Genomic DNA, 55,344 nt, shown 5'->3' with positions numbered 1-55,344 from the left:
GCGGCCAGCGCGCCGGCCGCACTATACCTCAGGCGCGCGCTCACGGCGTACCCGCGTTGAACCACTGGCCAATATAGTCGCGCTCTTCCTGCGTCATGCCAGTCTGGTTCAGGTAAGGCATGAATTGTGACTGGACCGTCACCGCGTAGATCTGGCCGGCGCGGTTACGGATTTCCTGCTCGGTATCCAGGCGGATACCGTTCGGCGCCACAGGATAGCCCGGTATGGTTGGCTTCACCGAGTGGCACGGCACGCAGCGCTGGGTGATGATGGCTTTGACCTGCGAGAACTGCGGCCCAACCGGCACCGCGGCCTTGATCGCCACCACGACGCCACCGCCAGCGGCGCCAGCAAAGGTCCAGCTACCGGTCACATACCCGGTCGCCGCGTTCACCGAACCGGTCAGGTTGATGGTGCGGCCACCGCCGCTCATCTGGGCGGTAAGCTTGCCGCCGTTGGCCACCGTGCCGGTGCCGCTCATATCGGCGCCGGAGACGTTGTTATGCGCCGTCAGCGTAATGCCCCCGTTGGCGTTAAAGGTGAAGGAGACCGGGCCGCCTTCGGTACCGCCGAAATTGCCGTCGTACTTGCCAACGTAGGTCGCCACCGGCGTTTCCGGCAGGGTCATCCCCCACGGCAGGTATTCGATACCATTCCTGGTACTCGGTTCAGTCAGCGACACGTTCTCGGCCGAATCGGCGAAGAAGCGCAGCATTTGCGCCCGCGTCACGGTGGTGCCTGTCGGGTTGGTGCCGTTCAGGTAGCTCAGGTTGAAGTCGTAGCCGCCCTGGTCCGGCGCACGGTGCAGCACATTGTTATACAGCACCGTCAGGAAGGCGGCGTTGTCCAGGCTGCCGTATTTCGAGGAGAATTCCTGGCTGTCGATAAAGGACTGCGAAATCACGTCCGGCACCACGCCGTTATCGTAGGCATTGATGTAGAAGCCTAGTCCCCAGACGTCGGGAGCGCGGTCAAAGGCGGCCTGGTACAGGCGGAACGACTGCCCGGCATTACCTGCAAGATCGAAGGCGACGCCCCCATCCAGCATGCGCAAGCGCTGGCCCGCTGTATAGGTGGCGGTCTGGCCGGTGGTGATATCGGTGACCAGGAAATTGCCGCCGGAAGCGACAATCGTGTATTGGCTGCGGTAGCCCGGCAGGTTTACTTCCGGCAGGGCCGCAGCCTGGATGGCGGCAGCGGCGGCAGTTCGCGTTGGCGATTTTGCTGCGATCGACGTATCGTTATTGCCGCCGCAAGCGGCCAGGCTGAGCATGATGCCACAGCAAGCTAGGCGGAACATCGGTTTCATGTAAAGGCGTCCCTCTTCAAGTAAAACCAAACCATCCGCCTTTATCTTACCTTATTTGCGCGTTTCCTTGCGTACAGCCCCATCGCGCGCCTTGCCGTTGACCATCAGCCCCGCCTCCGACAGTTTGATGGCGTTCTTCTCGCCGATGCCTTTGACACGCTGCTCGAAGTCCGACCAATCCTTGAACTCACCCTTGGCGCGCTCAGCCATGATGGCTTTGGACTTGGCCGGACCAATGCCTTTGATACTGTCGAGCGCGGCCTGGTCGGCTTTATTGACGTCAACCTGGGCGAACGCCATGCCCATGCAAGCCACCAGCGTGGCGGCGGCGAGTAGCAGTTTCCTGATCATGATTGCCTCCTAAGTGGGTCGCGAGAAGACCTCGCCCAGCCACAACGCAGCACGCGCCGGACGGCTGACGCAGTCCGCGCGGCGTTTGAGGCAGATCAATCAACGCACAACTAATTCCACACGACGGTTCTTTGCCCGGCCTTCATCGCTGGCATTGCTGGCCACTGGCGCCAGGTTGGCCACGCCGCGCGGCGTCATACGGTTGGCGGCGATGCCGTACTTGCCGGCCAGCGCCTCAGCCACCGCTTGCGCGCGCTTTTGCGACAGGCCCAGGTTGGACTCGAACTCGCCCTGGTCATCCGTATGGCCAACGATGAAGACCTTCATGGCCGGGCTGGCCTTGAGTGCCTTGGCCATTTGCTCCAGTTGCTCAGTCGACTGCTCGCGGATGACGGCCTTGTTGGTGTCGAAGGTCACGCCATACAGCGCCACCTTGCCGTCGCGCTGCAAGCCTTCCTGGATCGCCTTGGTATCAACAGTGACCTTGCCACCCTCCAGCGTGGCCGGCTCGATGATTTGCACGAACTGGCGCACGCGCTGGTATTCGTTGTGGTCGCTCAATGCAACCTGAACATAAGTATTGCCGCCCGGCCCAGGCTTGGCTGCGCTGATCAGGTGGAAGCGCGGCTGGTTGGCGCTATTGAAGATGCTGCTGACGTGGGCGTTGAACTCTTTCCAGCTCGCCTCACGCGGCAGTTCCTGAACCAGGTACTGCACCTTCGCCTTCTCGCACTGGTCGGTCTCGCAGGCGTACAGGACTTTGAAACCGGCGGCCGTCAGCGCCTGCTGGAAATTGCGGTGCACCTCCAGCGCGCTACGTCCCTTCGGCCCCCAGTAGAAGCGGTTGGCCACCTTGCCCTCTACCGCGCGCAGGGCAGGCTTAGAGCCTTCCAGATCGACTATGCGCGCCGGCCCCATGTTCTCCCCGCCGTACATGTACAGCATGGAGCCCTCATAGCGGCGCAGCAGCGGATGGTCGCTGCCGCCGGCGATATCTTTAGTGAAGTTGGGTTGCGCGCTGGCTTGCAGAGAAATAGCCACCAGCAGGATCGGGAGGTAGGCACGCATGGCAATCGCTCAGAGTTGGATGGATTGCCAATATAACAAAAAGCAAAACAGGGACGTAACACGTTTCCGCGCTGCGGAAACGTGTTACGTCCCTGTTTTGCCTTTGAGAAGGCTTAGGCGGGGAAGAGCTCGTCGCGGGTGACGGTGGCGGTGCCGAGCTTGCCGACCACGATGCCGCCGGCGCGGTTGGCGGTTTCGACGGCTTCTTGCCAGCCGGCGCCTGAGCCGAGCATGGCGGCCACGGTGGCGATCACGGTGTCCCCGGCGCCGGAGACGTCGAACACTTCACGGGCGCTGGCCTGGACGTTGAAGATGCCGTCGCCAGTGAACAGGGTCATGCCCTCTTCCGAACGGGTCAGCAGCAGTGCGTCGAGCTGGAGTTCGGTGCGCAGGTTCTGGGCCTTGGTGATCAGCTGCTCTTCGCTGTTCCAGGAGCCGACGATGCGCTTCAGCTCGGACTTGTTCGGGGTGAGCACGGTGGCGCCTTTGTATGGCGAGAAGTCGTCGCCTTTCGGGTCGACCATCACAATCTTGCCGGCGGCGCGCGCGGTGGCGATCATTTCGGCCACGTCAACCAGGCCGCCCTTGTTGTAGTCGGACAGCACGATCACGTCGTACTCCGGCAGCAGGGTCTTGAACTGCACCAGCTTGTTGCGCAGTACGGCGTCGCTTGGCGCTTCTTCGAAGTCGATACGCACCATCTGCTGCTGGCGGCCGATCACGCGCAGCTTGATGATGGTGGAGATGGCGTTGTCGTGCTTCAGGTAGCTGTGGATGCCGCCGCCTTGCAGCAGCTGCTCCACTTCGGCGCCAGCTTCGTCGGCGCCGATGATGCCGAGCAGGCCGGCATGCGCGCCCAGCGCGGCGGCGTTGCGCGCGACGTTGGCGGCGCCGCCCAGGCGGGCTTCGCGGCGCTCAATGCGCACCACCGGGACCGGGGCTTCCGGCGAGATGCGGCTTACATCGCCGAACCAGTAACGGTCCAGCATGACGTCACCGGCGACGAGGATGCGGACTTTGTCGAGGGCAGGAGCTTGGGTCATATCAGTTCATCACATTAAGTTCTTCGGTGCGGCGCGGCGGGTAGGAATCCCAGCGGCTGCAGCCCGGGCAGTGCCAGTAGAACTGGCGCGCTTTGAAGCCGCAATGGCTGCACTGGTAGCGGGCCAGCTTTTGGGTGTAGCCGTGCACCAGGTTCTTCACCATCGACAGCTCGGACAACACAGCGGCCGGCGCGTCCATCATGCGTGCTTCCAGCAGCTTGTCGAGGCCCAGCAGGGTCGGGGTGCGGCGCAGTTCGTCGATCACCACTTGCTTGGCGGCGTCCACGCCATCCAGTTCGATGACGGCCTTGAACACCACTTCCAGCAAGTCGATCGAGGAGGCTTGCTCCAGGTAGGACTTGAGCAGGCTGACACCTTCCTGCGGACGGCCCACTTTGCGGTAGCCATCCATCAGGCGCGTCGCCACCAGCGCGGTGTGCGGCACGGATTGCTGCTCGACGCGGCGCCAGGTCATCAGCGCGGCTTCGGTGTCGCCTTTGGCCAGTTGGGCGTCGCCGCACAGGATGGTGGCGCGTACGCTGGCGCGGTCGGCCTGCAGGGCCTTTTCCAGCAAGGCTTCCGCTTCCTCGGGCTTCATGTGCACCAGCGCGTCCTGCGCCAGTTCGCAGTAGAACTGCGAGATTTCCTTTTGGCGCGAGCCGGCGCCTGCTTCCTGCAATGCCAGGGCGGCTTCGATGGCGCGCTGCCATTCCTTCTCGCGCTGGAAAATCTCCAGCAGCGCGCGGCGCGCCTGCACCGCGTGCGAAGTATCGAGCAGGCGCTTATAGGTTTCTTCCGCGCGGTCCAGCAGGCCGGCTTTCAGGTAATCCTGGCCCAGCTCATATTCGGCGTGGGCGCGTTGTTCGGCCGGCAGGTCGGGACGCGACAGCAGGTTCTGGTGCACGCGGATCGCGCGCTCGGTCTCGCCGCGGCGGCGGAACAGGTTGCCCAGCGCGAAGTGCATGTCGGCGGTTTCGGGATCGAGCTTGACGATCTCGATGAAGGAATCAATGGCGCGATCCGGCTGGTCGTTCAGCAGGTGGTTCAGGCCTTTGTAATAGCCGCGCGGCAGGGTGCGCGATTCGGACACCACGGCGCGGATGTCGACGCGTGCGGCGATCCAGCCGAGGGCGAAGAAGGCTGGGATGCCCAGCAGCCACCAGAGTTCAAAATCCATATTTTTCTTAGTGCTGGGTGTTGACGCTATCCGGCTGCGGGCGCTCGTTCACTTGCATGGCAGCGGTCTGCAGGGACTGGATAGTGGATTTCTGCTTGTTCGATTCGCGGCGCTGGCGGAACAAGGTAGGGGTCAGCGCGAGGATGCTCAGGGCGGCGCCGGCCACGAAGAAGGCCAGCAGCATCAGCACCAGCGGGCCGCGCAGCTCGTAATTGAGGAAGAGATGCAGGTCTACTTCCTGCGTGTTTTTCAGGGCAAAACCAAAGAACAGGACAAACAGGACAACGCCGAAGGCGGTCGAAATTAATTTCATTGTCGGTTCCAAATTAAAAAAGGGGCAGGCAAATGCCCGCCCCCTTCATTCTACTAGCCAGAGACTCAATCCTCGATGATCGGTTGCCCGACCATCGCATCGACCCTTTCGCGCAACTGCTTGCCAGGCTTGAAGTGAGGAACCCGTTTTTCAGGAACCATCACCTTGTCGCCGGACTTCGGATTGCGTCCAATGCGTGGCGGCCGCGAATTCAGGGCAAAGCTGCCAAAACCACGGATCTCGATGCGCTGGCCGTCAGCCAAAGCGTTGGTCATCGCATCGAGGATGGTCTTGACGGCATACTCCGCATCTTTAGCCACCAGCTGAGAGTAACGCTCAGCCAGGCGGTTGATCAATTCGGACTTAGTCATCTAAGTGCTCGGTAGATTAGTTCTTGTTGTCGAACTTAGCCTTCAGCAGCGCGCCCAGGCTGGTGGTGCCGGATGCGGCGCTGGAATCAGCGGCCATCTTGGACATCACTTCAGCAGTTTCTGCGTTGTCTTTAGCTTTGATCGACAGCTGGATCGAACGTGCCTTGCGATCGATGTTGATCACCAGGGCTTCCACGGAATCACCAACCTTCAGGTGGGTGCCGGCATCTTCCACGCGGTCGCGGGAGATTTCGGAAGCGCGCAGGTAGCCTTCAACTTCTTCGGACAGGGCGATTACGGCGCCTTTTGGCTCAACCGACTTAACGGTACCGGTAACCAGGGAGCCCTTGTCGTTCATGGCTGCGAAGTTGTTGAATGGATCGCCTTCCAGTTGCTTAACGCCCAGGGAAACGCGCTCACGCTCAACGTCGATTGCCAGAACCACGGCTTCCAGTTCGTCACCTTTCTTGAACTTGCGTACGGCTTCTTCGCCGGACTCGGTCCAGGACAGGTCGGACAGGTGCACCAGGCCGTCGATGTTGCCTGGCAGGCCGATGAACACGCCGAAGTCGGTGATCGACTTGATTGCGCCCTTGACCTTATCGCCCTTCTTGTGGGTCATGCCGAAGTCGTCCCAAGGGTTTGCCTTGCACTGCTTCATGCCCAGGGAGATACGACGACGCTCTTCGTCGATTTCCAGAACCATCACTTCAACTTCGTCGCCCAGCTGGACAACCTTGTTCGGAGCTACGTTCTTGTTGGTCCAGTCCATTTCGGAAACGTGCACCAGGCCTTCGATGCCCTGTTCCACTTCAACGAACGCACCGTAGTCGGTCAGGTTGGTGACTTTACCGAACAGGCGGGTGCCTTGTGGGTAACGACGGGACAGACCGGTCCAAGGATCGTCGCCCAGTTGCTTCACGCCCAGGGACACACGGTTCTTCTCTTGATCGTACTTCAGGACCTTAGCGGTGATTTCTTGACCCACGGTCAGCACTTCCGATGGGTGACGTACACGACGCCATGCCAGGTCGGTGATGTGCAGCAGGCCGTCGATGCCGCCCAGGTCAACGAACGCACCGTAGTCGGTGATGTTCTTGACGACGCCGGTTACCACGGTGCCTTCTTTCAGGGTTTCCATCAGCTTCTGACGCTCTTCGCCCATCGAAGCTTCGATGACGGCGCGGCGGGACAGAACCACGTTGTTACGCTTGCGGTCCAGCTTGATAACCTTGAACTCGAGGGTCTTGCCTTCGAATGGGGTGGTGTCCTTAACTGGACGGGTGTCTACCAGCGAACCTGGCAGGAAAGCACGGATGCCGTTGGTCAGAACGGTCAGGCCGCCTTTGACCTTGCCATTCACGGTACCAACGACGATCTCGCCGGATTCCATTGCTTTTTCCAGTGCCAGCCACGATGCCAGGCGCTTAGCCTTGTCACGGGACAGGATGGTATCGCCGAAACCATTTTCCAGCGATTCGATGGCCACGGAAACGAAGTCGCCTACTTTGACTTCCAGTTCGCCTTGGTCATTCTTGAATTCTTCAACAGGAATGAAAGCTTCCGATTTCAGGCCGGCGTTAACGATCACAAAGTTGTGGTCCAGACGCACGACTTCAGCGGAGATCACTTCGCCAGAGCGCATGTCTTGACGCGACAGGGACTCTTCGAAGAGGGCTGCAAAACTTTCCATTATTTATTTCCAGGTTAGCCAGTAAGGCCCGCGATATGCGGCTTCAACTGGGAAGGGTTGAACAAATTATTTGTGGGTAGCTGCCCACCATTTCAACACCTGCTCGGTCGCTTCATCAGCGTTCATTTCAGATGTATCGAGGATGTGCGCTCCCTCTGCCGGGGCTAAAGGTGCGATGGCCCGGTTCATATCCCGGTCGTCGCGCGCCTTCAAATCCATCAGCAGGTCTTGCATACTAGCAGAAATTCCCTTTCCGATCAATTGCTTATAGCGGCGATCGGCGCGGGCTTCCACGGAGGCGGTCAAAAACACCTTCAACGGGGCGTGCGGGAAGATCACGGAGCCCATGTCGCGGCCGTCGGCGACCAGGCCTGGTGTCTTGCGGAAACTCAGTTGCAGCCCGTACAGCGCTTGGCGCACGGCTGGGAGGGCGGCGATTTTTGATGCAGTATTGCCAACTTCTTCGGCGCGGATGGCGTCGGTGACGTTTTCTTGCGACAAATAAATGGCGTCGCCGGCGAAGTGGATGTTCAGGTGCTCGGCCAGCTTGGCCAGGGCGTGCTCGTCGTTCAGGTTGGTTTCACGGCGCAGGGCTTGCAAAGCTGTCAAGCGGTACAGTGCGCCGGAGTCCAGCAGGTGGAAGCCAAGCTTGTCCGCAACCTTGTGGGCTACGGTGCCCTTGCCGCTAGCGGTCGGGCCGTCGATGGTGATGACTGGGATGTTCGATGTTGGCATATGGTTAATTTCTAAACCGGTACCCCAGTGCCTGACCCGCAGGGTCAGGTGGGGCGGCCATCCGACCGGTTTACCGGTTTTGGCTAAAAGTTAAACGCTACCACGCTTAGCGATAGACGCAAACGCAGCAAAGTAATCCGGGAAAGTCTTCGCGACACACTTAGGGTCATTAATCCGCACCTTGGCGCCCTTCCGGATAAACCCATCCAGCGAGGCCAACGAGAAGCACATCGCCATGCGGTGGTCGTCATAAGTATCAATAGTGGCCGGCATCAGCGTACGCGGGGCAGTAACGGACAGCCAATCAGCGCCCTCCTCCACCTTCGCACCCAGCTTGCGCAGCTCAGTCGCCATGGCTGTCAGGCGGTCGGTTTCCTTCACACGCCAGGAGGCGATATTGCGCAAGGTGGTGGTGCCTTCAGCGTACAACGCAGCTACTGCGATCGTCATGGCGGCGTCGGGGATGTGGTTGAAGTCCATATCCACCGCCTTCAGCGGGCCGTTAGCGCTGGCCTCAATCCAGTTATCGCCCATGGTGATGGTCGCGCCCATCTGCTCCAGCGCTTGCGCAAAGCGCACATCGCCCTGGATGGAGTCACGGCCCACACCCTGCACGCGCAGCGGGCCACGGCCAATCGCGCCGGCAGCCAGGAAGTAGGACGCGCTGGAAGCGTCGCCTTCCACGTGGATGGTGCCCGGGCTCTGGTAAACCTGCCCCGCCGGGATGGTGAACGACGCCCAGCCATCCTGCTCCACCACGGCGCCGAAGCGGCGCATCAGGTTCAGCGTAATCTCGATATACGGCTTGGAAATCAGCTCGCCCTCAACCGCGATAGTGATGGCCTGCTCGCGCGCCATCAGCGGCGCCACCATCAGCAGCGCAGTCAGGAACTGGCTCGACACATCGCCGCGCACCGACAGGCGCTGCGACTTGAACTCGCCAGTGCGGATGTGCAGCGGCGGATAGCCCTTGTTCATCGTGTATTCGATATCGGCGCCGGCCGCGTTCAGCGCGTCCACCAGGTCGCCGATCGGGCGTTCGTGCATGCGCGGCACGCCGTGCACCTTGTAGTCGCCGCCGATCACCGCCAGCGCGGCGGTCAGCGGACGGATGGCGGTGCCGGCATTGCCCATGAACAGGTCGGCAGTGCGCAGCGGCCAGTTGCCCTTCACGCCCTGCACTACGTGCACAGTGCTGTCGCCATCGCGTTCTTCGGTCCAGTCCACGCCCAGCGAGCGCAGCGCGGCCAGCATCACGGCGGTGTCGTCGGAGGCCAGCAGGTCGACCACGCGGGTCTCGCCCTCCGCCAGCGCGGCCAGCAGCAGGATGCGGTTGGAAATCGATTTGGAGCCAGGCAGTCGCACCACGCCTTCGACGTGGGCGACCGGCAGCAGGTCCAGGTAATGCGGATATTCAGTCATGCGTGTTCCTTATTCTGCCGCCGCGTCTTTCGGTTGCGGCGGCTCGGCCGCCTCGATGGTTTCGATCCACTGCCGGCGCGCGCGCTGGGCATTGGCGTAGACCGCTTCGAGCGCGGCGGCGTCGCCAGCGGCAAGGCTGGCGCGCAAACGGGTTAATTGTGCCAGATATGCATCCAGCTCGGTCAGGAGTGCGGCCTGGTTGGCGAGGCTGATATCGCGCCACATTTCAGGCGAGCTGCCGGCGATGCGGGTGAAGTCGCGGAATCCGCTGGCAGCATATTGGAACAGCAAATCCGAGTGGGACTTGCGTTCGATGTCGTCTACCAGCGCGTAGGCCAGCAGGTGGGGAAGATGGCTGACGGCGGCGAATACTTTGTCGTGTTCTTCCGGGGTCAGGGTGTGGATGATGGCGCCGCAATCGCGCCAGGCTTTGGCGACGCGCTCCACGGCTTCCGGGGCGTTCTCGGCCAGTGGCGTGATGACGGTCTTTTTGCCGCGGTACAGGTCGGCGATGGCGGCATCCGGGCCATTGGTCTCTCGGCCGGCGATCGGGTGGCCCGGCACGAACTGCGCTACACGGTCGCCCAGTGCGGCGCGCGCCGAAGCGACCACGTCGCACTTGGTGCTGCCGGCGTCGGTGACAACGGTGGCGGGATCGAGGTAAGGCTTGATTGCTGCCAGAATGCGGCCAGTCTGCGCCACCGGCGCAGCCAGCAGCACCAGGTCGGCGCCAGCCAGCGCGTCAGCCAGGCCGGCGGCGTTGGCGCCCGGCAGGCCGCTATCGATGATGCCCAGTTCCAGCGCGCGGGCCATGTAGGCCACCGAGCGCTCGACGCCGACGATGTGATGCACGGCGCCAGCCCGCTTCAGCGCCCGCGCAAACGAGCCGCCGATCAGGCCAACGCCGAAAATGACTACCTTGTTAAGCACGGTCCTCCGCCAGCGCCTTGCGCAGCGCAGTGATCAGCACCGCATTTTCTTGCGGCAGGCCGATGGAAATACGCAGCCACTGCGGCAGGCCGTAGTTGCCCACCGGGCGCACGATCACGCCCTGCTTCAGCAGCGCCAGGTTGATGCGCGCACCGGCGGCATCGTCGTTACCCACGCGCACCAGCACGAAGTTGCCGTAAGAAGGCACATACTCCAGGCCCAGTTCCTTGAACGCTTCCACGAACTGCTCGTAGCCGGCGGCGTTATTGGCGGCCGACTTCTCCAGGAACTCCTTGTCGTTCAGCGCAGCAATCGCGGCGGCTTGCGCCAGCGAGTTGACGTTGAACGGCTGGCGGATGCGGTTCATCAGGTCGGTCACTTCCGGCTGCGCCAGCGCGAAGCCGACGCGCAGGCCGGCCAGGCCGTAGGCCTTGGAGAAGGTGCGCGATACCAGCAGGTTCGGGTACTTCTTGACCCAGGCGGCGGATTCGTACTGGTCTTCCTTCTTCAGGAATTCGTTGTACGCCTCGTCCAGCACCACAACCACGTGCGCCGGCACTTTCTGCAGGAAGGCTTCGATCTCGGCGCCGGAAATGAAGGTACCGGTCGGGTTGTTCGGGTTGGCGATGAACACCAGCTTGGTGTCCGCCTCGATCGCGGCAGCCATGGCGTCCAGGTCGTGGCCGTGGTTCTTGGCCGGCACCACGATGTGGCGCGCGCCGATGCCCTGGGTCGCCAGCGCGTACACGGCGAAGGAATACTGCGAGTACACCACGGACTGGCCGCGCTCAACGAAAGCGTGGGCGGCGATTTCCAGGATGTCGTTGGAGCCGTTGCCCAGGGTGATCCAGTCCATCGGCACGTCGTAGCGCTTGGACAGCGCCATCTTCAGGTCGAAGGCGTTGGCATCCGGGTAGCGGCCCAGCTCCGCGGCGGCAGCGGCCATGGCCTTCTGCGCCGATTCAGGCACGCCGAACGGGTTTTCATTGGATGCCAGTTTGACGATGTTCTCTTCCTGCAGGCCGAATTCGCGCGCCACTTCGGAGATTGGCTTGCCTGCCTGGTAAGGGGCGATTGCGCGAACGTATTCAGGGCCGTAATTCTTGGACATGGATCTAATCTCTTAAAAAGTCAGGTGAGGCTGGTCGGGTAGGAGCCCAGCACTTTGAAGAAGGCAGCATTGTCCTTGAGTTCGGCCAACGCCTTTGCCACGGACGGGTCTTGTACGTGCCCTTCCACGTCTACATAAAAATAATATTCCCAGGTGCCCATGCGCGCCGGACGCGATTCGAAGCGCGTCATCGATACGCCGTGCTTGGACAGTGGCGCCAGCAGGTGGTACACCGCGCCGGCCTTGTTCGGTACCGCCAGCACCATCGAGGTGTGGTCCTTGCCGGACGGGTTGGTCTGCAGGCTGCCGATCACCACGAAGCGGGTCCGGTTGTGCGGGTCGTCCTGGATGTGGGCGTGGGTGACGCCCAGGCCGTACTGGGAGCCGGCGTGCTCGCTGGCGATGGCGGCGATGGTCGCGTCCTGGCCCGCCATGCGCGCGGCTTCGGCGTTCGAGGCCACGGCGCGGCGCTCGATATTCGGAAAATTCTGGTTCAGCCACACCTGGCACTGCGCCAGCGCCTGCGAATGGGCGCAGATCACCTTGACGCCTTCCATGGAGCCGGTCTTGGTCATCAGGCTATGGTGGACGGCAATCGCGATCTCGCCGCTGATCAGGCATGGGGTGGCCAGCATCAGGTCCAGCGTGCGGTTGACCGCGCCTTCGGACGAGTTCTCGACCGGCACCACGCCGAAATCGGCGGTACCCGCCTCGGTGGCGCGGAACACTTCGTCGATGGAGGCGCAAGGCAGCGCTTCAATCGCGGTGCCGAACTGCGCGTACACGGCCTGCTCGCTGAAAGTGCCGGCCGGGCCGAGGAAGGCCACGGTCACGCGGCGCTCCAGCGCGCGGCAAGCCGACATGATTTCGCGGAAGATGGTTTGCACTTCTCGCGCGCCCAGCGGGCCGGGGTTGCGCTCGGCCACGCCGCGCAGCACCTGGGCCTCGCGTTCGGGACGGAAGACGGGCGCGTTGGTCTCGGCCTTCACATGGCCAACCTGCTCCGCCACTTTGGCGCGCTCATTCAGCAGCGCCAGGATTTGCGCGTCGATCGAATCGATCTTCTCGCGCAAGGGTTTCAATTTGTCACTCATTTTCTGCCTGCAAATTCGTTGAGGTAGTCGACCAGCGCTTGCACGCCCTCGATCGGCATCGCGTTATAAATCGATGCCCGCATACCACCGACGGACTTGTGGCCCTTCAGCTGCAATAGCCCGCGCGCCTTCGCGCCGGCCAGGAATGCTTCGTTCTGCGATTCGTCGCGCAAATAGAACGGGATGTTCATGCGCGAGCGGTATTCTTTTGCGACGCGGTTCTGGTAGAAGTCGTCGGCGTCGAGCGCCTGGTACAGCAGCTCGGCTTTCTCAATATTACGCTTTTCCATGGCGGCCACGCCGCCCTGCTTTTTCAGCCACTGGAACACCAGGCCGGCGATATAGATGCCGTAGGTGGGTGGCGTGTTGTACATCGATTCATTCTCCGCCACGTTCTTGAAATCGAACGCGGACGGGCAGAATGGCAGCGCCTTGCCGATCAGGTCATCGCGCACGATGACCACGGTCACGCCGGCCGGGCCGATATTCTTTTGCGCGCCGCCGAAGATGACACCGTACTTGCTCACGTCCACAGGGCGCGACAAGATGTGCGAGGACATATCGGCCACCAGCGGGGTATCGCCCTGCACGGTCGGCACGAAGTTGAACTCAACGCCATCGATGGTTTCGTTGGTGCAGACGTGCAGGTAGGACGCGCCAGGGGTCAGCTTCCACTCCGCCTGGTCGGGCACGCGGTCGAATTTGGTCGCCTGCGACGATGCGGCCACGTTCACGCGAGCATAGCGTGCGGCCTCCTTGATCGACTTGGACGACCAGGAACCGGTCTGCACAAAGTCGATGGTGCTGTCGGCGCCGCCGCACAGGTTCATCGGCAGCACGGCGTTCTGCGACAGGCCGCCACCCTGCATGAACAGGATCTTGTAGTTGTCCGGCACCGCCAGCAGCTCGCGCAGGTCGCGCTCCGCGGCGCGGTAGATCGAAATGAACTCCGGCCCGCGGTGGCTCATCTCCATGACGGACATCCCGCTGCCCTGCCAGTCCAGCATTTCAGCGGCCGCCTGTTGCAGCACTTCCTTAGGCAGCACGGCCGGGCCGGCGGAGAAATTGTAGATGTTCGCCACGATACTATCCTTCTGTTACTTGAATTGTTCGACGATGCGCTTGGCGCGCTCCTGCGTCAGCTTCTGTGCGGCCTGGGCGCTCTCCATCATCAGCACCGGCATGACTTCCAGCGATTTCTTGCCGGCCGGGGTACGGTAGAAGGCGGTCAAGGCCTTGACGTCGTCGGCCGTGAAATGGCGCACGTACAGCGGCACCACTTCCGCAAACAGCTCATCAACCAATTTCGGGTCGCTCAGTTCCTTCTGGATTCCAGAAGCGATCAACGGCAAACGGCGTTCCACGTTTGCCATTTCCGCCTTGCGCTGCTCCTCATTGAGCTGGGGGTTGTTACGGACGGCGGCCTCCGCGCGTGCACGCAGGATTTGCGGCATTGCCTTGGACATGTTCTGCATCGCCGCAACCATATTGGCGCGGGCGTTGGTGGCATCCAGCAGCTCACGTACTGCCGCCTCGCTCGGCGGACCGGCATGGGCAATGGCTGCAACAGCAAAAATCGCGATGGCGAACGCCGTCTTCTTCATACCAGCTCCTTATTTGTCTTTGAACTGCTCCATGGCTTTCTGCAGACGTGGAGTAGTAATGCGCTGGCTGATCGCCATCGACTCCGCCATTACCTGCGGCATCATCTGCATGTTCTTCTGCCCGACCGGGGTGCGGTAGTAGGCAGCCATCTGCTTCAATTCTTCGGCGGTGAAATGGCGCGAATACAGCGACACCATTTCATTTTCCATATCCGCCATCATGCCCGGGTCCTGCAGCACGCCGACCAGTACCGCGACCACTTTCGGCATTTCGGCTTCCATCTTCGCCAGGCGATCCTTGCGCTCAGCTTCGGTCAGCTTCTTGACGGACACAGACGACTCAATCTGCTGGCGAATCAGGACCGGCAGGGACTTCCCCATCTGGTCCATGGACGCCTGCCAGGTGCGGCGGAAGTTCATGGCATCCAGCAGCTCATGCACGGCGGCGACATTGGCCGCGACCGGCGCCGGCGCAGCGTCAGCCGCAAATGCGCCTTGCGACAAGGCCAAGGAAGTCAGTAGCGCTACGACGATTTTCTTCATTGCTTATTTGTTTTTTGATTTTTTTGGGGGGTTAAAAAAACTAACGGGCCCGGCCTGAATGCTCAGACGGGGCCCGTTGCGGGTCAGCCTTATTCGGCTGCTGCGCCGCCTTCTGCGTCTGCCTCTGCCTCAACCTCCGGCTCGTCGGCGTCGGCTTCAACGATACGTTGCAAGCCCGAGAGCTTGGTGCCGTCCTCCACCGCGATCAGGGTCACGCCCTGGGTAGCACGGCCCATCTCACGGATCTCCGACACGCGGGTGCGGATCAGCACACCGCCGGTGGTGATCAGCATGATCTCGTCGGTCTTGGTGACCAGGGTCGCCGCCACCACCTTGCCATTACGCTCGGAGGTCTGGATCGCGATCATGCCCTTGGTGCCACGGCCGTGACGGGTGTACTCGGTGATCGGGGTACGCTTGCCGAAACCGTTCTCGGTCGCGGTCAGCACCGACTGCTCTTCGTTCTCCGCCACCAGCAGCGCGATCACGCTCTGGCCTTCTTCCAGGTTCATGCCGCGCACACCACGCGCGGTACGGCCCATTGGACGCACGTCGTTCTCGTCGAAGCGCACGGCCTTGCCGGCGTCGGAGAACAGCATCACGTCGTGCTGGCCATCGGTCAGCGCCGCACCGATCAGGAAGTCGCCCTCGTCCAGGTCGACAGCGATAATGCCGGCCTTACGCGGGTTGGAGAAGTCCTTCAGCGGGGTCTTCTTCACAGTACCCAGGCTGGTCGACATGAACACGTAGTGATCTTCCGGGAAGGTACGGTTTTCGCCCGACAGCGGCAGCACCACGGTGATCTTCTCGTTGTCCTGCAGTGGGAACATGTTCACGATCGGCTTGCCGCGCGAAGTACGCGAGCCTTGCGGCACTTCCCACACCTTCAGCCAGTACATGCGGCCGCGGTTGGAGAAGCACAGGATGTAGTCGTGCGTGTTGGCGATGAACAGCTGGTCGATCCAGTCTTCATCTTTGGTCGCTGCCGCCTGCTTGCCACGACCGCCGCGCTTCTGGGCGCGGTATTCGGACAGCGGCTGGGCCTTCATATAGCCCATGTGCGACAAGGTCACCACCATGTCCTGCGGCGTGATCAGGTCCTCGGTTTCCAGGTCTGTCGCGTTGTTCTCGATGTTCGAGCGGCGCGGATCCTTGTCGCCGAATTCCAGCTTGGAGGCGTTCAGTTCGTCGGTAATGATGGCGGTCACGCGGGCCGGCTTGGACAGGATGTCCAGCAGGTCGGCGATCAGGGCCATCACTTCCTTGTACTCGTTGACGATCTTGTCCTGCTCCAGACCGGTCAGGCGCTGCAGACGCATTTGCAGGATTTCGCCTGCCTGGTCGTCGGACAGCTTGTACAGGCCATCCTGCTGCATGCCGTAGTGCTTCGGCAGGTGCTCTGGACGGAAGGCTTCGATGCCAGCCTGGCCTTCGTCGCCGGTACGCTTCAGCATCTCGCGCACCAGGGACGAATCCCAGGCGCGGTTCATCAGTTCCTGCTTCGCGATCGGCGGAGTCGGAGCTGCCTTGATGATGGCGATGAATTCGTCGATGTTCGCCAGCGCCACTGCCAGGCCTTCCAGCACGTGGCCGCGCTCGCGCGCCTTGCGCAGTTCGAAGATGGTACGGCGGGTAACGACTTCGCGGCGGTGCGACAGGAAGGTCGCCAGCAGGTCCTTCAGGTTCATCAGCTTCGGCTGGCCGTCCACCAGGGCGACCATGTTCATGCCGAAGGTGTCCTGCAACTGGGTCTGCTTGTACAGGTTGTTCAGCACCACTTCCGGCACTTCACCGCGTTTCAGCTCGATCACCACGCGCATGCCCGACTTGTCGGACTCGTCGCGGATGTCGGAAATGCCTTCCAGCTTCTTGTCGCGCACGTTCTCGGCGATGCGCTCCAGCAGGGACTTCTTATTGACCTGGTACGGCAGCTCGTCCACGATGATCGCGGTGCGGCCGCCTTCCTTGCCGTATTCCTCGAAGTGGGTCTTGGCGCGCATCACCACGCGGCCACGGCCGGTGCGGTAGCCATCGCGCACGCCCGACACGCCGTAAATGGTGCCGCCGGTCGGGAAGTCCGGCGCCGGGATGATTTCGATCAGCTCATCGATCGAGCAATCCGGGTTGGACAGCACGTGCAGCGCGCCGTTGATCACTTCCGTCAGGTTATGCGGAGGGATGTTGGTCGCCATACCCACTGCAATACCGGACGAACCGTTGATCAGCAGGTTAGGAATCTTGGTCGGCAGGACGGTCGGCTCTTTCTCCTTGCCGTCGTAGTTCGGCGCGAAATCGACAGTTTCCTTGTCGATGTCGGCCAGCAGCTCGGTCGAGATCTTGTCCAGGCGGCACTCGGTGTAACGCATCGCCGCGGCGTTGTCGCCGTCGATGGAACCGAAGTTACCCTGGCCGTCCACCAGCATGTAGCGCAGGGAGAAGTCCTGCGCCATACGCACCAGCGTGTCGTAAATCGACGCGTCGCCGTGCGGGTGGTATTTACCCATGACTTCACCCACGACACGGGCGCATTTCACGTAAGGACGGTTCCACACGTTGTTCAGTTCGTGCATCCCGAACAGGACGCGGCGGTGCACAGGCTTCAGGCCATCGCGAGCGTCAGGCAGGGCTCGACCCACGATCACGCTCATGGCGTAATCGAGGTAGCTCTTGCGCATCTCTTCTTCGAGGGAAATTGGGATTGTTTCTTTAGCGAATTGATCCATTGGCGGGTCGATCTATATTGTCCAGACACACAAGCCTGCGATTTTAGCATGGCGCCCGGTGCGAGGGACGAAAGTCATTGGGTTGACACAAATGCCAACTATTATGGCCATCGCGTTGCAACAAAACAACATTTTGGTCGGATGCGTGAAACCTCCCTGTTCCTGCGCTTTTGATGAGGTTTTGCAAACTATGGCAAAATGGACTGGAAACTAATGGATTTCCCCCGGATAAGGACAAGATCAATATGAATAAACTGTTCGCCACCCTGATCGCCGCATCTTCCGTGCTGGCTGGCTCCGCACTGGCCCAGGAAAAACCGACCGCCCCGCCATTCGCGCCGGTTACCGTCGACATCAAAGCCCCAACCCCGAAGAGCGCCTACGTGCAGGATGCGCGCGGCATCATCGCCCGCAACCCGTTCGGCCTGTGCTGGCGCACCGGCTACTGGACCCCGGCCGATGCAGTGCCAGGCTGCGACCTGCCGATCTGCACCCCGCCGGAGAAGCTAGAAAACGGCAAATGCGTACTGCCACCGCCGCCACCGGCACCAGCCCAGCCGCCAGTACCAGTGCAGCCTGCCCCGGCGCCGGCCCCTGCCCCGGTCCCGACTGCGGAAAAAGTCTCCTTCGCCGCTGACGCCTTCTTCGACTTCGACAAAGCCGTGCTGAAGCCCGAAGGTAAAGCCAAGCTGGACGACGTGGTCAGCAAGCTCGGCACCATCAACCTCGAAGTGATCATTGGCGTGGGCCACACCGACTCCGTCGGCACCGACGCCTACAACGACAAACTGTCGCTGCGCCGCGCAGAAGCCGTCAAAGCCTACCTGCTGAGCAAAGGCGTGGAAGCCAACCGCGTCTACACCGAAGGCAAAGGCGAAAAGCAACCGGTCGCCGACAACAAGACCGCCGAAGGCCGCGCCAAGAACCGCCGCGTGGAAATCGAGGTCGTTGGCACCAAGAAGTAATTCCCGGCGCAATTGCGCTATTCCAGCCCCGCCCTAGAGCGGGGCTTTTTTTTGCCTGAAAGCAATTGAAAATTTAGTAACTTTCTTATAGGATACGCGTCACCACAAACCCCTATAAGGAAAAATATGAAGTTCGCTCCACTGGCAATCATCGCCGCATCCTTCCTCGTTACCGGCTGCGCATCGGTCAGCATGGCCAGCAAGGAAGAATCGGCCCAGGCCAAGCAATTCAACGCCCCAGCCGCCAAGAATGCCGGCCTGTACGTGTACCGCAACAGCTTCGTTGGCGGTGCGCTGAAGAAAGACATCTGGGTTGACGGCAAGTGCCTGGGCGAAAGCGCAGCCGACGTGTTCTTCTACACCCAGGTTGAAGGCGGCAAAATGATCAAGGTTTCCACCGAATCCGAATTCTCCCCGAACGACCTGGAACTGAAGGTCGATTCCGGCAAGAACTACTTCGTCCGCCAATACATCAAGATGGGCGTATTCGTCGGCGGCGCCGGCGTTGAGCAGATGACCGAAGAGCAAGGCAAGGCCGATATCGCCAAGCTCGAAATGGCAAAACCAGGCTCCTGCAGCGGCGCAAAGTCCTAAATAGCCCTGCGGTGCTTTGGCCCCGCCAAAAAGTCCAGTATCATCCCGCCTATGAACGCCGACCCATTAGAACTTCAAAAATTCAGTGAGCTGGCCCACCATTGGTGGGATCCCACTTCCGAATTCAAGCCCCTGCACGAAATCAATCCACTGCGCCTGGAATGGATCAACGCCCGCGCCCCACTGGCCGGGAAAAACGTAATCGATATCGGCTGCGGCGGGGGCATCCTGTCCGAGTCCATGGCCAAAAAAGGCGCCAAGGTGACCGGCATCGACCTGTCCGAAAAAGCGCTGAAGGTAGCCGACCTGCATAGCCTGGAATCCGGCGTGCCGGTGCGCTACAAGCTGATCGCCGCCGAAGACATGGCCGCCGCCGAGCCGGGCCAGTACGACGTGGTGACCTGTATGGAAATGCTGGAACACGTGCCCGATCCGGGCGCCATCGTGCGCGCCGCCGCCACCCTGGTCAAACCGGGCGGCCACGTATTCTTCTCGACCCTGAACCGTAACGCCAAGGCCTACCTGTTCGCCGTGATCGGCGCCGAGTACCTGCTGCGCATGCTCCCCAAGGGCACGCACGATTACGAAAAGTTCATCACCCCAGCGGAACTGTCGCAATATATCCGCACGGCAGGATTGCAAGTAGATGCCTTGAAAGGCATGGGCTACAATCCGCTCACCAAGGTCTATTCCTTGAATAACGACACCAGTGTTAACTACCTGGTAGCCTGCACCCGCCCGGAATAAAGCACCACCCCACCATGAGCCTGACCCAAGCCCCGCGCGCCATCCTGTTCGACCTGGATGGCACACTGGCCGATACCGCCCCCGACCTGGCGGCCGCCATCAACCTGCTGCGCACCGTGCGCGGGCTGGAACCGACGCCGTACGAGATCCTGCGCCCGCAGGCATCGCACGGCGCCCGCGGCATGATCGGCGTCTCCTTCGGCCTGATGCCGCAGGACGAAGGCTTTAACGAGCTGCGCGACGGCTTTTTCAGCAATTACGAAGCCGCCATGGCGGTGCACAGCACCCTGTTCGACGGCGTGCACGAACTGCTGGCCGGGATTGCCGACGCCGGCCTGCGCTGGGGCATCGTCACCAACAAGCCGGCCCGCTTCACCGACCCGCTGGTACCGCAGATCGGCCTGGGCCAGGCCAGCTGCGTGGTTTCCGGCGATACCACCCCGCACGCCAAGCCCCACCCTGCCCCGCTGCTGGAAGCCGCCGCCCGCCTGGGCCTGGCGCCGGAAGACTGCTGGTACGTGGGCGACGACCTGCGCGACATCCAGGCCGGCCACGCCGCCGGCATGCGCACCGTGGCATGCCAATGGGGCTACTGCGGCGCGATCGAACCAGCCACATGGGGCGCCGACCATTTGCTGGCAACGCCGGCAGATTTGCTCGCCCTGATCCGCGCAACTGTACCATCGCCGACACCATTAGCAGCTTAGCAATCGCAAGGAACTTGCTCAATAGCAATAAGTTTCTATACTATAGTAAGTAGCGATTACAGAATTACAGGATTGTGGAGACTATATGGACGGGCAAGACAACATTGAGGCAGCGCTACCGCCGCGTAGCAGCGCTCCACAGCGCTGGGATGCCTCTGTTGCCGAGAGCCGTTTCTACTGGTACGACCTGCTCGTCAACGACATGCAGGTGCCGGATTTCCGCGACCCGATCGGCCGCTACCAGCGCCGCATGCAGTTCGCGCTCGACGCGACCATGGAAAAGCAGCTGCTGTTCTTCGTCGTGGCCCGCCCGCGCATCCGCTTTGACAGCAAAAAAGGCGTCAGCTGGGGCTTCTTTGGCCTGAAACTGAATGTGCCCTTGCTGGTCGGTCCCGAAAACCGCAAGGAATCGATCACCATGGAGCTGGAGGTGCCGTTCGAGGCCACCTTCAAAAAGCCCGTGGTCGCCCTGCACGACAAGTACATCACCCTGAACTGGGGCGCGCTGACCGAGTGTTTCTCGATCCACGACCTGCTGCAGCGCTTCCCGCACGATATGAAGTTCGACAGCATCGTGCAGTACGTCGGCATTACGCGCGACCCGCAAGCCAAGCTGGCCAAGGGCCGCTACCCTGCGGTGAACCGCATCGTAGAGGAAAACGAGCACACTTTTGACACCTTCCTGCTGGTCAAGCGCATGGATGTCAAAGTGCAAACCAATGCCGCCGATGACATCCTGGGTGAAGCGTCCCCGCGCTCGCATGTGGAGATGATGGAAGCGGCGCTGATCCGCTACTTTGAAGGCGAAAAGCCGGCCCACCACGGCCTGATCGAGCAGAACAACCGCCGCGACCGCGTGGCGTTGCTGGTCGACACCTACCAGCTGGTTGGCATGAGAATTGACCTGGGCTTCAAGGAAGCCGACGGCTTCCACGACCTGAAGTCCTTCAATGTACCAGTATCGCGCCGCCATCTGATCGACGTCACCTTCGGCCCTGGCGGCGAGATCCGCTGCAGCCGCCTGCCCGACGACGCCCGCCCGCTCGTTTCCATCGAACCCTGACGTTCGCCAACAGATTCATGTAGAATAGAGATTCCTTCTGTGGGGACGACCTGGTTTCGACGTGGGTTGCAAAGCAGAACAGGGCATACCGAGGGCTGGTCACCTCGTAAATACATCCAGAAACAAACTAACTGCAAACGATAACTCGTACGCACTGGCAGCTTAATCGCTGACCTGCCCGACAACACCTCGCCCTTCGGGTGTGGCCGCAAGGCCGTGTTGGGTCATTTAGAAGGGATCGAACTACGAGGGTTCACTTCGAGTAGTTCTAAAATTAAGGTGAATCGTCCGTCCGCAGCGTGCACATCCGCGTCGTACGGGCTAAATTAAATGATAGTGCTAAGTATGTAGAACTGTCTGTAGAGTGCTTGCGGACGCGGGTTCGATTCCCGCCGTCTCCACCACCGTACAATGAAAAAGGCCACGCATTCGCGTGGCCTTTTTCATTGTACGGTGGTGGAGACGGCGGTGTCCGCATGACGGACATGCCAGCACCGATTCCAGTACAACATCTTCATCGCTACTCTCCCAGGCCTTGCTTTGCCCTCACCTTTTTTACCGTTTGCATGTCGGGAATTCCGACCTTTTCGCCGGCGCAACGTTGGCGGTACGAATCGACTTTTTTATGGAATTGGCTGATTTGCTGGTTGAACTGTAGGCCTTCCGCATTCAGGGCCTGTGTGCGGGCGTTCAACTCGCGCATACGGGCATTGAATTCATCGACGGCTTTGATGTTCCTGACGTCGAGATCAGACTTGCGGGCAGCGTGCGCTTATCGGCCGTGTCCCGTTGATCGGCCTCTTCCCGGCAGGCACTGTACTCTTCGCGGGTACTGATGTACCAAGACTCCTTCTTCTGATCCTGGGCCATTGCCGGAAGCATTGTGGTGAGCAGGCAAGGCAGCAACGCGTAGTTCGTCATTTTTTTCATCGCCCGAGAGTAACGTTTGTCGTTTTCCCTCTCATTTAGGCATTGGGCAACAATTGAGTAGAATGACGAGCCTCAACCGCTCCCCTCTTAAAGATGACCGCAGCAGACAACAGTTTCTCCCCTTCCGAACGTGATGGCCTCTATCGCGCGATCCGTGAACGCCGCGATGTTCGATCGCAATTCCTGCCAGATCCGGTGCCGGCCGATGTGCTGGCCCGTCTGCTGCAGGCGGCGCACCATGCGCCGTCGGTTGGTTTCATGCAGCCTTGGGATTTCATCGTGATTGAGAGCCGAGAAGTGCGAGAAGAGGTGCATGCCATCTACAAGCGCGAGAACGCGAAGGCGGCGGCGAATTATGAGGGTGACCAAGCGAGCCTTTACAAGCGCTTGAAGCTGGAAGGCATCCTTGAGAGCCCACTGAACCTGTGCATCACTTGCGACCGCACGCGCGGCGGTCCAAATGTGCTGGGCCGCAATTCGATTCTGGAGATGGATCTTTTCAGCACTTGCCTCGCAGTGCAGAACCTGTGGCTCGCCGCCCGCGCGGAAGGCATCGGCGTGGGTTGGGTCAGTATTTTGGACCAGCAACAGCTAGCTGCGGCGTTGAAACTGCCGGACCACGTCTACCCTGTCGCCTATCTGTGTATTGGTTACGTAAGCGAGTTCTTGCCGAGCCCGGAGCTGGAAACAAAAGGCTGGCGCTCGCGCCTGCCGCTTGAGGAGCTGGTGCATGGAAATACTTGGGGCGAACAGATCCAAAGCCGGGAGCTCGAAGCAGCTCTGACAGGTAAGACCTCAATCTAGGCCATCCCTAATTTGGAGCGCACGACTGCTTTGCAGTCGGCTCCCTCCCCGTCATAAACGACGGGGTTTCGCGGTGCAAAATCTGATGAAGGGTTATTGGTTACACCATGTGGACTGACGCACAGACCCAGCGCCCGCCCCGCCCTAGCATTAAGGCTTGCTCGGGGAGGAGTTGTGGACAAGAGAAGCCATAGGGAGCGACGACACGACACCGGTACAGCCGAACGGTTCGACATGGCGGTGCGTACGGCCCTGGCCTTCGACCAGGGGGCAGCCTACAGCTATCTAGCCATTTGCGGTGTAGACCATCCCCTCATCCGCTCCTTTGCCGAGCGCTTCCCCACGCAAATTCGCGCCATCGCCTCCCTGCCCTGGCACTTCAGCGACCGCCGCAGTGATTCCATGCAACGTGCCTATTGAGTGTGGCTTCGCATAAAATAGCGAAGTCATGAAATTGAAACTTCTCATTCCGAGCATTTTTCTACTGCTGTCCGCCGGCCAAGCCGCCGCATCCTGTGGCGCAATCCGCTTCGCCTATCCCGACCAGCATCGCCCGCCGTATTGGCTGGGAAATGGCGAGGCTGTGGGGACGCCGCCCGGCGCCAGCGTTGAATGGGTACGTGAATTTGCTGCCAGCGCGCGCTGCACGGTGGAATTCGTCCGCCTGCCGGTGCCGCGCCTGCGCAGCACACTGGTCAGCGGCGCTGCCGATTTCACGACGGTGGATATGACTGCCGATGGCCAGCCCGGCATCGTCCTGCCGCGCGATGCCAGCGGCAAGCCCGATCCCAAACGCGCCACCACGCTGAATGTGGTCGCCTTCGTGCGCGCCAAGGATGGTTACATGCGCAGCACCGATCCGCTGCAAATGATGCGCGGCCAGCGTGTCGGCGTTATGTATGGTTCGACCTATGCCGCCATGCTCCAGCAGGCTGGCGCCGTACTGGATCAGGGGGCGCCAACCGTGCCGAACAACCTGGAAAAGCTGCACCTGGGCCGGACCGACGCTTTCGTGGTGTCACTGGTCTCGGAAACGGATCTGGACAAGTTTGTCGCCACCCGCTTCAAGGGTGACATCATCCGACTCGACAAGCCGATCCTGAAATCCCACCTATGGCTGGCCGCCAGCCAGCAGTATTACGACAGCCATCGCAGCGAAGTCGAGTCCATGTGGAACTGGCTCGGCGGCGATGGCAACAAGCGCTATAACCTGCTCCTGCGCAAATACACGGAAAACTAGCCTTACAGCGAGAAGGAAATTGCTCCTTCCAGGGCCACTTTGTCCGTTACCCCAACCAGCGTCACACTGCCACCGGACAAAGTGATGACCGTATCGGCGCCCACGGTTTTGGCGTACTTGCCGACAAAGTCGTGTGCTGACATAGGGGTGTTAAAGAAGTCCAGGAAGAACAGCTTATCGCCTTCACCAAGATTAAGGCCGACAATGCGGTCGCTGCCCATCTGGGGTTCGAATACAAAGTAGTCGGCGCCACTGCCACCGTTCAGGATGTCATTCCCCTTGCCGCCAAACAGGAGGTCGCGTTCGTCGCCGCCTTCCAGGGTGTCGTTGCCGCTGTCGCCGTACAGGTAATCGATACCGCCGCCGCCAAGCAGCTTGTCATCGCCGCTGCCGCCGTACAGCGCGTCGGTCACGTTGCCGCCAGTGAGGTTGTCATTGCCGTTGGCGCCTTGCAGGACGTTTTCATTGTCCATCACACCGACCATGACGTCCGCGCCGTTGGTGCCGGTCAGGTTCTTACCCTTGTCCGATGTCGAGCCCCAGATTGCCAGGGTGGCGGTACCCTGCGTCACCAAACCTGCCTTGTCTTTGACGCTGTAGGTCACGGTTGCCAGCACCTTCTGCCCGGTTGTGGCCCAATCGAATTCGGCGGAAGGCGAAATTGAGATTGCCTTGCCGTCGCTGGAAATGGCTGCAGTCGCGTAGACCTGGCCCAGTGTCAGCTGCTGTTTGGTGACCGGGTTGGTGAAGGTGTTGACCGTGGTTTCCGGCGCCCATGTCAGGGTGACCGAGGAAACGCTGCTAACCACCAGCACATCATTGGCATCCACGTCGAAGGCGTAGTCTGGCACGATTGGAATCAGGATCGTGGCGTTTTCCACCGTGTTGAGGGAAATCGGGGTAGTGTCGGGGGCTTCATTTACGTCGGTAACGGGGAGCGTTACGGCCTTTTGCGAGGCATTGCCGGCCAAGTCCATGGCGACAACCGTGAACTTGTAGCTGGACTTGGTTTCGAAGTCCGCTGCGGCGGTCATGCGTACGATGCCGTCGCTGCCGATGGTGAATGCGGCGGCATCGTCGGCATTGTTTTGCAGCAGGGAGTACTGCGGCCCATGCAAGTCGTCTGTCTGTGCGGTGTACACGGTAGCGTTGGCGCCGGCGTTTTCAGCGACCGTTGCGGTGGCGGCTGATGTGAAGACTGGCGCGGTGGTGTCGAGAACGAGACTTGCGCCAGCGCCTGTTGCGGTGTTTCCTGCGAAGTCGGTGGCGACGATGGAAACGGAGATAGTACCGTCCGCGAGCGAAGACAGGTCCACGATGCCGTTTTTGCCGATGACGGTGTTGGCGCCATTGCTGAAGGTGACTTTGGCGTTGGCGTCAGCGTCGAGTCCCTGCACGCTGTATGCAACGGCGGTGCGTTCGGCCTTGTTAATCAACTGGTCGGCGAGCGTTACCTTCAAATCGCCATTCAAATCCGCTTTGGTGTCGAGCGTGAAGGCAAATGCGGTGGTGGTCGAATTGCCGGCGATGTCGGTATCGGTGACGGCCACGCTGTAGTTGCCGTCGGTGGAAGGCATAGCGTAGCTGGTGGATGCGGGGCCGCCGTTGATGCTGAAACTGCGGGCCGCACCTGCTTCCAGATTGCCGAAGGTGATGGCTGCGTTGCTGGTGACTTTGTCGGAGTTGTGACCAGTTGCGCCGTCGGTGCTGTCGCTGGTCAGGGCCATGCTTAGCGCAGCTGCTGCCTTGGTGTCGAGGGTGAATTCCAGCGAGGCAGATTTTCTGTTGCCTGCGGCGTCGGTGTCGGTAACGGTCACAGTGTGCTTGCCGTCCGCTAGTGCAGCGGGGTTGTAAGCCGGGGTTGCGTTGCCGTCGACCAGGATCACCCGGTTCGCGTCGGCGTCTTTGGCGCCGAAGTTGATGTTGGCGCCGTTGCTTACCTTGTCGCTGTCGTGGCCGGGCTGGCCGTCGCTGCTATCCAATGCAAGACCTAGCGTGGGCGCGGTGAGGGTGGTATCCAGGGTGAACGTGAAGCTGCTGCTGGACTTATTGCCAGCGGAGTCGATGTCGAATACTTCGACCGTGTGGGTGCCGTCCTGCAGGGAACCCGGGTCATAGGCGGCGACGCTATTGCCGTTGACCTTGTAGGTTCGCGTTGCATCTTGGTCCAGCGCTGAGAACACTAGCGCGGCGCTATTTGTCAGTTTGTCGGTGGCATGACCTGCCGCGCCGTCGGTGGAGTCGGTTGCCAGATTGATCGAAGATGCGCTGATGGTCCGGTCAATGGTGAATTTCAGCTCATCACTTCTGATGGTGTTGCCAGCGTGGTCGGTGTCGGTGATGACGACGGTGTGCTCGCCTTCGGCCAATGCGGCCTGGTTGTAGCTAGCGACAGCCTGGCCATCCACCGTGATGACACGTTTCGAGGCGTCGGCTTCCAGGGCGCTGATGGTCAGTGCCGCGTTGCTGGTGCGGTGGTCGCTGTTGTGGCCCGCTGCGCCATCAGTCGTGTCGTCGGCCAATGAGACCGTAGCCTTGGCGATCGAACGATCCACCGTGAATTTCAGCTCGTCGCTGCTGATGGTGTTGCCAGCGTGGTCGGTGTCGGTGATGACGACGGTGTGCTCGCCTTCCGTCAGCGAGGCTTGGTTGTAATTGGCGACGGCCTGGCCGTCCACCGTAATGACGCGTTTCGAGGCGTCGGTTTCCAGGGCGCTGATGGTCAGCGAGGCGTTGTTGGTGCGGTGATCGCTGTTGTGGCCTGCTGCACCGTCGGTCGTGTCGTCGGCCAACGAGACCGTGGCCTTGGCGATGGATCGGTCGACGGTGAATTTCAGCTCGTCGCTGCTGATGGTGTTGCCAGCGTGGTCGGTGTCGGTGATGACGACGGTGTGCTCGCCTTCAGCCAATGAAGCCTGATTGTAGTTGGCGACGGCCTGGCCATCGACAGTGATGACGCGTTTCGTAGCGTCGGCTTCCAGGGCGCTGATGGTCAGTGCCGCGTTGCTGGTACGGTGATCGCTGTTGTGGCCCGCTGCGCCATCAGTCGTGTCGTCGGCCAACGAGACCGTGGCCTTGGCGATGGATCGGTCGACGGTGAATTTCAGCTCGTCGCTGCTGATGGTGTTGCCAGCGTGGTCGGTGTCGGTGATGACGACGGTGTGCTCGCCTTCAGCCAATGAAGCCTGATTGTAGTTGGCGACGGCCTGGCCATCGACAGTGATGACGCGTTTCGTAGCATCGGCTTCTAGGGCGCTGATGGTCAGTGCCGCGTTGCTGGTACGGTGATCGCTGTTGTGGCCCGCTGCGCCATCAGTCGTGTCGTCGGCCAACGAGACCGTAGCCTTGGCGATCGAACGATCCACCGTGAATTTCAGCTCATCGCTGCTGATCGTGTTGCCAGCGTGGTCGGTGTCGGTGATGACGACGGTGTGCTCGCCTTCAGCCAATGAAGCCTGATTGTAGTTGGCGACGGCCTGGCCATCCACCGTGATGACGCGTTTCGAGGCGTCGGTTTCCAGGGCGCTGATGCTCAGGGAAGCGTTGCTGGTGCGGTGGTCGCTGTTGTGGCCCGGGGCACCGTCTGTCGTGTCGTCGGACAGGGAGACCGTGGCCTTGGCGATGGAGCGGTCCACCGTGAATTTCAGCTCATCGCTGCTGATCGTATTTCCAGCGTGGTCGGTGTCGGTGATGACGACAGTGTGCTCGCCTTCCGTCAGCGAGGCTTGGTTGTAATTGGCGACGGCCTGGCCGTCCACCGTAATGACGCGTTTCGAAGCGTCGGGTTCCAGAGCGCTGATGGTCAGGGAGGCATTGCTGGTGCGGTTGTCGCTGTTGTGGCCTGCTGCACCGTCGGTCGTATCGTCGGCCAACGAGACCGTAGCCTTGGCGATGGAGCGGTCGACGGTGAATTTCAGCTCGTCGCTGCTGATCGTGTTGCCAGCGTGGTCGGTATCGGTGATGACGACCGTGTGCTCGCCTTCGGCCAATGAGGCCTGGTTGTAGTTGGCGACGGCCTGGCCATCCACCGTGATGACGCGTTTCGAGGCATCTGCTTCCAAGGCGCTGATGGTCAGTGCCGCGTTGCTGGTGCGGTGATCGCTATTGTGGCCTGCTGCACCGTCGGTCGTGTCGTCGGCCAACGAGACCGTAGCCTTGGCGATGGAGCGGTCGACGGTGAATTTCAGCTCATCGCTGCTGATGGTGTTGCCGGCGTGATCGGTGTCGGTGATGACGACGGTGTGCTCGCCTTCTGTCAGCGACGCCTGGTTGTAGTTGGCGACGGCCTGGCCATCCACCGTGATGACGCGTTTCGAGGCATCTGCTTCCAGAGCGCTGATATTCAGTGCCGCGTTATTGGTGCGATGGTCGCTGCTGTGGCCTGCGGCACCGTCGGTCGTGTCGTCGGCCAACGAGACCGTAGCCTTGGCGATGGAGCGGTCGACGGTGAATTTCAGCTCGTCGCTGCTGATCGTGTTGCCAGCGTGGTCGGTGTCGGTGATGACGACGGTGTGCTCGCCTTCCGTCAGCGAGGCCTGGTTATAGTTGGCGACGACCTGACCATCGACGGTGATGACGCGTTTCGTAGCGTCGGCATCTAGGGCGCTGATGGTCAGTGCCGCGTTGCTGGTACGGTGATCGCTGTTGTGGCCCGCTGCGCCATCAGTCGTGTCGTCGGCCAACGAGACCATAGCCTTGGCGATCGAACGATCCACCGTGAATTTCAGCTCATCGCTGCTGATGGTGTTGCCAGCGTGGTCGGTATCGGTGATGACGACAGTGTGCTCGCCTTCCGTCAGCGCCTGGTTGTAGTTGGCGACAGCCTGGCCATCGACAGTGATGACGCGTTTCGTAGCGTCGGCTTCTAGGGCGCTGATGGTCAGTGCCGCGTTGCTGGTACGGTGATCGCTGTTGTGGCCCGCTGCACCGTCTGTCGTATCGTCGGCTAGGGCGACCGTAGCCTTGGCAATGGTGCGGTCCACGATGAATTGCAGCGTGTCGCTGCTGATCGTGTTGCCAGCGTGGTCGGTGTCGGTGACAACGACAGTGTGATCGCCTTCGGCCAACGAAGCCTGGTTGTAGCTGTCGACAGCCTGGCCATCGACAGTGATGACACGCTTCGAGGCGTCGGCTTCCAGGGCGCTGATGGTCAGGGTGGCGTTGCTGGTGCGGTGGTCGCTGTTGTGGCCCACCGCACCGTCGGTCGTGTCGTCGGCCAGGGAGACCGTTGCTTTTGCGATCGTGCGGTCGATCGTAAATTGGAGGGTGCTGCTGCTGGCGGTGTTACCTGCGTGGTCGGTATCGGTGATGACGACTGTATGGTCGCCCTCGGCGACCAAGGCCGGGTTGTAGTTGGAAACTGTCTGGCCGTCGAGCGTGACGACGCGTTTCGACGCGTCTGCCTCCAGCGCGCTGACCGACAGCGTAGCGTCGCTGGTGCGACGGTCGGTGCCATGCCCGGCGCCCTGGTCGCCCGTATCGTTGAACAAGGCGACTGTCGGCGTTGCGACTACCCGGTCCAACGTGAATGATAGGCTGGCTTGTGCGGTGTTCCCGGCTGCATCGGTATCGGTCACCATGACCGTGTGCGCACCATCCGCCAGCCCAGCGGGGTTGTAGCTTGCGACGGGCTGGCCGTCTACCGTGATGACGCGTACGGCATCGGCGTCCTTCGTGCTAAATGTCAGCGCGGCGCTATTGGTGCGTCCGTCGCTGTTATGGCCGCTGCCGCCATCCGTCGAGTCCAGCGTCAAGGCGAGGGTCGGCGCTGTGAGGCGGGTATCGAGGATCAGGCTAGCGCCGACGCCATTTGCCACATTGCCGGCAAAGTCTTTAGCGCTGACTGTCACTGTAACCTGGCCGTCATTGAGGCTGGAGAGATTGACCGTACCGTTGTTGCCAACCACCGTGTTGACGCCATCGCTGAATGTCACGGTGGCGTTCGCGTCCGCATTCAAGCCGCTCACGGTATAAGCCACGGACGTGCGCTCGCTGGCGTTGACCAGCGTATCGCCAAGCGTGACATTAAGATCGCCTTCAGGATCGGCAAGCGTGTCGAGGGTAAACGTGAAGCTGCGGTTCGCGCTATTGCCGGCGGCGTCGGTGTCGGCGACGATCACAGTATGCGAACCTTGCGTCGTGGGCGCGGTATAGGTGCTGCTGGCAGCAGCGCTGTCAACCTTGAACGTACGGCTGGCGCCCGCTTCCAGTGCGCTGACGGACAGCGCTGCGTTATTTGTGATGAGGTCCGAGTTATGTCCCGCAGCGCCATCGGTCGAATCCACCGAGAGCGCCACGGTCGGCTGCGTCGCAGTGGTATCCAGCACGAAGTTGAAATTGCGCGTCGCTACATTACCGGCGATGTCGGTGGCCCGTACGACGACGTTGTTGTTGCCCTCCACTGCGGTGAAGGTGGAAGTGAATGCTCCGCCGTTATTGCTGTAGTCGATGGCAGCCCCCGTCTCCACCCCCGTGACGGCCAGGGTGCCGATGCGCGTAATGCCATCACCTGCAGTGCCTGTGTCGCTGGTGAGCGCCACGTTTGGTGCGGCAGTCGATGTATCGATCGTAACGGTACGCCGGAACAACTCGCCGCTGGTTGCATTGTTCTGGTTCGTGTTGATGATGATCGTGTAAGTATCAGCCTTCAGCGCGGTCGCATAATCAAAGCTCCAGTCCACGTTATCCTGTTCCTGCTTCACACTGACCGTGCCGGCGAGCGTAGTGCCCGCCGCATTGGACACCCACAGGAACATATCGCTGCTGCCCTTGTTGGAGGTGTATTTGCCGCTGAACGTGAGTGTGGTGTCGTTGGTGATGAAATCACCTGCGTTGCCGCTGTCGGTACTGATTGCCGTGATCGTCGCCTTATTCACAGGCAGCAGCACATCATAATTCGCCACCGACAGAGCGGCCGTTTCGATAGCACCACCGGCGGAAGCCTCCAGCACCCAGTCACCACCTGCGGCAGCACTGCCGGTCAGATCGGTCGATGCCGCAACATCAGCCCCGGTGGCCTGCGCCAGGCCGGAGATGAAGGCTTGCCCCGCCGCGCCGGCTGCGACATCGCAGCCATACAGCAGGATGTCGCCATTGCTCGTCATATGGCTGCCGATCTCCGCCAGCTGGCTGGCGTATTGCGCCATCGTGCTCGCGTTCAGAACTGTGGAGCCCAGCACAACCTCGCCAGGCGCACCGTGCGACACCACATCCAGGCTCGCAATATTGGAGACGATATCGATCGCGCCTACCTGCCCCACATTGTTGGCCAGGAAGTCGCGCATCTGCTGGATGCCATCACGCGCAGCATCCAGCACCACCACCGTGCAACCGGCAGGCATGCCCGCCACCAGGGTCTGGTAGTCGGCAACGCTTGGGTCGATGAACACCACGCGCGGCGTGAACAAACCATCGCTAGCGCCACTGGGCGAGACCACGGTGATGCTGGCGCCCGCATGGGCGCTGAGGTAAGCCTGGATCTGCGCACTGCCGCCATTCAGCATCACGACGTCAAAATCGTCGGTATCGAATTTGGCGGAAATGCTTGCGAGGTTGGAGAGGTTACTGTTCAGAAAGACAGTGCGAGAAGTGGCCATGATTATCCCAAAGAGGTTTGTTATTGACGGCTTACCTGATCAATTTACGCAATGGGAAACAGAAAGTGCATGGGTGTAATGCCCTTTTCACCCATGACAAGTGTCCTAGTACATACCTACCTGCAAGTCGAATTCGCGCCGGAAGCGGCGTAAAATGATTTATCGCGCGCAGCGAAAAGGAGACAATCATGTCGACAATCAACAAGGGACGCAGCCTGGAACAGCAAACCCACCACAGCACCAGCAGCATCGGTACTTATGGCGCCGGTTCCACCGGCGAGGGCAAGCTTTCCCGACAGCAAGAAGGTAACCAGCAATCGGCTGGCCGTACCGACGACCTGCTATCAGGCGGTGTCGACGAGACCGAAAGCGAACACGGCTTCCAGACCGGCCCGCAATACCGGCAAGGCGAGCAGCCGGAAAACACGACCCAGAAGCTACGCCGCAGCGAACGCTAAGCTACAATCGGGGCATTACTTACGGAAAGGAAATGCCCCGATGATTTACGAGCTGGCGGAATTTGAGATCAAAGATGGCCAGGGTGCCGAGTTTGAAGCGGCCGTGGAAAAAGCCGTGCCGTTGTTCCAGCGCGCCAAAGGCTGCAGGTCGATGCGCCTGGACCGCGTGATCGAGCGCGCCAATACCTACCACCTGGTAATCGCCTGGGAAACGCTGGAAAACCACACCGTCGATTTCCGCGGCAGCGAAGACTTCCAGGCCTGGCGCGGCATGGTTGGCCAGTATTTCGCCAACACGCCGACTGTCGAACACACTTCCAACGTCGTCGCAGGTTTCTGATGCGCCTGGTCGCCTGTCTGCTGTTGGCCGCAGCCTGCGTGCCAGCCATGGCCGCCTCGCCGGCGGAAACCATGGATGCGTTCCAGCGTGCGCTGGCCGAGGGCAAGCGCGAGCAAGTGCTGGCCCTGCTCAGCCCCAAGGTGCAGATATATGAATCCGGCTATGTTGAACGTAGCCGCGACGAATATGCCGCGCACCACCTGGACAGCGACATCGAATTCCTGCGCACCACGCAAGCGCGCGTACTGCGCCATGCCGAGTACCGTTCGGGCGCCACGGTCATCGTCACACGCGAAACGGAAACCACCGGCACTTACAAGAATGCCAAAGTGCATATGTTCGGGCTGGAAACCGCCGTACTGGAGCAGCAGGACGATGGCTGGCAGATCGTGCACCTGCACTGGTCCTCACGCAAGGCCAAGGCGAAGTAAGCGCGCGCCGTGCCGCCATCCCATACGCGACAATCCCGCAAAGAGGAGAACCGTTATGCCACATACTATTTATCGCAATTTCCGCCAGGTGGCGGATGCCGAGGGCGCACGCAGCGCCCTGCTGGCCGAAGGCTTTACCAATTCGGCTGTACAACTGAACCTGCATGAAGCGCGCCCACTGACCACCACCGCATCGGCGGTGCAGAACATCATGGATTCGCTCACGCCGGACGATGTCGACAATACCGACAAGCCGGACCGCCCCGCCGCCCTGCTGGCGGTCGATGTGTACGACGACGCCCAGCGCGAGCAGGCCGACCAGATCATGGCCCGCTTTGGTGCTCAGGAGGCGTGATGGTCGAACACCTGGCGCAAGTAGGCCAGGAAAGTCTCGTCCTTGCACAAGGTCTTGCCCGGCGAGTCGGATAGCTTTGCTACCGACTGGCCGTTGCAGCGGATCAGCTTCATCACGATGTTGAGGGGCTTGATGCCGACGTCGTTGGTCAGCCAGGTGCCAATGCCGAAGCCCACCATGATGCGGTCGGCGAAGTGGCGGTACAGGCGGAAGGCGGTGTCGAAATCGAGCCCGTCGGAGAACACCAGGCGCTTGGTGTTCGGGTCGATGCGCAAGGCCTGGTAGTGCGCGATGGCCTTGTCGCCCCATACGAAGGGATCGCCGGAGTCGTGGCGCAAGCCGTCGAACAGCTTGGCGAAGTACAGGTCGAAGTCGTTGAGGAAAGCGTCCATGCCCACCACGTCGGTCAGGGCAATCCCCAGGTCGCCACGGTATTCCTGCACCCACGCTTCCAGCGAGGCTTTCTGGAAATCGCGCAGCCGCACGCCGAAAGCCTGGAAGGATTGCATGTACTCGTGGGCCATGGTGCCGATCGGGATCAGACCGTATTTTTTCGCGATGTAAACGTTGGAAGTGCCTTTGAAGAACTCCGGCACTTCGCGTGCCAGGCGCTCGACGACTTCATCGTGCCATGCGGCCGAAAAGCGGCGGCGCAGACCGAAATCGGAAAAATCGAAGGGGTGGCGCAACGCGGGCGTTGCACCGAAATCCTTTAGCTGTGCGATCTTTTCGCCCAGGCGGCGACGCCCTTCCTCCAATGCAGCAGGGGTGCCGGTGCGGCGGAAATACAGTTCATTGACGATGTAGAGCACGAAGATCTCAAACGCCATCACATGCACTTGCGGGCCGGCGGCCTGGATCACCAGCGCTTCGCCCTCGGCGCGTACTTCGATGAACTTGCGCTGGAATCGGAACAGCGCGAGGAAGTCGACGAAATCGCTTTTGATGTAGCGCAGCGAGCGCAGGTAGGCCAGTTCGTCCTCGGTGAAGGACATGCTGCACAGGTGGTCCAGCTGGGCTTCGACTTCGCCTTTCAATTCCGCCAGCGGAAAAGCGGGCTGGTTGCGGCAGACGAATTCGTACTCGGTATGGGCACTGGGGTGGCCGTGCAGGAGCGCCTGCCACATGGTGAACTTATACAGGTCGGTTTCGAGCAGGCTGCGGACGACAGGTACCATCTTAATGCTCCGCATTGGCCAGCCATTCCGGCAGCACTTCGCCCGACGTGGCCAGGCGCGCGCCGCGCCGCTGCATGGCTTGTGCGAACTCCAGGTATTGCGCTTCGAAGCCGGTCACAGGGCTCATGCAGTCGGTCACCAGCACCAGCTTGCGCGGATCGATATGGTCCGCGATATGTTCGGTGGTCGCTTTTACGCAATGGCTGCCTGCTTCGCCGGTAATGTAGATGGTGTCGGCTTGCGACAGGCTGGCGATCAGTTCGCGGTTCAGTTGCGAGGCGGGGTCGGTGGGATCGGGCACTTCGGCCATTACGGCGGAGTAGTGCTCGGTCCAGGGGTTGGAGCCTTTGCCGACCTTGGCCACTACCGCGTGGCGCTCTTCCTCCCAGGCGTTGTAGGCGCTGCGCACGGCATCGTGCACATTGTGGCCCCAACTGCCGATTTCGCAGTGGACGGGCCAGACCATCAGCTGGTAGCGGCCGGCAGCTTCCAGCGTATCGAGGTAAGACAGCACGCGCGGCAAAGCGGCGGCATCGCGCGGCAGGAAGCGCCCTGCCCGCACATCGGCGGCGGCGATCTGCGTGAACGGGACGGGTGCGGCGCCGTCAGCGCTGCGCCAGAAGGTGGGATGCGCCACGTCGTAGCGGTGGTGCGAGTCGAGCGTGACGGTGATGTCGGTCAGCCCGGCCCCGCCCTGTCCAATCAGGCGCGCCAGGCGCAGCATGTCCTGGTGGGCGCCCGGAACGGGCAGCGCCGGCTGGGCCGGCGCAGGAAGGTCGCAGAAATCATTCTGCGGATCGATGATGAGCAGGTGGTAGCGGCGTTTCATCGCCACATGATACCAGCCTGCCCTGTTCTTTACGCAGCGATCAGCTCGTCAATCGACTTGCGGCTCTTGGCCAGGGTATCGGCCACGGCCTGTTCGCCCATCGCCACGCCTTCGGCGCGGATGAACTGCACGTCGGTCAGGCCCAGGAAGCCCAGCACGGTGCGCAGGAAGGTGGTCAGGTGGTCGTAGGCCACGGCTGCGCCTTCGCTGTACACGCCGCCGCTGGCGGTGAAGACGTAAACCTTCTTACCCTTCAGCAGGCCTTCCGGACCATTGGCGCCATACTGGAAAGTGCGGCCGGCACGCGCCACGTGGTCGATCCAGGCTTTCAGCGAGGACGGCACGGAGAAGTTGTACATCGGCGCGCCGATCACGACCACGTCGGCGGCGATCAGTTCGTCCACCAGGGTATCGGACGTTTTCACGACGTGCGCCTGCTCGGCGTTACGCTGCTCGGCCGGGGTGAAGAAGGCGCCCATCATCTGTTCGGTCAGGTGCGGCACAGGATTGGTGGCCAGGTCGCGCTCGACCACGGTGTCGGCCGGGTTGGCGGCTTTCCACTTGGCGATGAATTCGGCCGACAGCTGGCGGGACAGCGAACCGGCATTGCGCACACTGCTATTGATGTAGAGAACGTTTGCCATGATGGTGCTCCAGTAAAAGTTGGTGATTGCAGCCATCATAGAACCGGTTTAATATCGACGAAATAGGTTTTATCTGAATATAAATAATCGATTTTATAGATCATGCGAGATCCCGGCCTCCCCACCCTCGACCAGCTGCGCGTGTTTATCGCCGTCATCGACCATGGCGGTTTCGCCCATGCCGCACGCGCCCTGCACCGCACCCAGTCGGTGATCAGCTACACCATCGCCAACCTGGAAGAGCAGCTGAACATCGAACTGCTCGACCGCAGCACCCGCAAGCCCACCCTGACCGAGGCCGGCAAAGCCCTGCTGGCCGATGCGCGCGCGGTGGCCACCAAGGTCGACAGCATGCGCTCGCGCGCCAAGGCCCTGGGCATGGGGCTGGAGGCGGAGGTATCGATCGTGGTCGATGTAATGTTCCCCACCTGCCTTCTGGTGCGCACGCTGGAGCAGTTCCAGCGCGAATTCCCGACCGTGGCGCTGCGCTTGCGTACCGAGGCGCTGGGCGCCGTGGCGCAGATGGTAGTGGAGCGCCGCTGCCAGCTCGGCGTGGCCGGCATGGCGGCCGATGTGCCGGCCAATATCGAACGCCACGCGGCGGGCTTCGTTAAAATGATGCCGGTGTGCGCGCCGATGCACGCGCTGGCAAGCGAAGCGGCGCCAATCCCTACCTCCGTGCTGCGCGAGCATTTGCAGCTGGTGGTGACCGACCGCAGTCCGCTGACCGAGGGCCGCGACTTTGGCGTGACCGGCCTGCGCGACTGGCGCCTGGGCGACCTCGGTTCCAAGCATGCCCTGCTGCTGGGCGGTCTGGGCTGGGGCAATATGCCGGAGCATACCGTCCTGCGCGATCTGTCCGAGGGCCGCCTGGTGCGCCTGCATACGCAGGAAATGAAGGAACTCGAATATCCGCTATTCGTCATCCATCGCGGCGACGACGAGCTGGGGCCGGCAGGCAAATGGCTGCGCCAGCATTTCGTCCAGCTCGACCATACGCTGCCGCGCGACGCTTTCTAAAGATTCCTACAGGCGCTCGGCGCGTGCGCCTACAGGCGTGGTCTCGGCATCGGCCTAGCATGGACTCCGCTTCACCCACAAAAGGAGAGAGATCATGACACCACGCAAGGATACTGAGCAGTCCGACGATTGGCGCAACCAGGCGGGCCAGGCTGGCCAGCCAGACCAGGGCAACCAGCAGCAAGGCGACAAGCAAGTCGACAAGCAAGGCGACAAGCAAGGCAACAAGCAATCGGACCAGGACCGCGGCAACAAGCAAAGCGATATCGGCCAAGGGGGGCGCCAGGGCGGTCGTGACGACCTGGAAGATGATGTAGGAGGCCAGCGCGGCGACCAGGGCAATCGCGGCGGCCGCGACCAGCAGCGTTAAGCCAGCAATTGGCCGTCAGGCCATTCCGGCGGCGCGCAGGCGGGATTTGAGGCGGCGCACTTCATCGCACAAATCCACCACCAGCGCCGCCAAATCCTCATCCGCATCGAAATCGCGCTCCAGCTGGGCCAGCCGGCGCGCCCGCCCCAGGTCCACGCTGGTGAACGGTCCATCCAGCAGGATGCCGCGCCGCACATGCTGCACCACCCACTCCGGTTCGACCGCGCAGGCACGCGCCAGCTCATCCAGTGTTAAGGCCTGGTTTTCCAGCGGCACGCCCTCCAAAAACTCGTCCTCAGGCATCACTCATCCTCCCTATCCGCCAAATTCACTTTGCATCTGCTCATACAGTGCGCGCCGCGCGGGCGTATTAGCCGGCGGCACGGAGATTTCCAGTATCAGGTAGAGGTCGCCCGCGGCGCCGGCAGCAGCGGCGGCGGGAATGCCGCGCCCCTTCAGGCGCAGCTTGCGCCCTGCCTGCGAACCGGGCGGCACGGTGACGGTCACGCGGCCAGAGGGCGTAACCACCTCACGCTCTCCGCCCAAGGCAGCCGCCCATGGCGCAATCAGCACCTTTTCGTACACATCGCGCCCCTCGATGCGGTAGCGCTCGTCGGCCTGGAAAGCGATTTCAAGGTACAAGTCACCCGCCTCCGCACCGTTGGTTCCGGGCTGGCCCTGCCCGTTCAAACGCAAGTGCTGGCCGGCCGTAACGCCGCGCGGGATGGTGACTTTGAGGTTGCGCTGGCGGCCAAGCGAGATTTCGCGCTGGGCGCCGTGGTAGGCATCGTACAGGCTGATTTCGATAACGGCGTGGATGTCTTCGCCGCGCATGCGGAAGCCGTGCCGGCCACCGCGCTGGCCACCGCGCTGGTTGCCGAACTGGGCGAACAGGTCGGCAAAGAAGTCTTCGGCACTGCCCCCGCCCCATTCGGGGGGCGGATGGAATTCCTGGCCGGCGCGGTACTGGCCGCTGCCCAGCGAATCGTAGGCGGCGCGTTTTTCCGCGTCGCCCAGCACGCCGTAAGCTTCGTTCAATTCCTTGGTGCGGGCGTCGGCATCGGCTTCCTTGCTGACGTCCGGATGATATTTACGGACCAGCTTGCGGTAAGCCTTCTTGATCTCGTCATCGCTGGCTGTCCTGGCGACGCCCAGCGTGTGGTAATAATCCTTATATTCCACGCCATACCCTCCCGCTAAAGGAGAGTATAGCGTAGCAAACGATCAGCGGATACGGCGCAGGGACGTGATGCGGTCGATGAAGTCTTGCAGGTCGTTATAGCGGCCCGGGCCGTACACGCGGCACTGGCCGCCGTAGTCGTTATGCTCGCAGATCTCCCAGGTGCCGTAGTGGATCACCATGGAGTTGGCCTTGTCGTTGAAGCCGACGTCGCGCAGGGTGCGGATGTCCTGGCTGATGCCGACGCGGCTACCGCGCATGCCCAGGTCGTTGAACAGCTCAACCGCATCGCCGCGCTCGCGCTCGTAGCGGCGTTCGTCGCGGCGTTCTTCGCGCCAGCGTTCCTCACGGCGCTCTTCGCGGCGCTCGTCGCGATAATCACGGTTGTCGCGGCCGTACGCATAGCCCTGGCCACGGTCGTGGCGGCCATCGATCTCGCGTGCGGACGAGAAGTTATTGTTGAAGCGGCGCAGATCCGGGTAATTGCCGGGTTCGAACACGGCGCAGTGGCCGCCAAAGTTCTTGTGCTCGCACAGTTCCCAGGTGCCGGAACGCACGATCACGCTGGAGGCACGGTCGTTGAAACCGAAATCGTTGAAGTTGTTGGCGGCGCCGTCAGCGATCACCACACGTTGGCCGCGGAAGTCTTCACGCGAGAACAGTTGCAGTTCGCCAGCCGTGGCCGCCTGGCCCACCAAAGTAGCCGCCAGCAGGAAAGCGGCAGTCAAGGTATTCTTCATCAATAGCTCCATAGATTAGCCTTGCACCTCTAACGCGGCGCAAAGGGCGATAGACTACATTACCTTGTAACAAATTCCTACTAAACAACAGATGCCGACCACGTATTCGACCACCAATTTACGCCGTGAAGCAACAGCATTGTGGAAATTGGCCTGGCCGGTACTGATCGGACAATTGGCCACCGTCGGCATGGCGGTGGCGGACGTGGCGATGACCGGCCATACCAACGCCGCCGAACTGGCCGCCGTCTCGACCGGCGCCGCCATCTGGTCCATCGTGGTGGTGACCGTGGTCGGCACCATGATGGCCATGAACACCCTGGTGGCGCACGAAGTCGGCGCCGGCACCCACGACCGCATTCCGCACCTGGTGCGCCAGAGCCTGTGGAAAGGGCTCGGCGTCGGCCTGGCGGCGGCGCTGCTGGCCAACCTGGCCACCCTGCTGTTCGACCACCTGCAGCTGGCGCCGGAAGTGAACCGGCGCGCGTCGCTGTTCGTCCACTTTATCAGCATAGGCCTGCCGCCCTTCGCCTGCTACCGCGCGCTGTATGGCTACAGCGCCAGCATCAACCAGACCAAGCCGGTGATGGTGATCGCCCTGCTCGGCCTGGCCTTCAATGTACTGGTCAACTGGCTGCTCATCTTCGGCAAATTCGGCCTGCCCGCCATGGGCGGCGTCGGCTGCGCGGTGTCGACCGGCATCTGCATGTGGCTGATGCTGGGCGCCATGCTGGCGTGGATCCGCATCTCGCCGGCCTACCGCAGCACCTACCCATTCACGCACTGGGCATGGCCGCACTGGCCGGAAATCCGCTCCATGCTGCACCTTGGCCTGCCGATCGGCGTGACCTACTTCGCAGAGGTCAGCGCCTTCGGCGCGGTGGCCCTGCTGGTGGCGCGCTTCGGCGTGGTGGAGCAGTCGGCGCACCAGATCGCGCTGAATTTTTCTTCGCTGGTGTTCATGGTCCCTCTCAGCCTGGGCATCGGCATGGTGACGCGCGTCGGCCAGGCCATGGGCGAAGGCGATGCGCAGCGCGCCCGCACTGCCTCGTGGGTCGGGATGGGGATGTCATTGGCCTTCGCTGTCTTGTCGGCCGCCTTTATCGCCCTGTTCCGCCACCAGATTGCGGCGGCTTACACCAACGACGTGGCGGTGCAAGCCACCTGCGTCACCCTGCTGCTGTTTGCCGCCCTGTTCCAGCTGTCCGATGCAACCCAGGTGGCGGCGGCCTGCGCGATCCGCGGCTACAAGGTCACGCGCGGACCGATGCTGATCCAGCTGCTGGCGTTTTGGGTGTTCGCCCTGCCGGTCGGCTGCCTGTTGGGCCTGTGGCGCGGGATGGCGGCCAGCGGATTCTGGATCGGCCTGGTGCTCGGTTTGACGATTGCTGCCATTTTGCTCACGTCCTACCTGCGTACGCTGTCGAATTCCCGCGTAGCCGAAGGAAAAACGGCATAAGCCACCGCATTCCGAATTTCAAGGGGAGCAGGTTCTGGTATTGTCTTGCGGTTCATTAATAAACCATACGGGACATATCAATGCGCTTGATCCTCACCCTGGTGGCCGCCCTGGCTGCCGGTTCCGCTTCCGCTGAACGCCTGACCCTGGAACGCCTGCACGCCGACCCGGGCCTGTCCGGCCCCGGCGTACGCGCCCTCAAAGTATCGCCAGATGGCGCCCGCGTCACTTTCCTGCGCGCGCGTGAAGACGACCAGTACCAGCTGGACCTGTGGGAATACAATATGAAGGACAAGACCACGCGCCGCCTGGTCGACTCCAAGGCGCTGGTCCCGGTGGAAAACCTGTCCGATGCGGAAAAAGCGATCCGCGAGCGCGCCCGTACCGCCGCCCTGAAAGGCATCATTTCCTATAGCTGGTCGCCGGACGGCAAGCAAGTGCTGGTGCCGCTGGCCGGCAACCTGTACCTGGTCGACCTGTCCAAGCCTGACAGCGCACGCCTGGTCGCTTCCGGCAGCGTGATCGATCCGAAGATTTCGCCAAAGGGCAAATACGTTTCCTTCGTGCGCAACCAGAACCTGTACGTGATCGACCTGGCCACCGGCAAGGAGCGCCAGCTGACCACCGACGGCAAGGGCACCGTGCATAACGGCGAAGCCGAATTCGTGGCGCAGGAAGAAATGGGCCAGCACACCGGCTACTACTGGGCGCCGGACGATTCCGCCATCGCCTTCCGCTGGTACGACGAAGCGCAGGTGCCGGTGGCGCGCCGCTTCGAAATCTACGCCGACCGCACCGACGTGGTCGAACAGCGCTACCCTGCCGCCGGCGACAAGAACGCCATCGTCGGCCTGAAAGTGGTGTCGCCGGCCTCCGGCGAGATCCGCGACATCGACCTGGGCGCCGAGAAGGACATCTACCTGGTGCGCGCCGACTGGAGCAAGGACTCCAAGTCGCTGTTCTTCCAGCGCCAGTCGCGCGACCAGAAGAAGCTGGAACTGATCGCGGTTGACGCAACTTCGCTGGCGCAGCGCGCAGTGCTGACCGAAACCGCCAACACCTGGACCACCATCCATGACGACCTGCGCTTCCTGGAAAGCGGCAAAGGCTTCATCTGGTCGTCCGAGCGCACTGGCCGCAACCACCTGTACCTGTACGGCATGGACGGCAAGCTGAAACACGCCATTTCCAAAGGCGAATGGGGCTTCGACAATGTGCTGGCAGTGGACGAAAAATCCGGCAAGATCTACGTGTCCGCCAACAAGGACGCGGCCTACGACAAGCAAGTCTATGAGCTGAAGCTGGACGGCTCCACCGCCGACAAGCCAAAGCGCATCACCCAGGCCGACGGCTGGCACGAAGCCTCCTTCTCCAAACAGGGCGAAGTGTTTGTCGACACCTGGTCCGATCCTGCCAACCCGCCGCAGGTATCGATCCGCCGTCCGGACGGCACCCTGGTGAGCTGGCTGGAGAAGAATGAAGTCAACGAGTCCCACCCATACTTCAAGTACAAGCCAGACCTGCTGCCGGTCGAATTCGGCAATATGAAGGCGAAGGATGGCCAGACCCTGTACTACTCCATCATCAAGCCGTACAAGTTCGACGCCAACAAGAAGTACCCTGTCTACCTGTCCACCTACGGCGGCCCGCACTCGCAGCACGTGACCCGTCGTTGGGACGGCGGCCAGTTCGACCAGTACATGGCGCAGCAAGGCTACGTGGTATTCCGCCTGGATAACCGCGGCTCCTCGCGCCGCGAACGCATGTTCACCGACGCCATCCACCGCAACCTGGGCAAGGTGGAAGTGGAAGACCAGCTGACCGGCGTTGAGTGGCTGGGCAAGCAGTCGTACGTGGATGCCAAGCGCATCGGCGTGTACGGCTGGAGCTACGGCGGCTTCATGACCCTGCGCCTGCTGTCCCAGGCTTCCGACAAGATCGCCGCCGGTGTGTCGGGCGCACCGGTGACCGACTGGGGCCTGTACGACACCCACTACACCGAACAGTTCATGGATCATCCGAAAGCCAACGTGGAAGGCTACAAGCAGTCGAACGTGTTCTATCACGTCGACGGCCTGAAGTCGAAGCTGCTGCTGATCCACGGCATGGCGGACGACAACGTGCTGTTCACCAACACCACCAAGATGATCGACGCCCTGGTGAACCGCGGCGTGCAGTTCGAGCTGATGACCTACCCGGGCGCCAAGCACGGCGTGTCCTCGCGCACCGCCAAGCGCCACGTGCAAACCTACATCGACGCCTTCTTCCGCAAGAACCTGAAGCCGGAATCGAACTAAGCACGGCCCCGCGCCCTGCCCCAAGCCCGCCCGCGCAAGCCGGCGGGCTTTTTCTTTGTCCATCCGCAAAGCATCCTGGCCTGGACGGCTAGACTGTCCAGATCATGGCTTGGATCGCGATTAACATATTGTTGCCAATTTTGGCTCCGTTACTGCTGCTGTTTGTGGCGGGAAGAATATGTGCGCCGCAAGGTCCGTTTGCGTCCAGGCTCCGCCTGGTTCGCGCCGTGAAGGACGGGCAACTCGGGTGGCTATCAGTAGCATTCTCTTCGAGTGCAGCGCACGAAATTTATGCACGCACCCATGAAAACATCTTGCCTGGCTGGGCAGGCCCTGCGCTTATGGGCTGCGTCGCATTGCTGATGCTATCCGGGATAGTTGCAGTATTCGGCGCGACGTTTCCCGTAGCGATTCGAAATCCAAATCCGCAATCCATTCTTGCTTGGTTAACCCATTTTCGTCTCTTCGTTTCATCGGCAATCCTATTGGCAGTTGCCGCCGTACTTCTAGGTACAGTGCACCTAGTACTTGGGCCCGCTTGCAATTGACGCTTTATCCGTCAAACTGAATCTCGGAGGTGCGACATGAAACGATGGTTCGCTGAATTTATCAAAGACCGAGAACGAGCTTATCGATTGACCGTCAACTGGATGTTTGCACTCGGGCTCTTAAGCGGGCTGCTAGCAATCGGATCGGTATTGATGATGCGGTAGGCCGAACGCGCGTAGTGCGCTCGGCCGGAGGGAGGGGTTATTGGCGGTTGCCGCGGTCGATCAGTTCGTCCGTGGCGTCATCGACGGCTTCGCGCAGGTCGCCGCGCTGTTTCTGCAGCTTGCCTTCCACCTGCTTGGCGACGCCCTTCACCTGCTGTTTCGAGCTACCGACCAGTTCGCCGGTTTCTTCCTGGATCTTGCCGCCAATTTCCTTGGCTTTGCCCTTCACTTGGTCCTTGTTCATGATGCGCTCCTCGTAAAAGATTGCGACGAGCAAATCATACGGAGAGTGAGGGTCGGTCACTGTTCGTTCGTTAACATTTACGCCAGACTGAAGCCAGCCACGGCTGCTGTTCGCGCGGCAAACCTGCCGGGCGGTAATAGTGCGTGACGGGTTCGAAGCCGGCCGCAGTCACCACAGCCGACCATGTTTCGTAATCGTAATAGCAGCCATAACGCGGACCATTCCAGCCCTCCTCGTTATGCCCGCGCGGATTGGAGCTGAACAGCACACCACGCGGCTTCAAGGCCGCGTGCAAGCGCAACAGCACACCCGGCAAAGCGGCGCTGGGAACATGGAACAGGGAAGCATTGGCGAACACGCCATCGAACGAGGCGGGAGGCAGGTCAAGCGCGACAAAGTCCTGCTGCCACACGGGACAGCCACTCCAGCTTTGCGCCATCTCCACAAAGCGGGCCGAACCATCGACACCGACCGGCTCATGCCCGAGGGACTTGAAAGTACGCAGGTCGCGGCCAGGCCCGCAACCAAGGTCGAGGATGCGGAACGGAGCCGTTCCTTCGATCGCATCGAGCAGCGCCGCCACATTCTGGCTTACGTCGTGGTCGCGCGTCCCCTCCAGGAAGGCTTGCGCGTTGCGTTCGTAATGATCCAGCGTGCGCCGGGTGATCTGCTCGATGTCGTCCATCCTCCTACTTTACCAGACGCGTACGCGCTGTTCCGGCGCCAGGTACAGCTTCTGGCCCGGCTTCACGTCGTAGGCCTTGTACCAATCGTCCAGGTTACGCACGGTGTAGGTGCGCCACTTGGCCGGCGAGTGGCCGTCGGTAGCGATCTGGTTGCGCAGCGAAGCGTCGCGCGACTTGTTGGCCCAGCTGGAAGCAAAGCCGGCGAAGAAGGCGCGTTCCTGCTCCGGCGAAGCCTTGCCACCGGACGCCGCGTTGAAGGCATCCAGCGCCGCAGCCAGGCCAGCCAGGTCGGCCAGGTTTTCGCTCAGGGTCAGGGTGCCGTTCAGCTTCAGGTCAGGGAAGGCCTGGTAAGCGTCGTACTGCGCCACCAGCGCTGCAGCGCCCTTCTTGAAGTGCTCACCGTCTTCCTTGGTCCACCAGTCGCGCAGGCGGCCCTTGGAGTCGAACTGGGCGCCCTGGTCGTCGAAGCTATGGGAGATTTCGTGGCCGATCACAGAGCCGATTGCGCCGTAGTTATGCGCATCCGACGCCTTCATATCGAAGAACGGCGGCTGCAGGATCGCAGCCGGGAAGTTCAGCGCATTCTGCATAGGCATATTGACCGCATTCACAACATGCGGCGGCATGCACCATTCGGTCGGATCGACCTTCTTGCCCAGCTTGGCCAGCTGCTGGCGGTAATGGAACTTCTCCGCGCGCAGCATATTGCCCATGGCGTCGTTCGGCTTGATTTCCAGGCCTTCGTAGGAAGTCCACTTGTCCGGATAACCCACGCCCACGTACAGGGTGCGCAGCTTTTCCTGCGCTTCCTTCTTAGTGGCAGGCGCCATCCAGTCCAGCTTCTCAACGCGCTTGTGGAAGGCCGCCACGATGTTGGTCACCATCGCCTGCAAGCGGGTCTTGGCTTCCGCCGGGAAGTAGCGCTCGACGTACATCTTGCCCGCAGCATCCGGCACCGCGTTATTGACCGCACTCAGGCCGCGCTTCCAGCGTGGCGACAGCTGCGGCGTACCGTTCATGGTGCGGCCATAGAATTCAAAGCGCTGGTCGACGAAGGCTTTCGGCAGCGAATTGCCGAAGTGGTTGACGGTGTGGAAGGCCAGGAAGTCCTTCCAGGCCTGCAGCGGCATTTCATTGACCAGGGCCGCCGCGCCAGTGATCGCGCTCGGATGGTAGACCATGAACTTGCCCTGCTTGCCCAGGCCGGCGGCGCGGAAGAAAGCCTTCCAATCCATGCCCGGCGCCTTGGCGCTGAAGTCTTTCATGGTCCACAGGTTGTTGGCCTTCTGGATATCGGCCGAATCTTCGCGGCTGCCGTGCGACTGGGCGATCTTCTTTTCCAGTTCGAACACGCGCGCAGCGCGGGTTTCCGGCTCGCTGTAGCCGGCCAGCTTCATCATGGCGGCGATGTGGGCCTGGTAAGCGGTGCGCAGCTGGCCCATGCGCGGGGTGTCGTCCAGGTAGAAGGCACGGTCAGGCATGCCCAGGCCGCCCTGCAGGATGTAGGGAACGTAATGGTGCGGGTCATTCAGGCCCTGCGCGAACCACATGCCGAAGATGTTCTCGGTGTAGAAATTGGTCGCGTTCAGCGGATCCACATCGGCGCGCAGGCTGGCGCCCAGGGCGTGCACCAGGGCCTCCTTATCCTTGATCGCATCGATCTTCTTCAACTCCGGCATCAGCGAAGCGGTACCGGCGGCTTCGATTGCCGCTTCATCCATGAAGGCGCGGTAGAAGTCCGTCACGCGGCGCGCATCGCCGGCCGGGTTCCTGGCGGCGGTTTCTTCAATCAGTTTAACGATGCGGGCGTTGGTTTCATCGCCCAGCGCGGAACCGGCGCCCCAGCTGCCTTTATCGGCCGGGATCTCGGTCTTGGCCAGCCAGTCGGCATTCACATAGCCAAAGAAATCATCGCCCGGCAGCGGCGCGGCCGCTGCCTGTACTGGCGCAGCCTGGGCCGGCGCCGCCTGTTGGGCGATTGCCGGGGCCAGGCCCATGGTGGCGCCGCAGAAGGCCAGGGTAAGGGCCAGCTTGAGTGGCGTTACGCGTGTGGTTGCATGCATTGTTGTATCCCTATCTCTCGTAATTATTTATGGCGGAATAAGCCAGCCTGCACTCTAGCGGCAACTCGGCCATGACATGGCCGCTGTGCGACAGACTGCAAATTTCGAGGATCAGATGCAAAAATCGAGGAATGCTGTGCAGCAATGCCAACGAATGTTAAAAACTTGCTGCACTCCCCTCTGGAATGGCTTTATAGTTCACTTACAGCAACGCCTATCAAAAAGGAGACTTTCCATGAAGCTCGAAGCCCTGTTCCAGAACCCGACAGCGTTGCCTACTGCGCCGAAGGTTGTTGACGAATTGATCAGCAGCTTCGACAAGGCCAGCGTCTCCACCGAAGAGATCGCCAAGAAACTGTCGGCCGACCCGGTGCTGAGCGCCAAACTGCTACGCCTGGCCAATTCCGCCTATTACCATGTCTCGCGCTCGATCGGCACCGTGGAAGACGCCGTGCTGATGCTGGGCTTTGTCACCGTGCGCACGCTGGTGATCAGCTCCGGCCTGGTGAGCGGCTTCAAGACCGTGCCCGGCCTCGACCTGCGCCAGTTCTGGCGCTACAGCCTGCGCACTGCGGTGGGCGCCAAGTTCATCGCCAAGGCCTGCAAACAGAACACCGACCTCGCCTTCACCATCGGCATGATGCACGCGATTGGCCAGCTGGTAATCCACGCCGCCATGCCCGAGCAGGCGATTGCGCTGGACCACGTGGCCGGCCCGCTCGACGCGCGCCGCCTGGATGCCGAGCAAGCCTCGCTGGGCTACAACTTCGCCGACGTCGGCGCCGAACTGGCCCGCCGCTGGAAGTTCCCGCCAGCGTTCTCCGAAACCATTGCCGCCTTCCCTCATCCGGGCGACGACTTGCTGGCCGCCGTCATCCACCTGGCCGCCTGGCGCGCCCGCGTCGATGAAAACAAGCTGACCCCGGACGAAATCGCCGCCTGCTACCCGACCGAAGTCGCCGACCTGCTGGGCCTGGAAGACAATGCCCTGATCGACCAGATGCCATCGCTGGACGAACTGAGCGCAGGCCTGGAAGAACTGATCAAATAAACAAGTTTTTCGCTTAGCTCCTGGCCGTTGCCGCCCTTGGGATGGGGGCGCAACGGCTTTTTTAATTTTTTTTTCAAAAAACCCTAAAGTTCCTGCCGAGCCTGACGTAAATCCTGACATGCGGTACTCCGCGCCCAGAATCCAAGGCTCAAAATGACCTCTGAAGTCCTCGCAACCTACGAAAAAATTGCCGGTTTGACCAATCAGATGGTGATGGCCGCGCAATCCAGCGACTGGGATTCGCTCGACCGCATGGAAAACCAATGTGCCGCAGCCTCGGTAGCCCTGATGGGTGGCGCCGCGCCGCTGCAAGGCGATGCCCGCCAGCGCAAGATTGACCTGCTGAAACAAATCCTGGCCAACGACCGCGCCATCCGCGAAGTCACCGAGCCATGGCAGAGCCGCCTGAACGGCTAATTCCCTGCCCCGCAGAAGATAAAGCGCCTCCGGGCGCTTTTTTCTTTTTCGCCACTTTTGTCCACTTTGGGGTCAGGAACGAATAAGGACAAAAATTTCTGGAATGAAAAAGGCGCCCGCTTGGGGCGCCTTCGAGGAATTGGGAGGGGCGAGCACCAGGTATCTCCTGGTGTCGCCTCAGCGCCGGTTGCACCCGGCGTTCATATCGCCTCAGTCGGCTATGAACAGCTTCCAGGCGGGGTCGTTTCGTCAACGTCGCTCTGCGGGTCGCGTCACGCTATCGGTGGTGACTGCGGCAGAACCTCGCCTGTGTGAGCCCAGTATATCGCAGTTCAAAAAAAATTGTCTAGCGCATAAAAGCAACGGCTGTTACCCCTGGGCAGTTGCTTCTTCCATAGTAGGCTCTTCAGCTGGCGGCTCCTCTTTCTTGCGGAAGGATTGCCAGATTTTCAGCGGCCCCTGCCCTCGCCGCTTGCGCAGGAAGTAGATTACGCCGCCCAATGCGGCCAAGCCTGCCAGTCCGCCGACCGCCATCATGATCATGCTGGTGCGGGATTTGGCTTCCAGTTCGCCTGTTACGCCAGGCTTACCGGGCTTGACTGGTGTGGCGCCTGGCTTGGCTGGCGCTTCGGATTTCACGAGTGCAGCCGCTGCCTTGGCCGGCGCTGGAGGCAGAGCGGGCGCTGGAGCGGTGAGCGCTTGCTGTAGTCGCTGGACTTTGCCTTCCAGGTCCACCAGCTTGCCGGTCATGGCCTGGCATTGCTGGATCTGGGCTTCGACCTGGGCGGGTACGCATGCCTCGGCCGGCGCTGCAGCTGCGGCGACCGGGGCCGGGGTCGGCGGCGCCGCTTTTGCCGGCGCGGGCGGAACAGCTTGCAGTGCCTGCGCGGGCTTTACAACGGTTCTGGGCTGCTCGGACTTGGCGGCGATCGGTGAAGGTGCAGGCGCGACTGCCTTGCGGGCTGCGAATGCGCGCTCGGCGGCTGCACTCATGGCTGCTTCGCCGCCTTCCGGCACAGGCGAAGTGAGCGGCATACGCGCGGCAGCCGGCGTCGCCACCGTGCGCGCCACGCGCTGTGCTGGCGGCTCCGGCGTCAGCCACAGCGTGGCCGCGCGGATGACCTGGCGGCCGCCGCTAGTCAATTCCAGGAACAGGTGCAGCGCCTCACTGTTCACTGGCTGCAGTGTCGTCAGGTGCAGGAAACGGCGCTCATCGCGCTTGGCGACGGAGATATACAGGCCGCCCAGCACCGGCGGCACACCCAGCCCTGCGCCTTTGAACACATCCGGGTTGGCAAGCTTGGCCTGGATTTCCGCCAGATCGGCCGGCGTCAGATCCACCAGCTCGATGTCCGCGGATAACTGCTGGCCAATGAACGAATTGACCTTCACCTCGCCCAGTTCAGCGGCATGCGCCGGGCCGCACAGGGTGGCGACAAGCAGCGCCAGCGCGCCTAAGGTCTTTCGTTTGCTTAGCATGGAGAACAGGTCTATTTCCGTAATGTATTCATTAACGGCGAAAAATCCCATTTTTGTAGGCCCGGCAGAGCTAGCGCGCTAATGGCGTTAGAATCATGACATCACTCCCCACCCCTGGAGCACACATGGACAGCAGAACCGAGCGCGACAGCTTTGGCCCGATTGAAGTTCCCGCCAGCCAGTTGTGGGGCGCCCAGACCCAGCGTTCGCTGGAGCACTTCCGCATTTCAAGCGAACGCATGCCCCCTGAACTGATCGCTGCGCTTGCCAGCGTGAAGCGCGCCGCCGCCAAGGTCAACGTCGATCTCGGGGTACTGGATGGCGCCAAGGCCAATGCCATCATGCAGGCTGCCGACGAAGTCCTGGCCGGCCAGCATGCCGGCGAATTCCCGCTGGCGGTTTGGCAGACCGGCTCCGGCACCCAGTCCAATATGAATATGAACGAAGTACTCGCCAACCGCGCGTCCGAACTATTGGGCGGCGAGCGCGGCGATGGCCGCAAGCTGCATCCGAATGACGACGTGAACAAGGGCCAGTCGTCAAACGACATCTTCCCGACTGCCATGCACGTGGCGGCAGCGCAAGCGGTAGCCGGCAATGTGCTGCCGGCGCTGCGCCAGCTGCGCGCCACGCTGCAGGAGAAGGCCCGGGCATTCGAAGGCATCGTCAAAATCGGCCGCACCCACCTGCAGGACGCCACACCGCTCACCCTGGGCCAGGAGTTTTCCGGTTACGTGGCCCAGCTGGATTACGCTGAAAAAGCCATCGAAGCAGCCCTGCCCGCCGTGCTGGAACTGGCGGCAGGCGGCACGGCGGTTGGCACCGGCCTGAATTCCCATCCGGAGTACGCGACGCGCATCGCTGCGGAACTGGCCAGCCGGCTGAAACTGCCCTTCCGCACCGCCGACAACAAATTCGCCGCCCTGGCCGGGCACGACGCCCTGGTTTCCGCCCACGGCGCCCTGAAAACCCTGGCTACCGCCCTGATGAAGCTGGCCAACGATGTGCGCTGGATGGCGTCCGGCCCGCGCTCGGGCCTGGGCGAAATCACCATCCCGGAGAACGAGCCAGGCAGCTCCATCATGCCCGGCAAGGTCAACCCGACCCAGAGCGAAGCGCTGACCATGCTGTGCTGCCAGGTGTTCGGCAACGATGTGGCAATCACCATGGGCGGCGCTTCCGGCAACTTCGAGCTGAATGTCTTCAAGCCGCTCATTGCCCACAACTTCCTGCAAAGTGCGCGCTTGCTGGCCGATGGCATGCGCAGTTTCGACGAACATTGCGCCCATGGCATCGAACCCAACCTGGGCCGCATCGCCGAGCTGATGGAGCGCTCGCTGATGCTGGTTACCGCGCTGGCGCCGCATATCGGGTATGATCGCGCCGCGCAAATTGCGAAGAAGGCGCAGCACGAAGGTAGTACATTGAAAGAAGCCGCCTTGGCCCTGGGTTTTGTGAACGAAACCCAGTTCAATGAGTGGATTGTTCCACTGGAAATGACCAAGCCCGGCGGCAAGGGTTAATGCCAAACAGAAATACAACACCCGGCGCCAGCCCAACAGAAAGAGGATTAAAATGCAGAAAGTAGATTTCGAATTGACAGGCGAGTACATCGAGCTGAACCAGCTCCTGAAAGTGGTAGGCCTGTGCGACAGCGGCGGCGCCGGCAAGCAGATCGTAGCCAGCGGCGACGTCAAAGTCGACGGTAAGCAGGAGTTGCGCAAGACGGCAAAAATCCGGGCGGGCCAGCGTGTGCGCCTGGGCGACGTGCAAATCGACGTCCATGCCGAGGGTGGTGCAGCCTGATTGAACCCGCGCGGAGGGGGGCATCATGGACGGTCCCGACCAGAAGCAAATGCAGACCCAGGAACAGCTGATTGGTGACCTGCGCCAGGTGATCGAAAACGCTGAGGAACTGCTCAAGAATACCGACCATTACACCAGCGTGCTGTATCAGGCCGCGCGCGCCAAGCTTGCCCAGGCCTTGCTGACGGCAAATGAAGAGCTTGAGCGCTGTGAGGATGCGCAGCTCCTGCGCATGATCGAAGCAACCCATCGCGCCAATATGTTGCACCGGGATCTGTCCGGTGAAGCCAAGTTAATGCGGGCGTTTTACTAGGGTTTGCTGCTGCAGCCATTGCTGGAGGCTGGCGGCGACGCTGAACTCTTCATCCAGCGCAAAAGCGGCGTCCAGGGCGGCGCCGATTGTTTTCCCATCTTTGAGCGCATGAAGCGCTGCGTGTTCCGGCGCTTGCAGCGGCGTGAGCTGGGCAGTCCATTGCGGGCGGCTGAGCAAGGCGCGGCTCGGGCTTCGCATATCCTGAGGGAAGTCGACGGCGCTGGCAGGCTGGTGTGCGAGCCATAGCTGAACCACGGCCCACTCGGACTCGAACAACTGGGCTGTGCGCTGCCAGGCGAAGGCCTGCTCTTGCACCGTTTGCGGGTTGATGTCTGACGCGCTCAGCGCTGGTTCGTGGACGGCGTAGTGGATGCGGTGCAATTGCCACTCGAGGCGGGCCATGTCGGGCAGGTAGGGCAAATCTTGCACGTGCGGGAAGCTGCGCAGGAATTGCTCGAAATCGGCGCCAAAGCGGTTCAGGTCGCCGCTATCGGAGGGGTGGGCGCGGCCGTACTCGCGGGCCAGGGCGGCGAAGAATTCCTCTCCCACCAGTTGGGCGATGACGGGATAGGCGGCAGCCAGCGCCTTGTTCCAGGTCGAAGTCAGGTTGCCACGGTAGAGGCCGAAACGTTCGGCGTGCTTAAGCTGCAACCCCGCGTCAGCTTCCGGCGCAAATAGCGCATCTGCAAACGCCTGCTGCTGTTCCGCCAACGCATCACTGCCGCCCAGAAATAAATGTCCACTTTCGCCGGGGCGCCGGACCGTCCTGACCCCAAAGTGGACATTTGTTGCTGGAAAGTTAGCTGCGATGGCGGTGGCTTGGGCGGCTTCGTCGAGCAGGACTTCGAGGGCGGGGATGTCGGTGTCCCATTCGATCAGGGTGGGGACGGCGCCGAAGCGGGCTAACGCAGCCTCATATAAGCGCCAGACGGGGGCTGCGACTCGGGCGCCGTGGTGGTCGACCACGGCGTCAGGGGTGACCAGGTGGCCGGCGAGGTGGATTTCGCCTACCGTGCCGATCTCGATCGCTGCCAACGCGGCTAAGGCGTCTTCTTCGTGGTTGCACTGGTTGACATAGAGGTTGTTGACGTCCAGCAGCAGGCCGCATCCGGTGCGGCGCGCCAGGGCGGCCATGAATTCGGCTTCGCTCATGGCGTCGTCGGCAAAGCGGACGAAGCTTGAGACGTTTTCCAGCAGGATGGCGTGGCCAAGGGCGTCCTGCATGCGCCCTACCCGCTCTTCGAGCAGGTCGAGGGCGGCGTGGTTCAGCGCCAGCGGCAGCAGGTCGTTCAGGTGGCGGTCGAACACGGCGCCCCAGCACAGGTGCTCGGATACCAGGGCGGGTTCGATACGTTTTGCGAGGCTGGCTACCCGTTCCAGGTGGCTGCTGCTGAAGCCGCGCGCGGAGCCGAGGCCGAGGCCGACGCCGTGCAGGCTGATGGCATAGTCGCGCCGCAGCTCTTGCAGCACATGGAAGTCGCCGCCGGCCTGGTCGAGGTAGTTTTCAGTGTGGACCTCGAGCCAGGCGGCATTCGGCCGCTGCTCGAGGAATTGGCGGTAGTGCGGTGCCCGCAATCCGATGCCGGCGCCAGCCAGCTTTGGGGCACGCGCCATCGATTACTTGGCTGGAGGGGTGGTCTTGCCGCCGGCTTTTTCGCAGGTGCCTTTGGCGACGTACTTCCATTCGGAAGCCATATTGTCGCTCTTGGCCTGGTTCGAGCAGCCGTGGGTGCCGGTGGCGCAGTCGTTCTGGCCGGCCTTGGCGACGCCGTAGCACTTTTCTTTTTCAGCCGGTTTGTCCTGTGCTGCGGCGGCGGTCGTGCTGGCGGTGGCGCACACGGTGGCCAGTGCGGCGGCGATCAGGGCTTGGCGGTTTTTCATGTAGGTCTCCTCTCTTGGTGATAAAAAAAACCCGCTGGCACCGGTGACGGTGCGGCGGGTGCTTGCGGCCCGGACGGCGTGCCGGTCAGGCGGTGGTGTTGATGTTCTGGCCCAGGTGCGATGGCAGGTTGCTGGCGGCTGGCGCTGGCGGGATGGCTTCAATCAGCGCTTCGGCGCTGGATGCCTGGACGTCCTGCGCCTTTTTCAGCACGGCGTAACCGACTTCGACACGATTGCTCGTCTCGGCGATCGTTGTTGCTGCTTTGGCAATGCTTGCTACGTCCATATTATCCTCCCACTTGTACTTATCTAGATTTACGGACGAGTTGCGGGGAACTTTAGGCTTGGCGCGGGATTTTTTTTACCAGCCAGGCCAGCACGCTGTCGGGACGGTTCAGGTCGAGCCATTGCAGACGCGGCGGCAAGTCGTGCGGGGCGGGCTGGTCGGAGGCGATGGCGACGATGCTGTGGTCGTCCAGGTAACGCGGCTGCTGGCCGATGATGGGGCGGTAGACTTCCAGCTTGTCGATTTGCCATGCGTGGAAGCCTTCGACCAGGGTCAGGTCGGCGGGTTGCAGTCTTGCCAACTGCTCGTCGCAGCCAGGTTCCTCGGCGCCGCGCAGTTCGTGGATGATGGCGAAGCGGTAGGGCGAGGCGATCATCACCTCGGCGGCGCCGGCGTGGCGGAAGCGGGCGCTGTCCTTGCGGGGTGGCTCGAGTTCGAAGTCGTGGTGGCTGTGCTTGATGACGTTGACCTTCCAGCCGCGCTCGGCCAGGGCGCCGACCAGGTACTCGATCAAGGTGGTTTTGCCGCTGCCGGACGGGCCGGTTACGCCAAGGACATTCTGCTTCTTGCTGCTCATAACGGCACTCGATAGCGGTAGCCACGGAAACTGAATACGGCTTGCTTGGGCTGGAGCTTTTCCAGCAGCAGGCCGGGGGCGACCTCCTCCCCTTCCTTACGCAAGACTTTGTCTATCAGTAGCAGGCGGTCTGCCGGGTTCTTGGAATACATATAGCCTCCCAGGGCGATCTGCGGGATGGCGCGCTGGATCGGTTCGGGGAGGTCTTGCAGGGATTGGAGGTGCTCTTCGGGCGGCGCAGCTGGGACAGCAGCTGTGGGCTGGCTCGCCACTGGCACGTCAGCTGCACGCTTTGGCGCTGCACTGGCGCCACTTGCGCTATCCAGGGCGGCCGGCCTCGTCGCAGCGGCCACGGTCGGTGCTGGGGAGCGCACAGCGACCGCCGTGGAGGAGGC

55 protein-coding genes and 1 other RNA gene (1 of these 56 only partly in view) are annotated in these 55,344 nt (G+C 61.6%); 22 read left to right on the top strand and 34 right to left on the bottom strand.

Features of this window, described 5'->3' with window-relative positions; translation table 11 throughout:
• The 18 genes from AAHE99_RS19800 to gyrA all read right to left on the bottom strand — a co-directional run.
• Nucleotides 1-44: the start of a TlpA family protein disulfide reductase gene (locus AAHE99_RS19800; protein WP_342119076.1), read on the bottom strand. 433 nt of this gene lie to the left of the window's left edge; 44 of the gene's 477 nt are visible here — the first part of the coding sequence; it begins with the start codon at nucleotides 42-44; its stop codon lies beyond the left edge, outside the window.
• Nucleotides 41-1,273 carry a DUF4214 domain-containing protein gene (locus tag AAHE99_RS19795; protein ID WP_342119075.1) on the bottom strand — a complete coding sequence of 411 codons (1,233 nt, stop codon included), beginning with the start codon at nucleotides 1,271-1,273 and terminating at the stop codon, nucleotides 41-43. Before AAHE99_RS19795 ends, AAHE99_RS19800 begins: the two co-directional genes overlap by 4 nt.
• Before the next feature lie 87 nt (nucleotides 1,274-1,360).
• Nucleotides 1,361-1,660 (bottom strand): ComEA family DNA-binding protein, encoded by a 300-nt coding sequence (locus AAHE99_RS19790; protein WP_342119074.1) that lies wholly within the window; start codon nucleotides 1,658-1,660, stop codon nucleotides 1,361-1,363.
• Nucleotides 1,661-1,759: 99 nt separating this feature from the next.
• The gene (locus tag AAHE99_RS19785; protein WP_342119073.1) at nucleotides 1,760-2,728 is read right to left on the bottom strand and encodes an OmpA family protein; all 969 of its coding nucleotides are present in this window, start codon (nucleotides 2,726-2,728) and stop codon (nucleotides 1,760-1,762) included.
• Nucleotides 2,729-2,841: 113 nt separating this feature from the next.
• On the bottom strand, nucleotides 2,842-3,771 hold the full coding sequence (gene rfaE1, locus AAHE99_RS19780) for a D-glycero-beta-D-manno-heptose-7-phosphate kinase (protein WP_342119072.1): 930 nt from the start codon (nucleotides 3,769-3,771) through the stop codon (nucleotides 2,842-2,844).
• A 1-nt stretch (nucleotide 3,772) separates the two neighbouring features.
• Nucleotides 3,773-4,948, bottom strand: coding sequence for a lipopolysaccharide assembly protein LapB (lapB, locus tag AAHE99_RS19775; protein ID WP_342119071.1), 1,176 nt, complete (start codon nucleotides 4,946-4,948; stop codon nucleotides 3,773-3,775).
• A 7-nt stretch (nucleotides 4,949-4,955) separates the two neighbouring features.
• On the bottom strand, nucleotides 4,956-5,261 hold the full coding sequence (locus tag AAHE99_RS19770; protein WP_342119070.1) for a LapA family protein: 306 nt from the start codon (nucleotides 5,259-5,261) through the stop codon (nucleotides 4,956-4,958).
• A gap of 65 nt (nucleotides 5,262-5,326) precedes the next feature.
• On the bottom strand, nucleotides 5,327-5,632 hold the full coding sequence (locus tag AAHE99_RS19765; RefSeq protein ID WP_028100433.1) for an integration host factor subunit beta: 306 nt from the start codon (nucleotides 5,630-5,632) through the stop codon (nucleotides 5,327-5,329).
• Between the two features lie 16 nt (nucleotides 5,633-5,648).
• Nucleotides 5,649-7,325, bottom strand: a complete 1,677-nt coding sequence (rpsA, locus tag AAHE99_RS19760; RefSeq protein ID WP_155453574.1) for a 30S ribosomal protein S1 — start codon at nucleotides 7,323-7,325, stop codon at nucleotides 5,649-5,651.
• A 66-nt stretch (nucleotides 7,326-7,391) separates the two neighbouring features.
• Nucleotides 7,392-8,060, bottom strand: coding sequence for a (d)CMP kinase (gene cmk, locus AAHE99_RS19755; RefSeq protein ID WP_342119069.1), 669 nt, complete (start codon nucleotides 8,058-8,060; stop codon nucleotides 7,392-7,394).
• A 90-nt stretch (nucleotides 8,061-8,150) separates the two neighbouring features.
• Nucleotides 8,151-9,482: a 3-phosphoshikimate 1-carboxyvinyltransferase gene (gene aroA, locus AAHE99_RS19750; RefSeq protein WP_342119068.1), complete on the bottom strand. Its 1,332-nt coding sequence runs from the start codon at nucleotides 9,480-9,482 to the stop codon at nucleotides 8,151-8,153.
• A 9-nt stretch (nucleotides 9,483-9,491) separates the two neighbouring features.
• The gene (locus AAHE99_RS19745; RefSeq protein ID WP_342119067.1) at nucleotides 9,492-10,412 is read right to left on the bottom strand and encodes a prephenate dehydrogenase; all 921 of its coding nucleotides are present in this window, start codon (nucleotides 10,410-10,412) and stop codon (nucleotides 9,492-9,494) included.
• Nucleotides 10,405-11,523 (bottom strand): histidinol-phosphate transaminase, encoded by a 1,119-nt coding sequence (gene hisC, locus AAHE99_RS19740; protein ID WP_342119066.1) that lies wholly within the window; start codon nucleotides 11,521-11,523, stop codon nucleotides 10,405-10,407. The genes AAHE99_RS19745 and hisC overlap by 8 nt, the downstream gene beginning before the upstream one ends.
• 20 nt (nucleotides 11,524-11,543) lie before the next feature.
• On the bottom strand, nucleotides 11,544-12,617 hold the full coding sequence (pheA, locus tag AAHE99_RS19735; protein ID WP_342119065.1) for a prephenate dehydratase: 1,074 nt from the start codon (nucleotides 12,615-12,617) through the stop codon (nucleotides 11,544-11,546).
• On the bottom strand, nucleotides 12,614-13,699 hold the full coding sequence (serC, locus tag AAHE99_RS19730; RefSeq protein WP_342119064.1) for a 3-phosphoserine/phosphohydroxythreonine transaminase: 1,086 nt from the start codon (nucleotides 13,697-13,699) through the stop codon (nucleotides 12,614-12,616). The genes pheA and serC overlap by 4 nt, the downstream gene beginning before the upstream one ends.
• A gap of 15 nt (nucleotides 13,700-13,714) precedes the next feature.
• Nucleotides 13,715-14,221, bottom strand: a complete 507-nt coding sequence (locus AAHE99_RS19725) for a DUF2059 domain-containing protein (protein WP_342119063.1) — start codon at nucleotides 14,219-14,221, stop codon at nucleotides 13,715-13,717.
• Between the two features lie 9 nt (nucleotides 14,222-14,230).
• Complete coding sequence (locus AAHE99_RS19720; protein WP_342119062.1) at nucleotides 14,231-14,764, bottom strand: DUF2059 domain-containing protein; 534 nt, start codon at nucleotides 14,762-14,764, stop codon at nucleotides 14,231-14,233.
• A gap of 89 nt (nucleotides 14,765-14,853) precedes the next feature.
• Nucleotides 14,854-17,487 carry a DNA gyrase subunit A gene (gene gyrA / locus AAHE99_RS19715; RefSeq protein ID WP_342119061.1) on the bottom strand — a complete coding sequence of 878 codons (2,634 nt, stop codon included), beginning with the start codon at nucleotides 17,485-17,487 and terminating at the stop codon, nucleotides 14,854-14,856.
• A 245-nt stretch (nucleotides 17,488-17,732) separates the two neighbouring features.
• Here gyrA and ompA point away from each other — a divergent pair, with 245 nt between their 5' ends.
• From ompA to AAHE99_RS19670, 9 genes are all read left to right on the top strand, one after another.
• On the top strand, nucleotides 17,733-18,452 hold the full coding sequence (gene ompA, locus AAHE99_RS19710) for an outer membrane protein OmpA (protein WP_342119060.1): 720 nt from the start codon (nucleotides 17,733-17,735) through the stop codon (nucleotides 18,450-18,452).
• A 126-nt stretch (nucleotides 18,453-18,578) separates the two neighbouring features.
• Nucleotides 18,579-19,046 carry a DUF2846 domain-containing protein gene (locus AAHE99_RS19705; RefSeq protein WP_342119059.1) on the top strand — a complete coding sequence of 156 codons (468 nt, stop codon included), beginning with the start codon at nucleotides 18,579-18,581 and terminating at the stop codon, nucleotides 19,044-19,046.
• A gap of 51 nt (nucleotides 19,047-19,097) precedes the next feature.
• Nucleotides 19,098-19,793 (top strand): bifunctional 2-polyprenyl-6-hydroxyphenol methylase/3-demethylubiquinol 3-O-methyltransferase UbiG, encoded by a 696-nt coding sequence (ubiG, locus tag AAHE99_RS19700; RefSeq protein ID WP_342119058.1) that lies wholly within the window; start codon nucleotides 19,098-19,100, stop codon nucleotides 19,791-19,793.
• Between the two features lie 14 nt (nucleotides 19,794-19,807).
• Nucleotides 19,808-20,500: an HAD family hydrolase gene (locus tag AAHE99_RS19695; protein WP_342119057.1), complete on the top strand. Its 693-nt coding sequence runs from the start codon at nucleotides 19,808-19,810 to the stop codon at nucleotides 20,498-20,500.
• A gap of 85 nt (nucleotides 20,501-20,585) precedes the next feature.
• Entirely contained in the window at nucleotides 20,586-21,563 is a 978-nt protein-coding gene (locus AAHE99_RS19690; RefSeq protein ID WP_342119056.1) for a hypothetical protein, read from the top strand.
• 41 nt (nucleotides 21,564-21,604) lie between these two features.
• Nucleotides 21,605-21,967: a transfer-messenger RNA gene (gene ssrA, locus AAHE99_RS19685) on the top strand.
• Nucleotides 21,968-22,586: 619 nt separating this feature from the next.
• Nucleotides 22,587-23,297 (top strand): 5,6-dimethylbenzimidazole synthase, encoded by a 711-nt coding sequence (gene bluB / locus AAHE99_RS19680; protein WP_342119055.1) that lies wholly within the window; start codon nucleotides 22,587-22,589, stop codon nucleotides 23,295-23,297.
• A 174-nt stretch (nucleotides 23,298-23,471) separates the two neighbouring features.
• Nucleotides 23,472-23,717, top strand: a complete 246-nt coding sequence (locus tag AAHE99_RS19675; protein WP_342119054.1) for a hypothetical protein — start codon at nucleotides 23,472-23,474, stop codon at nucleotides 23,715-23,717.
• 28 nt (nucleotides 23,718-23,745) lie between these two features.
• Entirely contained in the window at nucleotides 23,746-24,537 is a 792-nt protein-coding gene (locus tag AAHE99_RS19670; protein ID WP_342119053.1) for a substrate-binding periplasmic protein, read from the top strand.
• A gap of 2 nt (nucleotides 24,538-24,539) precedes the next feature.
• Here AAHE99_RS19670 and AAHE99_RS19665 read toward each other — a convergent pair whose 3' ends face one another.
• On the bottom strand, nucleotides 24,540-32,132 hold the full coding sequence (locus AAHE99_RS19665) for an Ig-like domain-containing protein (protein WP_342119052.1): 7,593 nt from the start codon (nucleotides 32,130-32,132) through the stop codon (nucleotides 24,540-24,542).
• A gap of 188 nt (nucleotides 32,133-32,320) precedes the next feature.
• Here AAHE99_RS19665 and AAHE99_RS19660 point away from each other — a divergent pair, with 188 nt between their 5' ends.
• Genes AAHE99_RS19660 through AAHE99_RS19645 form a run of 4 tightly spaced genes read left to right on the top strand, consistent with a single transcriptional unit; the run spans nucleotide 32,321 to nucleotide 33,716 of the window.
• Nucleotides 32,321-32,590: a hypothetical protein gene (locus AAHE99_RS19660; RefSeq protein WP_342119051.1), complete on the top strand. Its 270-nt coding sequence runs from the start codon at nucleotides 32,321-32,323 to the stop codon at nucleotides 32,588-32,590.
• 40 nt (nucleotides 32,591-32,630) lie between these two features.
• Complete coding sequence (locus AAHE99_RS19655; RefSeq protein ID WP_342119050.1) at nucleotides 32,631-32,930, top strand: antibiotic biosynthesis monooxygenase family protein; 300 nt, start codon at nucleotides 32,631-32,633, stop codon at nucleotides 32,928-32,930.
• Nucleotides 32,930-33,361: a YybH family protein gene (locus tag AAHE99_RS19650; protein WP_342119049.1), complete on the top strand. Its 432-nt coding sequence runs from the start codon at nucleotides 32,930-32,932 to the stop codon at nucleotides 33,359-33,361. Before AAHE99_RS19655 ends, AAHE99_RS19650 begins: the two co-directional genes overlap by 1 nt.
• Before the next feature lie 55 nt (nucleotides 33,362-33,416).
• Nucleotides 33,417-33,716, top strand: coding sequence for a hypothetical protein (locus AAHE99_RS19645; protein WP_342119048.1), 300 nt, complete (start codon nucleotides 33,417-33,419; stop codon nucleotides 33,714-33,716).
• On the opposite strand, the gene pncB is transcribed toward AAHE99_RS19645, so the two are convergent.
• From pncB to AAHE99_RS19630, 3 genes are read right to left on the bottom strand one after another with little or no spacing between them, the layout of a single operon-like run.
• Nucleotides 33,704-34,894, bottom strand: coding sequence for a nicotinate phosphoribosyltransferase (pncB, locus tag AAHE99_RS19640; protein ID WP_342119047.1), 1,191 nt, complete (start codon nucleotides 34,892-34,894; stop codon nucleotides 33,704-33,706). The genes AAHE99_RS19645 and pncB overlap by 13 nt on opposite strands.
• Nucleotide 34,895: 1 nt before the next feature.
• Complete coding sequence (locus AAHE99_RS19635; protein ID WP_342119046.1) at nucleotides 34,896-35,723, bottom strand: cysteine hydrolase; 828 nt, start codon at nucleotides 35,721-35,723, stop codon at nucleotides 34,896-34,898.
• Between the two features lie 29 nt (nucleotides 35,724-35,752).
• Nucleotides 35,753-36,367, bottom strand: coding sequence for an FMN-dependent NADH-azoreductase (locus AAHE99_RS19630; protein ID WP_342119045.1), 615 nt, complete (start codon nucleotides 36,365-36,367; stop codon nucleotides 35,753-35,755).
• A 102-nt stretch (nucleotides 36,368-36,469) separates the two neighbouring features.
• Between AAHE99_RS19630 and AAHE99_RS19625 the strand changes: the two genes are divergently transcribed.
• Both AAHE99_RS19625 and AAHE99_RS19620 read left to right on the top strand, forming a co-directional pair.
• Nucleotides 36,470-37,387, top strand: a complete 918-nt coding sequence (locus AAHE99_RS19625) for a LysR family transcriptional regulator (RefSeq protein ID WP_342119044.1) — start codon at nucleotides 36,470-36,472, stop codon at nucleotides 37,385-37,387.
• A gap of 94 nt (nucleotides 37,388-37,481) precedes the next feature.
• Complete coding sequence (locus tag AAHE99_RS19620; RefSeq protein ID WP_342119043.1) at nucleotides 37,482-37,757, top strand: hypothetical protein; 276 nt, start codon at nucleotides 37,482-37,484, stop codon at nucleotides 37,755-37,757.
• 15 nt (nucleotides 37,758-37,772) lie between these two features.
• Here AAHE99_RS19620 and AAHE99_RS19615 read toward each other — a convergent pair whose 3' ends face one another.
• The 3 genes from AAHE99_RS19615 to AAHE99_RS19605 are packed head-to-tail and all read right to left on the bottom strand — an operon-like array spanning nucleotide 37,773 to nucleotide 39,677.
• Entirely contained in the window at nucleotides 37,773-38,060 is a 288-nt protein-coding gene (locus AAHE99_RS19615; RefSeq protein ID WP_342119042.1) for a MerR family transcriptional regulator, read from the bottom strand.
• A 12-nt stretch (nucleotides 38,061-38,072) separates the two neighbouring features.
• Complete coding sequence (locus tag AAHE99_RS19610; protein WP_342119041.1) at nucleotides 38,073-38,939, bottom strand: DnaJ C-terminal domain-containing protein; 867 nt, start codon at nucleotides 38,937-38,939, stop codon at nucleotides 38,073-38,075.
• A 42-nt stretch (nucleotides 38,940-38,981) separates the two neighbouring features.
• Complete coding sequence (locus tag AAHE99_RS19605; protein WP_342119040.1) at nucleotides 38,982-39,677, bottom strand: beta/gamma crystallin-related protein; 696 nt, start codon at nucleotides 39,675-39,677, stop codon at nucleotides 38,982-38,984.
• 91 nt (nucleotides 39,678-39,768) lie between these two features.
• On the opposite strand from AAHE99_RS19605, the gene AAHE99_RS19600 reads away from it, so the two are divergent.
• Entirely contained in the window at nucleotides 39,769-41,136 is a 1,368-nt protein-coding gene (locus tag AAHE99_RS19600; RefSeq protein ID WP_342119039.1) for an MATE family efflux transporter, read from the top strand.
• 80 nt (nucleotides 41,137-41,216) lie between these two features.
• Nucleotides 41,217-43,433 carry a S9 family peptidase gene (locus AAHE99_RS19595; RefSeq protein WP_342119038.1) on the top strand — a complete coding sequence of 739 codons (2,217 nt, stop codon included), beginning with the start codon at nucleotides 41,217-41,219 and terminating at the stop codon, nucleotides 43,431-43,433.
• A 750-nt stretch (nucleotides 43,434-44,183) separates the two neighbouring features.
• Here AAHE99_RS19595 and AAHE99_RS19590 read toward each other — a convergent pair.
• From AAHE99_RS19590 to AAHE99_RS19580, 3 genes are all read right to left on the bottom strand, one after another.
• On the bottom strand, nucleotides 44,184-44,390 hold the full coding sequence (locus AAHE99_RS19590) for a CsbD family protein (RefSeq protein WP_342119037.1): 207 nt from the start codon (nucleotides 44,388-44,390) through the stop codon (nucleotides 44,184-44,186).
• A gap of 70 nt (nucleotides 44,391-44,460) precedes the next feature.
• A complete protein-coding gene (locus AAHE99_RS19585; protein WP_342119036.1) occupies nucleotides 44,461-45,075 on the bottom strand; it encodes a class I SAM-dependent methyltransferase in 615 nt (204 codons plus the stop codon).
• Between the two features lie 9 nt (nucleotides 45,076-45,084).
• Nucleotides 45,085-47,139 carry a M13 family metallopeptidase gene (locus AAHE99_RS19580; RefSeq protein ID WP_342119035.1) on the bottom strand — a complete coding sequence of 685 codons (2,055 nt, stop codon included), beginning with the start codon at nucleotides 47,137-47,139 and terminating at the stop codon, nucleotides 45,085-45,087.
• Between the two features lie 235 nt (nucleotides 47,140-47,374).
• Between AAHE99_RS19580 and AAHE99_RS19575 the strand changes: the two genes are divergently transcribed.
• The gene (locus AAHE99_RS19575; RefSeq protein ID WP_342119034.1) at nucleotides 47,375-48,190 is read left to right on the top strand and encodes an HDOD domain-containing protein; all 816 of its coding nucleotides are present in this window, start codon (nucleotides 47,375-47,377) and stop codon (nucleotides 48,188-48,190) included.
• Between the two features lie 153 nt (nucleotides 48,191-48,343).
• Nucleotides 48,344-48,607, top strand: coding sequence for a flagellar protein FliT (locus tag AAHE99_RS19570; RefSeq protein WP_342119033.1), 264 nt, complete (start codon nucleotides 48,344-48,346; stop codon nucleotides 48,605-48,607).
• Between the two features lie 369 nt (nucleotides 48,608-48,976).
• Here the strand turns inward: AAHE99_RS19570 and AAHE99_RS19565 are convergent, their stop codons facing one another.
• Nucleotides 48,977-50,086, bottom strand: coding sequence for a type IV pilus assembly protein FimV (locus AAHE99_RS19565; RefSeq protein ID WP_342119032.1), 1,110 nt, complete (start codon nucleotides 50,084-50,086; stop codon nucleotides 48,977-48,979).
• Between the two features lie 125 nt (nucleotides 50,087-50,211).
• Between AAHE99_RS19565 and fumC the strand changes: the two genes are divergently transcribed.
• From fumC to AAHE99_RS19550, 3 genes are read left to right on the top strand one after another with little or no spacing between them, the layout of a single operon-like run.
• On the top strand, nucleotides 50,212-51,609 hold the full coding sequence (gene fumC / locus AAHE99_RS19560; RefSeq protein WP_342119031.1) for a class II fumarate hydratase: 1,398 nt from the start codon (nucleotides 50,212-50,214) through the stop codon (nucleotides 51,607-51,609).
• A gap of 52 nt (nucleotides 51,610-51,661) precedes the next feature.
• Nucleotides 51,662-51,892, top strand: coding sequence for an RNA-binding S4 domain-containing protein (locus tag AAHE99_RS19555; protein WP_342119030.1), 231 nt, complete (start codon nucleotides 51,662-51,664; stop codon nucleotides 51,890-51,892).
• Between the two features lie 25 nt (nucleotides 51,893-51,917).
• The gene (locus AAHE99_RS19550; RefSeq protein WP_342119029.1) at nucleotides 51,918-52,205 is read left to right on the top strand and encodes a DUF883 domain-containing protein; all 288 of its coding nucleotides are present in this window, start codon (nucleotides 51,918-51,920) and stop codon (nucleotides 52,203-52,205) included.
• On the opposite strand, the gene bufB is transcribed toward AAHE99_RS19550, so the two are convergent.
• The 5 genes from bufB to AAHE99_RS19525 all read right to left on the bottom strand — a co-directional run.
• Complete coding sequence (bufB, locus tag AAHE99_RS19545) at nucleotides 52,185-53,819, bottom strand: MNIO family bufferin maturase (protein WP_342119028.1); 1,635 nt, start codon at nucleotides 53,817-53,819, stop codon at nucleotides 52,185-52,187. The two genes, AAHE99_RS19550 and bufB, sit on opposite strands and share 21 nt — an antisense overlap.
• A 3-nt stretch (nucleotides 53,820-53,822) precedes the next feature.
• Complete coding sequence (locus AAHE99_RS19540) at nucleotides 53,823-54,086, bottom strand: BufA1 family periplasmic bufferin-type metallophore (protein ID WP_342119027.1); 264 nt, start codon at nucleotides 54,084-54,086, stop codon at nucleotides 53,823-53,825.
• Nucleotides 54,087-54,171: 85 nt separating this feature from the next.
• Entirely contained in the window at nucleotides 54,172-54,372 is a 201-nt protein-coding gene (locus AAHE99_RS19535; protein WP_342119026.1) for a YjfB family protein, read from the bottom strand.
• A gap of 52 nt (nucleotides 54,373-54,424) precedes the next feature.
• Entirely contained in the window at nucleotides 54,425-54,949 is a 525-nt protein-coding gene (gene mobB, locus AAHE99_RS19530) for a molybdopterin-guanine dinucleotide biosynthesis protein B (RefSeq protein WP_342119025.1), read from the bottom strand.
• Nucleotides 54,946-55,344, bottom strand: a 399-nt coding sequence (locus AAHE99_RS19525) for a general secretion pathway protein GspB (protein ID WP_342119024.1), incomplete at its 5' end; no start/stop codon positions are given. The genes mobB and AAHE99_RS19525, both read right to left, overlap by 4 nt.

It is taken from the genome of Pseudoduganella sp. OTU4001 (genome assembly GCF_038440195.1).
In the GTDB taxonomy this organism is placed as follows: domain Bacteria; phylum Pseudomonadota; class Gammaproteobacteria; order Burkholderiales; family Burkholderiaceae_D; genus Rugamonas.
This window is presented reverse-complemented; position numbering and strand designations above follow the sequence as displayed.

Bases quoted from the DNA above. Each gene is read 5' to 3' on its own strand.
- AAHE99_RS19555 (WP_342119030.1), top strand. From the start codon at position 51,662: ATGCAGAAAGTAGATTTCGAATTGACAGGCGAGTACATCGAGCTGAAC.
- AAHE99_RS19790 (WP_342119074.1), bottom strand. From the start codon at position 1,660: ATGATCAGGAAACTGCTACTCGCCGCCGCCACGCTGGTGGCTTGCATG.
- mobB (WP_342119025.1), bottom strand. From the start codon at position 54,949: ATGAGCAGCAAGAAGCAGAATGTCCTTGGCGTAACCGGCCCGTCCGGC.
- AAHE99_RS19720 (WP_342119062.1), bottom strand. From the start codon at position 14,764: ATGAAGAAAATCGTCGTAGCGCTACTGACTTCCTTGGCCTTGTCGCAA.
- AAHE99_RS19765 (WP_028100433.1), bottom strand. From the start codon at position 5,632: ATGACTAAGTCCGAATTGATCAACCGCCTGGCTGAGCGTTACTCTCAG.
- AAHE99_RS19705 (WP_342119059.1), top strand. From the start codon at position 18,579: ATGAAGTTCGCTCCACTGGCAATCATCGCCGCATCCTTCCTCGTTACC.
- bufB (WP_342119028.1), bottom strand. From the start codon at position 53,819: ATGGCGCGTGCCCCAAAGCTGGCTGGCGCCGGCATCGGATTGCGGGCA.
- AAHE99_RS19575 (WP_342119034.1), top strand. From the start codon at position 47,375: ATGAAGCTCGAAGCCCTGTTCCAGAACCCGACAGCGTTGCCTACTGCG.
- AAHE99_RS19785 (WP_342119073.1), bottom strand. From the start codon at position 2,728: ATGCGTGCCTACCTCCCGATCCTGCTGGTGGCTATTTCTCTGCAAGCC.
- AAHE99_RS19725 (WP_342119063.1), bottom strand. From the start codon at position 14,221: ATGAAGAAGACGGCGTTCGCCATCGCGATTTTTGCTGTTGCAGCCATT.
- AAHE99_RS19670 (WP_342119053.1), top strand. From the start codon at position 23,746: ATGAAATTGAAACTTCTCATTCCGAGCATTTTTCTACTGCTGTCCGCC.
- pheA (WP_342119065.1), bottom strand. From the start codon at position 12,617: ATGAGTGACAAATTGAAACCCTTGCGCGAGAAGATCGATTCGATCGAC.
- AAHE99_RS19625 (WP_342119044.1), top strand. From the start codon at position 36,470: ATGCGAGATCCCGGCCTCCCCACCCTCGACCAGCTGCGCGTGTTTATC.
- AAHE99_RS19645 (WP_342119048.1), top strand. From the start codon at position 33,417: ATGCCACATACTATTTATCGCAATTTCCGCCAGGTGGCGGATGCCGAG.
- AAHE99_RS19660 (WP_342119051.1), top strand. From the start codon at position 32,321: ATGTCGACAATCAACAAGGGACGCAGCCTGGAACAGCAAACCCACCAC.
- AAHE99_RS19655 (WP_342119050.1), top strand. From the start codon at position 32,631: ATGATTTACGAGCTGGCGGAATTTGAGATCAAAGATGGCCAGGGTGCC.
- AAHE99_RS19795 (WP_342119075.1), bottom strand. From the start codon at position 1,273: ATGCTCAGCCTGGCCGCTTGCGGCGGCAATAACGATACGTCGATCGCA.
- AAHE99_RS19615 (WP_342119042.1), bottom strand. From the start codon at position 38,060: ATGCCTGAGGACGAGTTTTTGGAGGGCGTGCCGCTGGAAAACCAGGCC.
- fumC (WP_342119031.1), top strand. From the start codon at position 50,212: ATGGACAGCAGAACCGAGCGCGACAGCTTTGGCCCGATTGAAGTTCCC.
- AAHE99_RS19690 (WP_342119056.1), top strand. From the start codon at position 20,586: ATGGACGGGCAAGACAACATTGAGGCAGCGCTACCGCCGCGTAGCAGC.
- AAHE99_RS19570 (WP_342119033.1), top strand. From the start codon at position 48,344: ATGACCTCTGAAGTCCTCGCAACCTACGAAAAAATTGCCGGTTTGACC.
- AAHE99_RS19595 (WP_342119038.1), top strand. From the start codon at position 41,217: ATGCGCTTGATCCTCACCCTGGTGGCCGCCCTGGCTGCCGGTTCCGCT.
- aroA (WP_342119068.1), bottom strand. From the start codon at position 9,482: ATGACTGAATATCCGCATTACCTGGACCTGCTGCCGGTCGCCCACGTC.
- AAHE99_RS19590 (WP_342119037.1), bottom strand. From the start codon at position 44,390: ATGAACAAGGACCAAGTGAAGGGCAAAGCCAAGGAAATTGGCGGCAAG.
- ubiG (WP_342119058.1), top strand. From the start codon at position 19,098: ATGAACGCCGACCCATTAGAACTTCAAAAATTCAGTGAGCTGGCCCAC.
- AAHE99_RS19665 (WP_342119052.1), bottom strand. From the start codon at position 32,132: ATGGCCACTTCTCGCACTGTCTTTCTGAACAGTAACCTCTCCAACCTC.
- AAHE99_RS19695 (WP_342119057.1), top strand. From the start codon at position 19,808: ATGAGCCTGACCCAAGCCCCGCGCGCCATCCTGTTCGACCTGGATGGC.
- rpsA (WP_155453574.1), bottom strand. From the start codon at position 7,325: ATGGAAAGTTTTGCAGCCCTCTTCGAAGAGTCCCTGTCGCGTCAAGAC.
- AAHE99_RS19585 (WP_342119036.1), bottom strand. From the start codon at position 45,075: ATGGACGACATCGAGCAGATCACCCGGCGCACGCTGGATCATTACGAA.
- rfaE1 (WP_342119072.1), bottom strand. From the start codon at position 3,771: ATGACCCAAGCTCCTGCCCTCGACAAAGTCCGCATCCTCGTCGCCGGT.
- AAHE99_RS19620 (WP_342119043.1), top strand. From the start codon at position 37,482: ATGACACCACGCAAGGATACTGAGCAGTCCGACGATTGGCGCAACCAG.
- AAHE99_RS19600 (WP_342119039.1), top strand. From the start codon at position 39,769: ATGCCGACCACGTATTCGACCACCAATTTACGCCGTGAAGCAACAGCA.
- AAHE99_RS19770 (WP_342119070.1), bottom strand. From the start codon at position 5,261: ATGAAATTAATTTCGACCGCCTTCGGCGTTGTCCTGTTTGTCCTGTTC.
- AAHE99_RS19535 (WP_342119026.1), bottom strand. From the start codon at position 54,372: ATGGACGTAGCAAGCATTGCCAAAGCAGCAACAACGATCGCCGAGACG.
- lapB (WP_342119071.1), bottom strand. From the start codon at position 4,948: ATGGATTTTGAACTCTGGTGGCTGCTGGGCATCCCAGCCTTCTTCGCC.
- AAHE99_RS19580 (WP_342119035.1), bottom strand. From the start codon at position 47,139: ATGCATGCAACCACACGCGTAACGCCACTCAAGCTGGCCCTTACCCTG.
- AAHE99_RS19635 (WP_342119046.1), bottom strand. From the start codon at position 35,723: ATGAAACGCCGCTACCACCTGCTCATCATCGATCCGCAGAATGATTTC.
- bluB (WP_342119055.1), top strand. From the start codon at position 22,587: ATGACCGCAGCAGACAACAGTTTCTCCCCTTCCGAACGTGATGGCCTC.
- AAHE99_RS19630 (WP_342119045.1), bottom strand. From the start codon at position 36,367: ATGGCAAACGTTCTCTACATCAATAGCAGTGTGCGCAATGCCGGTTCG.
- ompA (WP_342119060.1), top strand. From the start codon at position 17,733: ATGAATAAACTGTTCGCCACCCTGATCGCCGCATCTTCCGTGCTGGCT.
- cmk (WP_342119069.1), bottom strand. From the start codon at position 8,060: ATGCCAACATCGAACATCCCAGTCATCACCATCGACGGCCCGACCGCT.
- AAHE99_RS19540 (WP_342119027.1), bottom strand. From the start codon at position 54,086: ATGAAAAACCGCCAAGCCCTGATCGCCGCCGCACTGGCCACCGTGTGC.
- hisC (WP_342119066.1), bottom strand. From the start codon at position 11,523: ATGTCCAAGAATTACGGCCCTGAATACGTTCGCGCAATCGCCCCTTAC.
- gyrA (WP_342119061.1), bottom strand. From the start codon at position 17,487: ATGGATCAATTCGCTAAAGAAACAATCCCAATTTCCCTCGAAGAAGAG.
- AAHE99_RS19650 (WP_342119049.1), top strand. From the start codon at position 32,930: ATGCGCCTGGTCGCCTGTCTGCTGTTGGCCGCAGCCTGCGTGCCAGCC.
- pncB (WP_342119047.1), bottom strand. From the start codon at position 34,894: ATGGTACCTGTCGTCCGCAGCCTGCTCGAAACCGACCTGTATAAGTTC.
- AAHE99_RS19565 (WP_342119032.1), bottom strand. From the start codon at position 50,086: ATGCTAAGCAAACGAAAGACCTTAGGCGCGCTGGCGCTGCTTGTCGCC.
- AAHE99_RS19550 (WP_342119029.1), top strand. From the start codon at position 51,918: ATGGACGGTCCCGACCAGAAGCAAATGCAGACCCAGGAACAGCTGATT.
- AAHE99_RS19605 (WP_342119040.1), bottom strand. From the start codon at position 39,677: ATGAAGAATACCTTGACTGCCGCTTTCCTGCTGGCGGCTACTTTGGTG.